The organism is Mesorhizobium sp. M0029, from assembly GCF_040323735.1.
Classification (GTDB): Bacteria; Pseudomonadota; Alphaproteobacteria; order Rhizobiales; family Rhizobiaceae; genus Mesorhizobium.
The window spans coordinates 1-57671 of the sequence record NZ_JAMYVF010000022.1; the positions used below are offsets into that span (position 1 = coordinate 1).

40 protein-coding genes, 6 pseudogenes and 1 riboswitch (1 of these 47 running past the window's edge) are annotated in these 57671 nt (G+C 60.1%); of the genes and pseudogenes, 26 read left to right on the forward strand and 20 right to left on the reverse strand.

All coding sequences use genetic code 11. The annotated features are described in order from the left end of the window. Nucleotides 1–183: 183 nt before the first annotated feature. Together NKJ76_RS27235 and NKJ76_RS32475 are read right to left on the reverse strand one after the other, a co-directional pair. Complete coding sequence (locus tag NKJ76_RS27235; RefSeq protein ID WP_352538800.1) at nucleotides 184–9024, reverse strand: Ulp1 family isopeptidase; 8841 nt, start codon at nucleotides 9022–9024, stop codon at nucleotides 184–186. A 283-nt stretch (nucleotides 9025–9307) separates the two neighbouring features. Further along, a pseudogene (locus NKJ76_RS32475) lies at nucleotides 9308–9842 on the reverse strand (aldehyde dehydrogenase family protein); the annotation flags it as partial. A 507-nt stretch (nucleotides 9843–10349) separates the two neighbouring features. Here NKJ76_RS32475 and NKJ76_RS27245 point away from each other — a divergent pair. The 3 genes and pseudogenes from NKJ76_RS27245 to NKJ76_RS27255 form a co-directional block, all read left to right on the forward strand. Next, nucleotides 10350–10708: pseudogene (locus tag NKJ76_RS27245) on the forward strand (DDE-type integrase/transposase/recombinase); the annotation flags it as partial. 267 nt (nucleotides 10709–10975) lie between these two features. Next, nucleotides 10976–11353 (forward strand): annotated as a pseudogene (locus NKJ76_RS27250) (type IV secretory system conjugative DNA transfer family protein); the annotation flags it as partial. A gap of 641 nt (nucleotides 11354–11994) precedes the next feature. Then, a complete protein-coding gene (locus NKJ76_RS27255; RefSeq protein WP_352538801.1) occupies nucleotides 11995–14529 on the forward strand; it encodes a two-component system VirA-like sensor kinase in 2535 nt (844 codons plus the stop codon). A gap of 856 nt (nucleotides 14530–15385) precedes the next feature. On the opposite strand, the pseudogene NKJ76_RS27260 reads toward NKJ76_RS27255, so the two are convergent. Further along, a pseudogene (locus NKJ76_RS27260) lies at nucleotides 15386–16002 on the reverse strand (oxygen-independent coproporphyrinogen III oxidase); the annotation flags it as partial. A gap of 1048 nt (nucleotides 16003–17050) precedes the next feature. Between NKJ76_RS27260 and NKJ76_RS27265 the strand changes: the two are divergent. The 3 genes from NKJ76_RS27265 to NKJ76_RS27275 are packed head-to-tail and all read left to right on the forward strand — an operon-like array spanning nucleotide 17051 to nucleotide 18191. Continuing rightward, entirely contained in the window at nucleotides 17051–17356 is a 306-nt protein-coding gene (locus NKJ76_RS27265; RefSeq protein WP_245271846.1) for a hypothetical protein, read from the forward strand. Nucleotides 17357–17406: 50 nt separating this feature from the next. Further along, nucleotides 17407–17748: a Fic family protein gene (locus NKJ76_RS27270; RefSeq protein WP_352538802.1), complete on the forward strand. Its 342-nt coding sequence runs from the start codon at nucleotides 17407–17409 to the stop codon at nucleotides 17746–17748. 23 nt (nucleotides 17749–17771) lie between these two features. Further along, nucleotides 17772–18191 carry a Fic family protein gene (locus NKJ76_RS27275; RefSeq protein ID WP_352538803.1) on the forward strand — a complete coding sequence of 140 codons (420 nt, stop codon included), beginning with the start codon at nucleotides 17772–17774 and terminating at the stop codon, nucleotides 18189–18191. Between the two features lie 77 nt (nucleotides 18192–18268). Here the strand turns inward: NKJ76_RS27275 and NKJ76_RS27280 are convergent, their stop codons facing one another. Together NKJ76_RS27280 and NKJ76_RS27285 are read right to left on the reverse strand one after the other, a co-directional pair. Next, nucleotides 18269–19762, reverse strand: coding sequence for an NAD-dependent succinate-semialdehyde dehydrogenase (locus NKJ76_RS27280; protein WP_352538804.1), 1494 nt, complete (start codon nucleotides 19760–19762; stop codon nucleotides 18269–18271). 123 nt (nucleotides 19763–19885) lie between these two features. After that, nucleotides 19886–21265, reverse strand: coding sequence for an aminotransferase (locus tag NKJ76_RS27285; RefSeq protein ID WP_352538805.1), 1380 nt, complete (start codon nucleotides 21263–21265; stop codon nucleotides 19886–19888). Between the two features lie 161 nt (nucleotides 21266–21426). Here NKJ76_RS27285 and NKJ76_RS27290 point away from each other — a divergent pair, with 161 nt between their 5' ends. The 4 genes from NKJ76_RS27290 to NKJ76_RS27305 all read left to right on the forward strand — a co-directional run bounded on the left by NKJ76_RS27290 (nucleotide 21427) and on the right by NKJ76_RS27305 (nucleotide 25341). Then, nucleotides 21427–22245 (forward strand): transketolase, encoded by an 819-nt coding sequence (locus NKJ76_RS27290; protein ID WP_245263162.1) that lies wholly within the window; start codon nucleotides 21427–21429, stop codon nucleotides 22243–22245. Then, nucleotides 22242–23222 carry a transketolase family protein gene (locus NKJ76_RS27295; protein ID WP_352538806.1) on the forward strand — a complete coding sequence of 327 codons (981 nt, stop codon included), beginning with the start codon at nucleotides 22242–22244 and terminating at the stop codon, nucleotides 23220–23222. Before NKJ76_RS27290 ends, NKJ76_RS27295 begins: the two co-directional genes overlap by 4 nt. A gap of 33 nt (nucleotides 23223–23255) precedes the next feature. Then, a complete protein-coding gene (locus tag NKJ76_RS27300; protein ID WP_023737065.1) occupies nucleotides 23256–24569 on the forward strand; it encodes an aspartate aminotransferase family protein in 1314 nt (437 codons plus the stop codon). 88 nt (nucleotides 24570–24657) lie between these two features. Then, on the forward strand, nucleotides 24658–25341 hold the full coding sequence (locus NKJ76_RS27305) for a GntR family transcriptional regulator (RefSeq protein WP_023737066.1): 684 nt from the start codon (nucleotides 24658–24660) through the stop codon (nucleotides 25339–25341). A gap of 44 nt (nucleotides 25342–25385) precedes the next feature. Here NKJ76_RS27305 and NKJ76_RS27310 read toward each other — a convergent pair whose 3' ends face one another. The 7 genes and pseudogenes from NKJ76_RS27310 to NKJ76_RS27340 form a co-directional block, all read right to left on the reverse strand. After that, the gene (locus NKJ76_RS27310; protein ID WP_023768620.1) at nucleotides 25386–27179 is read right to left on the reverse strand and encodes a hydantoinase B/oxoprolinase family protein; all 1794 of its coding nucleotides are present in this window, start codon (nucleotides 27177–27179) and stop codon (nucleotides 25386–25388) included. Between the two features lie 32 nt (nucleotides 27180–27211). Continuing rightward, nucleotides 27212–29272, reverse strand: coding sequence for a hydantoinase/oxoprolinase family protein (locus tag NKJ76_RS27315; protein ID WP_352538807.1), 2061 nt, complete (start codon nucleotides 29270–29272; stop codon nucleotides 27212–27214). Nucleotides 29273–29288: 16 nt separating this feature from the next. Further along, nucleotides 29289–30278 (reverse strand): ABC transporter permease, encoded by a 990-nt coding sequence (locus NKJ76_RS27320; RefSeq protein WP_352443109.1) that lies wholly within the window; start codon nucleotides 30276–30278, stop codon nucleotides 29289–29291. Continuing rightward, nucleotides 30271–31245, reverse strand: coding sequence for an ABC transporter permease (locus NKJ76_RS27325; protein WP_352443110.1), 975 nt, complete (start codon nucleotides 31243–31245; stop codon nucleotides 30271–30273). Before NKJ76_RS27325 ends, NKJ76_RS27320 begins: the two co-directional genes overlap by 8 nt. Next, nucleotides 31242–32726, reverse strand: coding sequence for a sugar ABC transporter ATP-binding protein (locus NKJ76_RS27330; RefSeq protein WP_352538808.1), 1485 nt, complete (start codon nucleotides 32724–32726; stop codon nucleotides 31242–31244). The genes NKJ76_RS27325 and NKJ76_RS27330 overlap by 4 nt, the downstream gene beginning before the upstream one ends. A 92-nt stretch (nucleotides 32727–32818) precedes the next feature. Beyond that, a complete protein-coding gene (gene torT / locus NKJ76_RS27335) occupies nucleotides 32819–33889 on the reverse strand; it encodes a TMAO reductase system periplasmic protein TorT (protein ID WP_352538809.1) in 1071 nt (356 codons plus the stop codon). Between the two features lie 477 nt (nucleotides 33890–34366). After that, a pseudogene (locus NKJ76_RS27340) lies at nucleotides 34367–34872 on the reverse strand (ISNCY family transposase); the annotation flags it as partial. Nucleotides 34873–35237: 365 nt separating this feature from the next. Here NKJ76_RS27340 and NKJ76_RS27345 point away from each other — a divergent pair. Beyond that, entirely contained in the window at nucleotides 35238–35990 is a 753-nt protein-coding gene (locus tag NKJ76_RS27345; protein ID WP_286461381.1) for an SDR family NAD(P)-dependent oxidoreductase, read from the forward strand. A gap of 11 nt (nucleotides 35991–36001) precedes the next feature. Here the strand turns inward: NKJ76_RS27345 and NKJ76_RS27350 are convergent, their stop codons facing one another. Next, nucleotides 36002–36670, reverse strand: a complete 669-nt coding sequence (locus tag NKJ76_RS27350; protein WP_352538810.1) for a GntR family transcriptional regulator — start codon at nucleotides 36668–36670, stop codon at nucleotides 36002–36004. An 851-nt stretch (nucleotides 36671–37521) separates the two neighbouring features. On the opposite strand from NKJ76_RS27350, the pseudogene hemA reads away from it, so the two are divergent. From hemA to NKJ76_RS27390, 8 genes and pseudogenes are all read left to right on the forward strand, one after another. Next, nucleotides 37522–38735 (forward strand): annotated as a pseudogene (gene hemA, locus NKJ76_RS27355) (5-aminolevulinate synthase). A gap of 570 nt (nucleotides 38736–39305) precedes the next feature. Further along, nucleotides 39306–40610, forward strand: a complete 1305-nt coding sequence (locus NKJ76_RS27360) for an ATP-grasp domain-containing protein (protein WP_352538811.1) — start codon at nucleotides 39306–39308, stop codon at nucleotides 40608–40610. Between the two features lie 223 nt (nucleotides 40611–40833). Next, nucleotides 40834–40950, forward strand: a riboswitch (TPP riboswitch). A 103-nt stretch (nucleotides 40951–41053) separates the two neighbouring features. Then, nucleotides 41054–42889: a phosphomethylpyrimidine synthase ThiC gene (gene thiC / locus NKJ76_RS27365; RefSeq protein WP_352538812.1), complete on the forward strand. Its 1836-nt coding sequence runs from the start codon at nucleotides 41054–41056 to the stop codon at nucleotides 42887–42889. Then, nucleotides 42886–43887: a glycine oxidase ThiO gene (thiO, locus tag NKJ76_RS27370; RefSeq protein WP_352538813.1), complete on the forward strand. Its 1002-nt coding sequence runs from the start codon at nucleotides 42886–42888 to the stop codon at nucleotides 43885–43887. The genes thiC and thiO overlap by 4 nt, the downstream gene beginning before the upstream one ends. Continuing rightward, the gene (thiS, locus tag NKJ76_RS27375) at nucleotides 43856–44053 is read left to right on the forward strand and encodes a sulfur carrier protein ThiS (protein ID WP_023685606.1); all 198 of its coding nucleotides are present in this window, start codon (nucleotides 43856–43858) and stop codon (nucleotides 44051–44053) included. The genes thiO and thiS overlap by 32 nt, the downstream gene beginning before the upstream one ends. Before the next feature lie 3 nt (nucleotides 44054–44056). Next, a complete protein-coding gene (locus NKJ76_RS27380; RefSeq protein ID WP_352538814.1) occupies nucleotides 44057–44830 on the forward strand; it encodes a thiazole synthase in 774 nt (257 codons plus the stop codon). Further along, entirely contained in the window at nucleotides 44827–45432 is a 606-nt protein-coding gene (locus tag NKJ76_RS27385; protein WP_352538815.1) for a thiamine phosphate synthase, read from the forward strand. The genes NKJ76_RS27380 and NKJ76_RS27385 overlap by 4 nt, the downstream gene beginning before the upstream one ends. Next, the gene (locus tag NKJ76_RS27390; protein ID WP_352538849.1) at nucleotides 45423–46184 is read left to right on the forward strand and encodes a hydroxymethylpyrimidine/phosphomethylpyrimidine kinase; all 762 of its coding nucleotides are present in this window, start codon (nucleotides 45423–45425) and stop codon (nucleotides 46182–46184) included. The genes NKJ76_RS27385 and NKJ76_RS27390 overlap by 10 nt, the downstream gene beginning before the upstream one ends. Before the next feature lie 21 nt (nucleotides 46185–46205). On the opposite strand, the gene NKJ76_RS27395 is transcribed toward NKJ76_RS27390, so the two are convergent. After that, nucleotides 46206–46379: a hypothetical protein gene (locus NKJ76_RS27395; RefSeq protein WP_352538816.1), complete on the reverse strand. Its 174-nt coding sequence runs from the start codon at nucleotides 46377–46379 to the stop codon at nucleotides 46206–46208. A gap of 203 nt (nucleotides 46380–46582) precedes the next feature. Between NKJ76_RS27395 and NKJ76_RS27400 the strand changes: the two genes are divergently transcribed. Beyond that, nucleotides 46583–47002 (forward strand): hypothetical protein, encoded by a 420-nt coding sequence (locus tag NKJ76_RS27400; protein ID WP_245272726.1) that lies wholly within the window; start codon nucleotides 46583–46585, stop codon nucleotides 47000–47002. Between the two features lie 650 nt (nucleotides 47003–47652). Here NKJ76_RS27400 and NKJ76_RS27405 read toward each other — a convergent pair. The 3 genes from NKJ76_RS27405 to NKJ76_RS27415 are packed head-to-tail and all read right to left on the reverse strand — an operon-like array spanning nucleotide 47653 to nucleotide 49872. Beyond that, nucleotides 47653–48054: a ubiquitination-like system serine protease family protein gene (locus NKJ76_RS27405; protein WP_032898265.1), complete on the reverse strand. Its 402-nt coding sequence runs from the start codon at nucleotides 48052–48054 to the stop codon at nucleotides 47653–47655. Further along, entirely contained in the window at nucleotides 48054–49241 is a 1188-nt protein-coding gene (locus tag NKJ76_RS27410; RefSeq protein ID WP_023697173.1) for a ThiF family adenylyltransferase, read from the reverse strand. The genes NKJ76_RS27405 and NKJ76_RS27410 overlap by 1 nt, the downstream gene beginning before the upstream one ends. Then, the gene (locus tag NKJ76_RS27415) at nucleotides 49216–49872 is read right to left on the reverse strand and encodes a multiubiquitin domain-containing protein (RefSeq protein ID WP_352538817.1); all 657 of its coding nucleotides are present in this window, start codon (nucleotides 49870–49872) and stop codon (nucleotides 49216–49218) included. The genes NKJ76_RS27410 and NKJ76_RS27415 overlap by 26 nt, the downstream gene beginning before the upstream one ends. A 150-nt stretch (nucleotides 49873–50022) precedes the next feature. Here NKJ76_RS27415 and NKJ76_RS27420 point away from each other — a divergent pair, with 150 nt between their 5' ends. The 4 genes from NKJ76_RS27420 to NKJ76_RS27435 are packed head-to-tail and all read left to right on the forward strand — an operon-like array spanning nucleotide 50023 to nucleotide 52372. Next, nucleotides 50023–50229: a ribbon-helix-helix protein, CopG family gene (locus tag NKJ76_RS27420; protein ID WP_010913797.1), complete on the forward strand. Its 207-nt coding sequence runs from the start codon at nucleotides 50023–50025 to the stop codon at nucleotides 50227–50229. Beyond that, nucleotides 50226–50873, forward strand: coding sequence for a hypothetical protein (locus tag NKJ76_RS27425; protein WP_023697175.1), 648 nt, complete (start codon nucleotides 50226–50228; stop codon nucleotides 50871–50873). Before NKJ76_RS27420 ends, NKJ76_RS27425 begins: the two co-directional genes overlap by 4 nt. A gap of 15 nt (nucleotides 50874–50888) precedes the next feature. After that, complete coding sequence (locus tag NKJ76_RS27430; RefSeq protein ID WP_023830723.1) at nucleotides 50889–51419, forward strand: helix-turn-helix domain-containing protein; 531 nt, start codon at nucleotides 50889–50891, stop codon at nucleotides 51417–51419. Then, complete coding sequence (locus tag NKJ76_RS27435; RefSeq protein ID WP_352538818.1) at nucleotides 51416–52372, forward strand: ImmA/IrrE family metallo-endopeptidase; 957 nt, start codon at nucleotides 51416–51418, stop codon at nucleotides 52370–52372. The genes NKJ76_RS27430 and NKJ76_RS27435 overlap by 4 nt, the downstream gene beginning before the upstream one ends. A 237-nt stretch (nucleotides 52373–52609) precedes the next feature. Here NKJ76_RS27435 and NKJ76_RS27440 read toward each other — a convergent pair whose 3' ends face one another. From NKJ76_RS27440 to NKJ76_RS27450, 3 genes are all read right to left on the reverse strand, one after another. Further along, on the reverse strand, nucleotides 52610–53125 hold the full coding sequence (locus NKJ76_RS27440) for an ImmA/IrrE family metallo-endopeptidase (RefSeq protein ID WP_352538819.1): 516 nt from the start codon (nucleotides 53123–53125) through the stop codon (nucleotides 52610–52612). Between the two features lie 240 nt (nucleotides 53126–53365). Continuing rightward, nucleotides 53366–53566, reverse strand: coding sequence for a ParB N-terminal domain-containing protein (locus tag NKJ76_RS27445; RefSeq protein WP_352538820.1), 201 nt, complete (start codon nucleotides 53564–53566; stop codon nucleotides 53366–53368). Between the two features lie 1056 nt (nucleotides 53567–54622). Further along, nucleotides 54623–54910, reverse strand: a complete 288-nt coding sequence (locus NKJ76_RS27450) for a hypothetical protein (RefSeq protein ID WP_081726247.1) — start codon at nucleotides 54908–54910, stop codon at nucleotides 54623–54625. A gap of 550 nt (nucleotides 54911–55460) precedes the next feature. On the opposite strand from NKJ76_RS27450, the gene NKJ76_RS27455 reads away from it, so the two are divergent. Together NKJ76_RS27455 and NKJ76_RS27460 are read left to right on the forward strand one after the other, a co-directional pair. Continuing rightward, nucleotides 55461–55913 (forward strand): hypothetical protein, encoded by a 453-nt coding sequence (locus NKJ76_RS27455; RefSeq protein WP_352538821.1) that lies wholly within the window; start codon nucleotides 55461–55463, stop codon nucleotides 55911–55913. Between the two features lie 210 nt (nucleotides 55914–56123). Next, nucleotides 56124–57671 carry the 5' portion of an MFS transporter gene (locus NKJ76_RS27460; RefSeq protein ID WP_352538822.1) on the forward strand. It continues 108 nt past the right edge of the window, so 1548 of the gene's 1656 nt are visible here — the first part of the coding sequence; the start codon lies at nucleotides 56124–56126; its stop codon lies beyond the right edge, outside the window.

A 57671-nucleotide genomic window follows, 5' to 3' on the forward strand; every position in this document is an offset into this window, starting at 1 on the left:
TGTTAGCTACGGAGGCACGTTGGCCGCGTGACAGTGAGCTATGCTGGAGATTGGGGTGACGAGGCTGATCAAGCCTTCCAACAGTACCAGCCTGATCAATTACAGCGAGAGCTACCGGTCCGGAGATCGCATCAGCGCCTCTGTCGTCAAGAGAGCTGTTCTGCTTGACCCCAGCCATGGAGCTCAACGCCCCGCGTCGGAGCGCTCCCTGCTTCTGAAGGAAGCCATTAGGTCCGCTCGGGCTTGATCGGAGGCTTGGCTGATGGACGTCGTGGTTGCTTCGCTCAGTTGCCGCCCCATGGCGCGGCTTTGCGGATTATCAGTCCTCTGCCTCTTCGCCGGTCTCAACAGCGCTGTGTAATGTTCATTGTTTATGATGACGCCCCCGCTGTTCACGAGGTTGCTCCTGTCAAGTGTACTCGTCAGTCCGTCCTGGGCCTCACGCTTCTTGCCCAAGTGCCGTTCAAACGGCGCTGGCGCGACTTGTTGAGCTCGAGAGATGGGTCCCTGCTCTCCTGCGTGGCCATGAGCTTGTGCCGCGGTCTGCGCAGCGGCGTCCCCAATGGCACGAGCCTCCATGCCGACTGCGTCTTCCGGACGAGCAGCAAGGGCAATTTCGCGCCCGAGTGCGAACTTCCGGACATGAGTTAGTGCACTGATGTCAGCGGTTTTCATATAGCGCTTGGCATCTTCATCCAGCGACCGCTCGTGAAGCCGATCCGCAATCCCCGGCTTTTTGTTTTCAACCAGGCATTGACTGAAACGTCTAAGAGCAGACCCATAGACCTCAACGGTACGGGGTTTCGGCCCGGTCGGCGCTGCCTCGTACGCTTTGATGAGAGCCGCTGTGTACTCTCTGATGAGCACGGCGTCGGCAGGGTGGGGATTCAGGGCAGGGCGGCCCACCACTGGCGCTCCGCCCGCCCACGTCTTGAGACGACCCAGTGACCCAGCCACGGCCGAGGGGCCGCCACCCCAGATCTCGTACTCCTTGCGATCCCGATCCAGCGACGAATCGTGAAGCCGATCCGCAATCCCCGGCTTGTTATTTTCAACGAGCCAATGACCAAAGCCGAAAAGAATATCTACATGGCGCTTGACCGTGATCTCCCCGACCTTACCGGCATAGAGTGCTGACCTCAGCCCTTCGACAAGGGTCGCATCGTTGGAATAAAGAGGACCCTTGTCGGGACCGGAGACCACTTTTGGGCGATCTGGCTGCACCGCCGCCGGCACAGAACGAGCATGGTCACGCAACTCGGACGGTGCGGGGGGATTCAGATCAACCACTGACGAATCCGGCGCATGATGATGGCGCGCCGTTGAGTGACCCGGCTGCAGCACCGAGGCACCCAGCATCGACCCACTGCCTCCGGCGTACGGCGCCGCGGCGTGTTCTTGTCCGCTCCCTTGCATCATGGGCTGCGCCTCCCATGGCAATGCACCCACTTGATGGGTGGGGGCCTGCATCAGCACGCGAGCGCCTGAATTGCCGATCTCGCTCAGCTGCGGCTCAGTGGCAACGTCCTGCAGACGACTGTTCGGGGTCCTTTGCCTCTTCGCTGGTCTCAACTCCGCTGTATCATGCTCACGGTTGATGAGGACCTCCTCGCTTGGTAGCTGGTTGCTCCTGTCCTGTGCAGCGATCCGCTCGTCCGGCGCGCGCTGGTCGCCGTCGCGCCAGCTCAGGGGACGAAAGGACCCTGCGGGATCCGAGGCTTGGTGATGGGGCCCAGTTGGCACGAAAGACGATGCCAGAACAGCGTCGTCTTCATTAGCTTTCCCAGGGGGGAGATACTCTGGCCAACTGTATTCCTCCTGCGGCCCGCTGCGCTGCGCAGCGGCGTCCCCCTTGCTCTCAAGACTTTGAAATTTAAATGGGTCCCCGGGAGCAACGTCTGGCGCTGACTGGCCGAGCCGCTTGATCTGCTGGTGAAACGTCCCAACGGGGCTTTCCTTAACCGCGTCTCGGGCCTGTCGGTCCATGAGTTCAAAGTTCGTAAGATTATTTGCCGTTCCGAATGTATTGTCACCCCTGAGGCGGGTTTGTAGTGCCTGCCGATTGACGACGAGGTTGTTGAGGTTCAGGTTATCTGGCTGCGATTGCAATCGCCCAACCAGCGCCCGCGTGCCGTCCACCACGTAGACTCCGCAATCCACCACGTTGCTCTGCTGGGCGATGCGGGATACGCCCACGCGGGTCTCCAGGCTGGCGCCCAGATTTTCTGCGAGCTCTTTTGCAAGCGTGTCATTGCATCCGTTGTAGGAGTCATAATGATAGGCAACCGGCCGTTCCCGGTCGCTGCGATCAACGAACAGCAGCGACCAATGGGTGCCGCGCTCCGCAAGAGTCTTACCGCCATCGCTCACTGGCACGAACAGGAAGTCGGCTGTGTCGTTACCGTTCTGATGGACGATGCGCTGGAATGCGCTTAGCATGACGCTCTCGGAGCCCAAGCGCAGATGATAATTGGCTACGAGGGGATCCACGAACCGCGTCCGGGCGGCGAGATCTGGATTGTTCCCCTGCAACTCCTGCTCCAGGAGTTGGTAATCCCTCTGGATATGTTCGTCGCCTAGCCATTCCAATGCGCCGAGCACCCGCCCGTCTTTAGCTTTCCCAGGGGGCCTCTCTGGCCGACCCAATGCCTCCTGCGTCCCGCTGCGCTGCGCAGCGGCGTCCCCAATGGCACGAGCCTCCATGCCGACTGCGTCTTCCGGACGAGCAGCAAGGGCAATTTCGCGCCCGGGTGCGAACTTCCGGAGATGAGCTAGTGCACTGATCCTCCGGTTACCACCGGAGTTCACATAGCGCTTGGCATCTTCATCCAGCGACCCCTCGTGAAGCCGATCCGCAATCCCCGGCTTTTTGTTTTCATGCAGGTATTCACTGAAACGTATAAGAGTAGATCCATAGACCTGAATGGTACCGCGATTCGGCCCGGTCGCAGGCGCTTCTTTGTACTCTTTGATGAGAGCCGCTGTGTAATCTCTGATGAGCGCGGCGTCGGCAGGGTAGGGATTCCGGACAGGGCGGTCGACCACTGGCGCTCCGCCCGCCAACGTCTTGAGACGACCCAGTGCTCTAGCCACGATCGAGGGGCCACCCCTGCTCTCGTACTCCGAGGGGCCACCCCTGCTCTCGTACTCCTTGCGATCCTGATCCAGCGACGATTCGTCAAGCCGAGCAGCAAATCCCGGCCTGTTATTGTCAAAGAGCCAACGACCAAAGCCGAGAAGAGAATTTACATGGCGCTTGACCGTGCTCTCCTTGACCTTACCCGCGTAAGCTGACCTCAGCCCTTCGACAACGGTCGCATCGTTGGAATAGAGGGGACCCTTGTCGCGACCGGAGACCCCTATTGGAGGATCTGGCTGCACCGCCGCCGGCACAGAACGAGCATGGTCACGCAACTCGGACGGTGCGGGGGGATTCAGATCAACCACTGACGAATCCGGCGCATGATGATGGCGCGCCGTTGAGTGACCCGGCTGCAGCACCGAGGCACCCAGCATCGACCCACTGCCTCCGGCGTACGGCGCCGCGGCGTGTTCTTGTCCGCTCCCTTGCATCATGGGCTGCGCTTCCCATGGCAATGCACCCACTTGATGGGTGGGGGCCTGCATCAGCACGCGAGCGCCTGAATTGCCGATCTCGCTCAGCTGCGGCTCAGTGGCAACGTCCTGCAGACGACTGTTCGGGGTCCTTTGCCTCTTCGCTGGTCTCAACTCCGCTGTATCATGCTCACGGTTGATGAGGACCTCCTCGCTTGGTAGCTGGTTGCTCCTGTCCTGTGCTGCGATCCGCTCGTCCGGCGCGCGCTGGTCGCCGTCGCGCCAGATCAGGGGACGAAAGGACCCTGCGGGATCCGAGGCTTGGTGATGGGGCCCAGTTGGCACGAAAGGCAATGGCAGAACAGCGTCGTCTTCATTAGCTTTCCCAGGGAGCTCGCGCCCGAGTTCGGACTTCCGGAGATGAGCTAGTGCACTGATCCCACCGGAGTTGTTATAGCGCTTGGCATCTTCATCCAGCGACCCCTCGTGAAGCCGAGCCGCAATCCCCGGCTTTTTGTTTTCAACCAGGTATTCACTGAAACGTCTAGGAGCAGATCCATAGGTCTGAATGGTAGCGGGATTCGGCCCGGTCGGCGCTGCCTTGTACTCTTTGATGGGAGCCGCTGTGTAATCTCTGATGAGCGCGGCGTCGGCAGGGTCGGGATTATTCAGGACAGCGGCGCGGTCCAGCACTGGCGCTCCGCCCGCCCACGTCTTGAGATGACCCACTGCTCTAGCCACGTCCGAGGAGCCACTCTTGCTCTCGTACTCCTTGAGATCCGGATCCAGCGACTCCTCGTGAAGCCGAGCAGCAAATCCCGGCCTGTTATTATCAAAGAGCCAACGACCAAAGCCGAGAAGAGAATTTACATGGCGCTTGACCGTGCTCTCCAATGCTGACCTCAGCCCTTCGACAATGGTCGCATCGTTGGAATAGAGAGGACCCTTGTCGCGACCGGAGACCCCTATTGGAGGATCTGGCTGCACCGCCGGCGGCACAGAACGAGCAGGGTCACGCAACTCGGACGGTGCGGGGGGATTCAGATCAACCACTGACGAATCCGGCGCATCATGATGGCGCGCCGTTGAGTGACCCGGCTGCAGCACCGAGGCACCTAGCCTCGACCCACTGTCTCCGGCGTAGGGCGCCGCGGCGTGTTCTTGTCCGCTCCCTTGCACCATGAGTTGCGCCTCCCATGGCGATGTATCCACTTGAGGGCCGGGATCATGCACTGGTTCGTCCATTTGCTTTTGCAACCGAGCCCACCTTTCGGCCACCGCGGCCTCGCCAACCGCGGAGGGCGTCTCCTCAGCCCTGGCGAACGCTGGCCCGGCAGGCGCCGCCGGCACAGAACGAGCATGGTCACGCAACTCGAACGGTGCGGGGGGATTCAGATCAACCACTGACGAATCGCGCGCCGTTGAGTGACCCGGCTGCAGCACCGAGGCACCCAGCATCGACCCACTGCCTCCGGCGTAGGGCGCCGCGGCGTGTTCTTGTCCGCTCCCTTGCGTCATGAGTTGCGCCTCCCATGGCGATCGTAGAAGGTCCGCGTGCGGAATCGAGTCGAAATATCCCGACAAATCAGCGTCGACCTTCTGCTTTTGCAACCGAGCCCACCTTTCGGCCACCGCGGCCTCGCCAACCGCGGAGGACGTCTCCTCAGCCCTGGCGAACGCTGGCCCGGCAGGCGCCGGCGGCACAGAACGAGCAGGGTCACGCAACTCGGACGGTGAGGGGGGATTCAGATCAACCACTGACGAATCCGGCGCATGATGATGGCGCGCCGTTGAGTGATCCGGCTGCAGCACCGAGGCCCCCAGCATCGACCCACTGCCTCCGGCGTAGGGCGCCGCGGCGTGTTCTTGTCCGCTCCCTTGCACCATGAGTTGCGCCTCCCATGGCGATGTATCCACTTGAGGGCCGGGATCATGCACTGGTTCGTCCATTTGCTTTTGCAACCGAGCCCACCTTGCGGCCTCCGCGGCCTCGCCAACCGCGGAGGGCGTCTCCTCAGCCCTGGCGAACGCTGGCCCGGCAGGCGCCGCCGGCACAGAACGAGCATGGTCACGCAACTCGAACGGTGCGGGGGGATTCAGATCAACCACTGACGAATCGCGCGCCGTTGAGTGACCCGGCTGCAGCACCGAGGCACCCAGCATCGACCCACTGCCTCCGGTATGCGGTGCCAGGTGCTCGTCCCCCAGCATCATGGGCTGCGCCTCCCATGCCAATGCACCCACTTGATGGGTGGGGGCCTGCATCAGCACGCGAGCGCCTGAATTGCCGATCTCGCTCAGCTGCTTAGCTTTCCCAGGGGGCTTCTCTGGCCGACCCAATGCCTTCTGCGGCCCGCTGTGCTGCGCAGCGGCGTCCCCAATGGCACGAGCCTCCATGCCGACTGCGTCTTCCGGACGAGCAGCAAGGGCAATTTCGCGCCCGAGTGCGGCGTACGGCGGGAACTTCCGGAGATGAGCTAGTGCACTGATCCACCGGTTACCACTGGAGTCCAAATAACGCCTGGCATCTTCATCCAGCGACCCCTCGTAAAGCCGAGCCGCAATCCCCGGCCTGTTGTTTTCATGCAGGTATTGACTGAAACGTCTAAGAGTAGCCGCATAGTCCTGAGTGGTTTTGGGATTCGGCCCGGTCGCAGGCGCTCCCTTGTACTCTTTGATGAGAGCCGCTTTGTACTCTTTGATGAGCACGGCGTCGGCAGGGTCGGGATTCAGGGCAGCGCGGCCCACCATTGGCGCTCCGCCCGCCGACTCTTTGAGACGACCCAGTGCTCTAGCCACGTTCGAGGAGCCACTCTCGCGCTGGTACTCCTTGAGATCCTGATCCAGCAACGGATCGTCAAGCCGAGTAGCAAATCCCGGCTTGTTATTATCAAAGAGCCAACGACCAAAGCCGAGAAGAGAATTTACATGGTCCGTGACCGTGCGCTCCCCGACCTTACCGGCATAGAGTGCTGACCGCAGCCCTTCGACAACGGTCGCATCGTTGGAATAAAGAGGACGCTTGTCGCGACCGGAGACCACTACTGGAGGATCTGGCTGCACCGCCGCCGGCATAGAACGAGCATGGTCACGCAACTCGAACGGTGCGGGGGGATTCAGATCAACCACTGACGAATCCGGCGCATGATGATGGCGTGTTTCCCCGGGAACAACGTCCCGTACGAACACTGAGTCTGGGTTGCCTTGGTCCGGCGCGACTGGAGCCAGGGCTCTGTCGTGCAACGCTCGCGCTGACTGGCCGAGCCGCTTGATCCGCTGGTGAAACGTCCCAACGGGGCTTTCCTTAACCGCGTCTCGCGCCTGTCGGTCCATGAGTTCAAAGTTCGTGAGATAATTTGCCGTTCCAGATGTATCGTCACCCATGAGTCGGGTTTGTAGTGCCTGCCGATTGACGACGAGGTTGTTGAGGTTCAGGTCTGGCAGGTCTGGCTGCCATCTTTGCAATCGCCCAACCAGCGCCCGCGTGCCGTCCACCACGTAGACTCCGCAATCCCACTCGTTGCTCTGCTGGGCGATGCGGGGTAAGTCCACGCGGGTCTCCAGGCTGGCGCCCAGCCTTTCTGCGAGGTGTTTTGCAAGCTTGTCATGCCATCCGCTGACGGAGTCATAATGATAGGCAACCGGCCGTTCCCGGTCGCTGCGATCAACGAACAGCAGCGACCAATGTTTGCCGCGCTCCGCAAGAGTCTTACCGCCATCGCTCACTGGCACGAACAGGAAGTCGGCTGTGTCGTTACCGTTCTGATTATGGACGATGCGCTGGAATGCGCTTAGCTTGTCGCTCTCGGAGCCCAAGCGCAGATGATAATTGGCTACGAGGGGATCCACGAACCGCGTCCGGGCGGCGAGTTCTGGATTGTTCCCCTGCAACTCCTGCTCCAGGAGCTGGTAATCCCTGTGGATATGTTCGTCGCCTAGCAATTGCAATGCGCCGAGCACCCGCCCGCTGGGGTCGCCGAAAACACCAAAAAACCCTTCGACCGCGGGGGACATCCCCTCAGGAAAGAGCTCTGGCGAGGCGGAATTCCCCGCCCGCAAGCTGGGAGGAGCGAATTCCGGTGGCCTCAGTGGCACCTCCTCGCTTGGTAGCAGGTTGCTCCTGTCCTGTGCAGCGATCCGCTCGTCCGGCGCGCGCTGGTCGCCGTCGCGCCAGATCAGGGGACGAAAGGACTCTGCGGGATCCGAGGCTTGGTGATGGTGCCCAGTTGGTACGAAAGACGATGGCAGAACAGCGGCGTCTTCATTAGCTTCCCCAGGGAGCTTCTCTGGCCGACCCAATGCCTTCTGCGGCCCGCTGTGCTGCGCAGCGGCGTCCCCAATGGCACGAGCCTCCATGCCGAGTGCGTCTTCCGGACGAGCAGCAAGGGCAATTTCGCGCCCGAGTGCGGCGGACGGCAGGAACTTCCGGAGTTGAGCTAGTGCAATGATCCTCCGGTCACCACTGGAGGCCTTATAGCGCTTGGCATCTTCATCCAGCGACTCCTCGTGAAGCCGAGCCGCAATCCCCGGCTTGTTGTTTTCAACCAGGTATTCACTGAAACGTCTAAGAGTAGCTCCATAGTCGTGAATGGTTTGGCGATTCGGCCCGGTCGCAGGCGCTCCCTTGTACTCTTTGATGAGAGCCGCTTTGTACTCTTTGATGAGCACGGCGTCGGCAGGGTCGGGATTCAGGACAGCGCGGCCCACCATTGGCACTCCGCCCGCCGACTCTCTGAGACGACGCAGTGCCACAGCCACAGTCGAGGAGCCACCACTGCTCTCGTACTCCTTGAGATCTTCATCCAGCGACTCCTCGTGAAGCCGAGCAGCAAATCCCGGCTTGTTATTTTTAAAGAGCCAACGACCAAAGCCGTAAAGAGAATTTACATGGCGCTTGACCGTTTCCTCCTTGGCCTTACCCGCGTAGAGTGACCTCAGCCCTTCGACAACGGTCGCATCGTTGGAATAAAGAGGACGCTTGCAGCCGCGACCGTCGGAGACCACTACTGGAGGATCTGGCTGCACCGCCGCCGGCACGGGGGAACGAGCATGGTCACGCAACTCGAACGGTGCGGAAGGATTCAGATCACCCACTGACGAATCCGGCGCATGATGATGGCGCGCCGTTGAGTGACCCGGCTGCAGCACCGAGGCACCTAGCATCGACCCACTGCCTCCGGCGTACGGCGCCGCGGCGTGTTCTTGTCCGCTCCCTTGCATCATGGGCTGCGCTTCCCATGGGGCCGCGCCTTCGATGAGGCTCAGGTCTCCGTGAGACGGATGAGGATGGAACGGGTCTGGCAGAGCCGGAACGCCGGGGGCGGGAATTTGGGCAGCGGCTTGGCGCGCCTCGCCCGAGCGCTGCTCAAAGCCCTCTTGCCCGGCCTGTGCCGCTTGCTCTTGAGATGCCGGGGGCTGCACCTGCCGCCAACCTGTTACATTGGATAGGTCAAATTTGTGCCGGTTCACGTTAGCCTCACGTCCACAGATCAGCTGAGCAACCTACTCGGGCATACTTACGAGAAGCTGACGAGGTCCGCGGTCCCGGAGCGGGTAGGCCTAATTTTCTGCGCGCCGATTGCGCTGGCGCGACGTAGCCCGGCCTTTTGCCAGCTCGGCAGCTACGGCTCGCAAAGAGCGTCGTAAGGCTTGCGGAGCCGCCCCTCAGCTCCCGTCGAGGAGCAATCCACAATTCACATATTTGGAGATGGCTCGCTGGTTTACCGGTCTGCGAGCCCTGCAAGCCCATGCTTCAGATGCCGCCCGTGCAGAGGTATTTCATTTCGAGGTAGTCCTCGAGGCAATGGCGGGAACCCTCCCGCCCGATGCCGGACTGCTTCACTCGGCCGAAAGGCGCGGCTTCCGACGACATGCGTCCCGTGTTCATACCACTATGCCATATTCCAAGGCCTCGGCGACACGCCAAACACGCTTCCGTTTGAGGCACAAATGTGGGGGAAGGCCGTAGATCGTGTCGTTGGCCTCATGCACGACCTATCCGCATCGTCGAAGCAATCACAGGCGCCAGCCGCCCGAATGTCTCTTTCTTGCGCGATGGTCATCTCGCTGGAGACCGGACCGATAGTTCGACGTGCCATTCGCGCGATGCGTTTGCCCCCGCATCGATTCTGCGGCCTTTCGCGACGGCATGGGATTCGATTTTGGCCAGAGCCTGCCTGTCGATCAGCGCACCGATCGCCACTCCGGAGCAAAGCCCTCGCCAACGATAAGTGGCGGACTTTCTCCACGAACTCTCGACAAACACCTTCGTGAACGCCTGACTGGACGGGGGTAGCCATGCCGAACAGGTCGCATAACCACGCCATCGTTCGGCGACTGCAGCCGCGAAGCGTCTCGAACACATCGGCTCGATGCGGTTGCGTCCAGAATGCATCAGCGAGCGGCGGGAGTCTTCGCTATATTCGCCCCCGACATCCCGAAGTCCACCAGCTTGCCTGCCAAAAAGGGGTGTTGCATGAATAAACCCGCTTTCGTCGCCGTCAGCCGCGTGCCCAGGAAGGACGACAGTCTCCATAGCAAGAATGTGAGATGATCATCGTATTCAGCGGCAGCGTGCCGGCGAAATTGGGTGTTCGGCAAGCCAAATAGCGCGATGCAGAAGGATGGTGAGGATTTCGCGTCCGCCACTGCGATGCATAGAGCCACCCTTCGCAACCGACCAGCGCAACAAAGCTCGTTATGCGGCGCGTAGGTTCGTAGACGCTTATCCAGTATCGAGATAACAAGGCCGCTGCGCAGGAACGAACTCTGAGAGCGCACCCTGCGAGAGGTTGCGCTTGCTGACGCGGCTGTGGAAGAAGCAGGGGCTCGCGCCGAAGCGCATGATCACCGACTAGCTTCGCTCGTATGGAGCGGCAAAGCGACAGATGATGCCGGACGTCGAGCACCGGTCGCACAAGGGGTTGAACAACAGAGCGGAGAATTCCCATGTGCCGCCGCGAAAACGGGAGCGGATGATGCAGGGGTCCGATCGCCGGGAGGCCTGCAACGCTTCGTCTCGACCTTGTCAGCCCTCCGCAACCTCTTCGTCCCCCGCCCCAAACGTTCTGCTCTCGCCATACATGTTCATCGCTTGCAAGCCATCGCCGAATGGAAGGCCGTGACTGGAACGCCCGCAACAATGGATTGCTAACGGCGAACTCATGCTGGTCGGCAAGGCGATACTGGCTGGAGCATCAACTCGGCCGACGAGAGTGGCCACACCATCCTAGACAGGATCGGCCGATATGCCCGGCATCGCCGCTCTGCAAAAAGCACAGCGGGCATCCAGACGTTGCCGGGTTGACTATGGGTGTCCGAACCGCGAAAAGAGGCCGCTCTTTATGAGTGGCGTGCGCTGGCAGTCTAACCCCAAGCCCCCCGCCCGGGCTGCCGGCGCGCTTCTAGGAACATCGAGGTAGATGACGAGACTCCGAACTACATTTCCAAAGCTATCGGTGGATTCACATTTCAAGCCCAATCGATTTCCTACAGCCAGGCGCGAACGTTCGATTGGAACATTCAGAATTCACATCAAGGTGCACCGCTATTGCGTCCCGAACAGGTTCGGCTGCTCGATGACGACTACGAGATTGTTCTCATCAAAGGTCTGCCACCATTAAAATTGAGGAAGGTGCGATATTTTTCGGATCGCATTCTGAAACGCATCTTTGAAAGCCAGACAGGCGCCCTCCCGGAGCCGGCGCCCTTGACGGGAGCAGAGGAGGCGCTCTCCGCAGAATCTCAACTCGATGACCCGCTGTGTGAATTGGCGCAGGACTTTGACGATACAGTTTGATGTGAGGCTAGTATGAACCCGCGAAATAGTAATCCATCCCGTGTAACAGCTTTGTCGCAGGTGCAGGACGCCGGCTTGGAAGACGGGCAAGCGGTCCAGGCCCGGCGAGTGGGCTTTGAGCAGCACGTGTTCGAGGCGCTCCGGCCGCTGTTCGATGGTCGAGCTGACGAGCCGCCTACCGGTCCAGAGGAGCTTCTGCGACTGGAAAAGGGGTTTCGCGAGGTGCTTCAGCGAGGGCAGGATCATCAAGCCGCCTCGTCTTTTTTCAGCGATCCAAGAATGCCCGCTGGACGGGATGACCCCAAGGGAAGCGTGTCGGACGCTTTCGCAGCAGCCGGCTCTAGGCACGCCGTAGTTGAGGCCGCCGCCCCGCCAGTGTTAGCTGCCAGCCAACAGCAGATCCGGCCCTCGCCAGTTGCGTTTGACCGGCCGGTATCATCCTCGGCTGCTGCAGGCGTGCGCTTGTATGCCCCTTCGATGATCTCTCGGAAGACCAGTTCCGAAAACTGCGATCAGTTGCCCGCCTTGTGCTGCCGCCTCGCCGTCGAGGTCGAAACGCCCGCGAATCAATGGAAGGTCAGCGGGCCATGGGGGCAGAGTGCAACGGTGTCTACACCGCCTGTTTGAGGGGAGAGGTACACTTGGCTTTCCTGTTCCAGCAGCATCCGGCCGCACACCGACGCGATGGGGAGCTAGAATTCAACTCGGACCTTCGCAAGGCACGCACCGCGGCTCAAACGCCGTTCGTTTGGGAAAAATGGCTCAGTACCGACAAAGCTTCTGTAATGGCCCTAGTGGCCTCGGTTGCGCTCTTGGTCGCGATACAGTGGCAAGACCCCCAGATCAACGAGGCGGTCCTAAGCGAACTGCGGACGATTCAGATCAACTACGCATTGCTCCAGCGAGACGTCGCCCGCGCCGACATGGTATTGGACTTCCGTTCCGTTGCTTCTACCGGGCAAGCATTAAAAAGGAACCTTCAAAACTACCAACGCCTTGTTGAGATTTCGCCCAATGAGAGCTCCGGGGTGCACTCCAGGTTGGTTGCACAGCTCAAAAAGTCCCTCGAAAACACAGAAGCTGCCATCTCGAACTCGGCCGCGCAAAATGAGCTTCTGCAAAGCTCTCTCGTACGCTTTGCTCGCTCGGCTAATCGCCTTTGGGGGGGAGTGTCGAACAGGCCTGAATTTTCCAATCTGATCCTTCAATTTTCGGCCAGACCGGGATTCAGCCTCGCATTACAAATCGATCAGTCTCTCCGCCGACTTCCTCCTAGCCAGGACCAAGTCACGGAGGATGTTGCCCGCGAGGGCCGCGCTATCCTGTCCTCAATGTTGAGGTTGGACCGCGCTGTCAATCGGATCCCATCCTTCGACACGTTCGCCAAGGCTGCCGAATTGGAGCGAGAACATCTGAAAGCCTACAGCTTCGCCAGCGCGCAAGCGCAGCGTACACGACTTTTCTTTGGCTTGGTGTCCATATGCCTCTGCTTGTTTGCGACCATTCGAGCCTCCACGCTGCATGTGCGGACGAACCGGTTGGAAAGGCGGTTAGAGCTTGAAGCGGCGATGAGTGAGATCGAAGCTTGTTTCATCGACAGTCAAGCAACGAAGGCTTCGCGGCGCTTCTCCACCGAAGCAGCGCTTAGACTCATTCAATGCGTTTTCGATGCCGATCAATGCGCGCTTGCTCTGGTGGATCCGAGTATCAGCAGGAATACCGAGTACTTTGTCGCGAACAAGCGCATGCGCGTCTGGAACGCCACGCTAATCCATGAAGTCGTCTCACTTGTACACCCGGAACAGCCAGTGTTTCGCGTCGTTCCGGCGTCGGAAGTGGTTCGGACTGCCGTAGGCACTACCGGTGTTTGTCAAATTGTTGGTTGCAGGGCCTCCGATCAGCAGGCTGCGGTTTGTATCCTTGTTTTTGAAGGAGATCGCTCACCACCCTCCACAGACGACCTCCTGGTTCTGGCGAGCGCTACTGTGCGTTTAGGCAACCATCTTGAAATGCAACGTGTACACACGGAACGTAACCTTTTTGAGAGTCGATGGGAGCATGCGGAAAGGCTGACGGCTGTCGGCACAATCGCAAGCGGCGTTACACATGAATTCAATAATGTTCTAGGAGCAATAGTCGGCTACGCAGAGATGGCTAAAGGTCTTGTGCGTCGCCCCTCGAGAATTCGGGGCCACATCGGCCAAATTATCTTGGCCAGCAACCGAGCCAAACTGATTATTGATCAAATTTTGTCACTAAGCCGAAATCGGAAGCGCGTGACGATGCCTTTCGACGTCTCGGAGAGTGTAATGGATCTCGCGCCATTGCTGCGGGTTACACTTCGTGCGGATGTTCAGTTGAACTTCAAGATCAACGAGTGGCAAACGGTGATCGAGGGCAGCCCGACCGAGATACAGCAGATCCTTATGAATCTATGCAAGAACGCGTCGGAGGCTCTCTTGAATCAGGGCCGTGTCGAGATTAGCGTTTCTCGCGCTCACGTCTGTCAAACGAAGCCCGTGGCTAAGGGCACCTTGAAACCGGGAGATTACGTTCTCCTCTCCATCAGCGACGATGGCCAAGGAATCGCAAGTTCGGTGCTTCCGCATATCTTTGAGCCCTTTTTTACCACGCGCTCTCGCGTCGGCGGGACCGGACTGGGTCTTGCTGCAGTGGACCGCCATGTGAGCGCGCTCGCAGGATGCCTTGACGTCACCTCGGCTGTTGGCCGAGGTACACGCTTCGATCTCTACTTACCGGCCTGCGCTGAGGAGCAGGTCAGAGCTGATAGCGCTTTCGGCCCATGCGATGGATCACTTGGCAACGGAGAAATCATTGCAGTCGTTGACCCCGATCCAGCAGCGTTGGAGATCTACAAGGATAAGATCGCCGCGCTGGGTTATAAGCCGGTCGGCTTCGCGACCTTCGAGAGTCTTTGCGACTGGATCGAGAGCGGGAAGGCAGCCGACCTCCTAATTTTCGATAAAGCGACTTTCCTCGGGCCAGGACAGCCCGAAGCCGTACGTACCACCCTGATGACGGTGCCCATCATCGTCGTTGGTGGAAGCGACCCCATGCCGATCACATCTGGTAATCAGACCTTCGTCCTTTGGCTAGCCAAACCGGTCTCGTCCAGGACGATGGAGCATGCAATTCGTAGGATGATAATGGCATGATGCCGCCGACGCGCTCAGGATACCGAGCTACCGAGGCAGTCGGAGGCGGAGCCGGCTGGGATCCGGCAAATACAAGAGCGTCGGACGATCTCTGCGCACCCGGCTCATGGCGAGTTCCCCTCGAACACTGTCGTCGGCTTCCGCTCAAGGAAGGCTCCCCGACCACGGCAAACCTGCCGCCGTGCTCGTGACCGTCAAGGACAAGTCGCCGCGCGATGAGGTCTGCGGGCCTCCATCCTTGACAAGTCACTGCGCGCTGGCGGCGACAGGCGACGGGTAATATAAGGTCGGGACGAGGAGATGGTCGCCAATCGGTCACGCAAGATGGTTGACGAAATGACTCGAGAGCAAAGCTTGACAATCATCGCCCCATTCACGCCAGACTTCTCCTGTGCGTTCATCATCGGCCACGGCTCCTCGCTGCCCCGACAAGGCTATCGCCGCCCGGCCGGGCAAGCGATATCCCAGGTTCCGACGTGTTCCTTTCATGCTTGATGGACCTAGGCCCCGGCAGGCATGTGGCTGGGTTCTTGGTCGCGGATCTGTGAGGCAAGCACGGGGTAAGCGACGGCTCGACCCACCATTGGGAAGGCCGGCTTCGGCACGGAGGTGCGGCCTCGGCGTTGAAAGGCATCGGATCGGGTGTAGCAGGACTTTCGAACTAACTGCCGACAACACACTGGATAGGCCGTTCTCGTCGTTCGGTCCAGTTCACCAACGCCTATGTCGACATTTTACGGCGCTTCACTACTAACCGGGCACCGCACGATGGCAGCTCGTTCTCTCCGGCAAAAGGTACTCCCTGTGTTAGCTTCCGTGTTGTGTGCTTGCCCTCAACTGCGGGATACGTAAGGCCATCCCTAAAAGCATCGAATGCGGCAGCAACAGCGCGAATCCCAAAGCGATGCTCCCGCCGTACGCGGACAAGACCGTTTTCGAAGTCCACTATTCCGTCCTTGGCCAGCATCGCCAAACGCTCATCTGAACCGCGAAGACGGATCGGATCAGATCCGTGGGCGACACAGATTGCCGGCACGTCAGCCTCGAAATCGCACATTAATCGCTCGATGATTGCGGCTCGCACGCGGTCGTCGTGAGGCGATGGCCCTTCGATGTCGCCAGTCGGCCAACTGCGATGTGCTGGATGTAGATATCCCGTGTAACTTCGTTTTGAACGTACCCCTGGCCGATGCGGCCGATAGCCGACGCGCCGAAACCGATCAGGGTTCTGCAGGTATCGGCAGAGTAGCCCAACGAGTTACGTCGCAGGCGACCGGTTTCCTGTGCCAGCGCGAGCTCGTCGTCCGGCAAGGCGAAATGGTCGAGCCCGATCTCCCGGTAGCCGGCGGCAACCAGCGTCACGGCGACAGCCGCATGCTGTTCAGCGCGGGCAGCGCTGGCAAGCCGGTCGGGGCGCATGGCGACCGCTGCCCTCGCCGTCTCGACCCACGACACCACCGTTTGACGCGGCAGGCGTCCCATGGTGATAACAAACCACCTTGCCGCTGAGCTCGCCTGTGTCTTTGCGTTATGCCAGTCCGTTCCGCTTAGATGTCTTGGCTGTTCCCGCCGAGACCTCACGCGCACCGTTTTGTTCCCACCATCCCTCCCCGTCAGCTCCGCCTGGGAAATTCTGCCAGCTTGCCGGATCCGACGAGATAATGCAGCGCTGGGACGGACTTTGCTCGCCAGCTAGCGACCGTGGTGATCTCTGCCAAAAGGACGAGGCCATGAACGCGATCGGCGCTAACGGTGGGCGTTTGTATAAGACTTGTGGTGGGAACTGGGCCTTCTATGCTGGCGCCACATACAAGCTCAACGAGACAACTTCGTTCTACCTTCGGCTCTCCCGGTGACCAGCTCTCAGTAGCGTCGCGGCAAACGTTGCCTATGGGCTTCTTTTCGATTTCACAGCTACGGCGACTCCAAACTCAGCAGTCGGCAAGATGGAAGCTTCCAACGGGAACTGCCCAATGCGAACAAGAAGAGCAGTGTCGGCAGTAATCCTGCGCTTGGAACGCTCATCCTAACGCCGTGAAGCGTTGAGCTCCGAGGTTGGGCAGACCAAACCCGCAACACGCTCCAAGAGAACGGCGCATAGAAGCCATACGAGATTGCAGCCTAGCCTTCGGGGCCGGACGTTGTTTCATATCAGACCGGTGGGGATGAAGCCTGCCATCCAGCAACCGGTCAGTTTCAGGTCAAACTTGAACTCCCAGTCGGGTCAGAACGCGATCAACTGGCAGTCCGACGCACTTAAAAATGACAAATGGATCGCCTGCTTTTGGGCCATCCATGGGGAATTCGGGCGCGAGAGAACAAGCTCACACAGCATAAGCGAAGCTCCAGGCGAATCTTGCGCTGGCCGAGGCAGAACCATGTTTAAAGCTGCCTGTTTTCCACCTCGAACCTGCCTGAGTCCGGCCGATCGTCATAGATCGGCTAAAGCATCGGCCAGATGGCTCCCCCAATTACGGTTTGTGCATAGTTGTCAGTACGATAGGCCTGCCGAACATCGGCCATGATCATCATCGGCAGCATCGATTTGTGTCCAAGCCTGGCGACGTCGGCTGTTTTGGGCAAAAGCCTGCACTCGCGTACCGCAGCCAACCTCGCCCATCTCGTGCGCATCATGAACACCTACTACAGCAACCTGATCGAAGGCCACGATACGCGCCCGCGCGACATCGAACGGGCGCTGGTCGGAATTTCGATCGAGACGAGAACCGCCGCAATCTGCAGCTCGAGGCGGCCGCGCACGTTCGCGTGCAAGCCGAGATCGACCGCCTGGCTGCCGATGGGCAGTTGCCGGAACCGGCATCGGTAGGTTTTCTTCGATGGCTGCATGCGGAATTCTACCGCGATGCGGAATCGCCCATGCTGACCATCAAGGGTTCCGGCCGTGAGTTCGTCATGGCGCCAGGTGAGTGGCGATCGAAGCCAGAGCATGACGTCGCCATCGGCCGGCATGAACCGCCTTCGAGCGATCGCGTCAACGATTTCATGCAATACTTTGCCATGCGTTATCGCTTCGATAAGCTGGGCAAGGCGGGACGCATCCTGACCATTCCTGCCGCGCATCACCGCTTCAACTACATTCACCCGTTTCCGGACGGCAACGGACGCATCAGCCGATTGATGAGCCACGCCATGGCCCTCAGGCCGGGGTCGCCGCGCACGGGCTGTGGTCGATCTCACGAGGCTTGGCACGTGGCGTGAAAAGCCGAACGGATTACAAGAGCATGATGGATCATGCCGATATGCCCCGCCAGGGTGATCTCGACGGACGTGGCAACCTCTCCGAACGCGCACTCGGCGATTTTACCTTATGGTTCCTGCAGGCGTGTATCGATCAGGTGAGCTTCATGACCGGACTGTTCGATCTCGACACGTTGGCCAAGCGGCTGTATCGGCATGTGGAGCGCAGTGGTCTGAAGCCCGAAGCCGGCCGCCTCGTGGAGGAAGCGCTCACGCGCGGTGAGTTTGACCGCGGCGAGGCATCCCGTATTAGCGGACTACCCGAACGTACGGCGCGTCGAGTGTTCAATGACGTAATCGCGCTCGGACTATTGGCGTCGGAAACGCCAAAGGGCCTAGTGTCCCTACGCTTTCCGGCGGACGCTCTGGACGCGCTGTTTCCGAAGCTTTTTCCGGAAACGTAAGAGCATAGGGCGCTCACGATCTTAGGTCACTTCTCCTCGGAACCGGAAAGATTTTCACCGGATCACCCGCGGGTTCGTCATTCCGCGTTCTGAGACGTGGGAAAAGCCGGCGCACTAGAGCCGAGGCCGCCGATGCAGACATATTTGGTGTCGAGGTAATCCTCGATGCCCTGATGTCCGCCTTCCTTGCCGAGACCCGATTCCTTGACGCCGCCGAACGGCGCCTCCGGCGTGGTGATGAGGCCTTCATTGACGCCGACCATGCCGTATTTCAGCCCTTCCATGACGCGGAAGGCGCGGCCGAGATCGCCGGTGTAGAAATAGCAGGCGAGGCCGAATTCGGTGTCATTGGCGAGTGCTATCGCCTCCTCTTCGGTCTCGAACTTGAACACCGGTGCGACCGGGCCAAAGATCTCTTCCTTCATGAAGCGCATCTTGGGCGTCGCATTGGCAATGACCGTCGGCTGGAAGAACGAACCGCCGAGCGCATGGCGCTTGCCGCCGGCAACGATCTTGCCGCCCTTGGATGTGGCGTCGGCGATCAGTTCTTCGACCTTCTCGACCGCCTTCTCGTCGATCAGCGGCCCCTGCTGCACGCCGTCCTCGAGGCCGGATCCGACCTTCAGCCCATTGCTCGCGGCAGCGAGCTTCTCGACGAACTTGTCATAGACGCCAGACTGAACCAGGAAGCGGTTGGTGCAGACGCAGGTCTGGCCGGAGTTGCGATACTTGGCGGTGATCGCACCGGCGACCGCACGCTCGAGGTCGGTGTCATCGAAGACAATGAACGGCGCGTTGCCACCGAGCTCCATCGACACCTTCTTGACGGTGACCGACGACTTCTGGATGAGAAGCTTGCCGACTTCGGTCGATCCGGTGAAGGTGATCTTCGACACCAGCGGATTGGCGCAGATCTCGTCGCCGATCTCGCTTGCCGAACCGGTCAGGATGTTGACGACGCCCTTGGGGAAGCCGACCTCCTCTGCGAGCGCACCCCAGGCGAGGCCCGAATATGGCGTCTGCGAGGCCGGCTTGACCACTGCGGTGCAGCCGGCGGCGAGCGCCGGGCCGAGCTTGCGGGCCAGCATCGAGGACGGGAAATTCCACGGCGTGACGGCGGCGATGACGCCGACCGGCTCCTTGGTCACCAGGATGCGGCGGTCCGCCCATGGCGAAGGCACGACATCGCCATAGGTGCGGCGACCTTCCTCGGCGAACCACAATATGTAGGCCGCGGCCGAGCCGATCTCGCCCTTCGATTCGAACAGCGACTTGCCCTGCTCGATGGTGAGCAGTTCGGCCAACACGTCCTGATTGTCCATCATCGCGTCATGCAGCTTGCGCAGCAGCTTCGAGCGCTCGAGGGCGGTGGTCTTGCGCCACGACTTGAAGGCGGCGGCGGCGGCTTCAATGGCGCGGCGGGTCTCGGCCCTGCCCGACTTCGGCACGGTGCCGATCTTGAGACCGGTGGCCGGGTTGTTGACGTCGACCGTCAGTCCGCTGTCGGCCTGCACCCACTCGCCGTTGATGAGATTGGCCTGGCGCATGAAATGGCTGGTTTTCTGAAGCATGGTCTGGCCTCCGTTCGGATAAGACAATCAGGATCCTGTATGCTGGCTACGGCTCGCGCTTGCCCAAGCGCCTTTCGCGCGGCCGGCCCCTCCAGCGACGTCTCGCCGCCTCGCCGGGCGGGTTCATGCCGACTGGTCAGTCCGCGCATGGGCCGCCGCGGTCTCATCAAGAGCCGCGCGAATGCCATCAACCATGTAATCGATCTCTTTAGTGGCGATGACGTAGGGCGGGCAGATTGCCAGCACGTCGCCCATGTTGCGGATCATGACTCCGTGCTCGCGGCACCGCCGCTCGACATCGGTGCCAATTCGCAGCTCCGGCGCAAAGGCGCGACGGGTGGCGCGATCCTCGACGATCTGGATCCCCGCTATAAAACCGCGGCCGCGGACCTCGCCGACCAGTGTATGGTCGTTGAGCGCGTCCGCGAGCGCTGCATGCAGATAATCGCCGAGACGGCGCGCCTGGCTCAAGAGATCGATCTCACGGTAGATCCTGATCGCCTCGGCGGCGACGGCGGCTGTCACCGGATGGCCGGAATAGGTGAAACCGTGGCCGAACACGCCGACCTTGTGGGCCTCGTCGGCGACGCACTGGTAGACCTTGTCGGAGATAATGACGCCGCCAATGGGCAGATGACCGGATGAAAGCCCCTTGGCGACCGACAGCATGTCCGGTTCCATGCCAAAAGTCTGGCTGCCGAACCAATTTCCGGTGCGTCCGAAACCGCAGACCACCTCGTCGGACAGCATCAGGATGTCGTATTTGCGCAGCACCGCCTGAACCTTTGGAAAATAATTCTCCGGCGGTACCAGCACGCCGCCGGCGCCCATGACTGGCTCTGCGATCATCGCGGCAATCGTCTCTGGCCCCTCCGCCAGGATCAGGGCCTCGAGTTCCTGGGCCAGGCGCGTGGCGTAGTCATGCTCCGCCTCGCCCGGCAGACCGTCGAGATAATGGAACGGCCGCGCGGCGAATATGACGGGAAGCGGCGGCAGGTTGAAGGACTTGTGCATGTGCGGCAGCCCACTCAGCGCCGCGCCCATGATCGTACTGCCGTGGAAGGCGCCAAACCTGCTGATGATCTTGCGTTTCTCCGGACGTCCCCGCGCGGCCTGGTAATACCAGGCGAGCTTGATCATCGTATCATTGGCTTCCGAACCGGAGCCGACCAGAAAGACGCGCGCGTGGTCGAACGGCGCCAACGCGGTAAGCTGCTCGACGAGTTCGACGGTGGGCTCGTTCGAGCGGTGGTTGAAGGTGTGGTAGACGGCGAGCTTGCGCATCTGGCGGTCAGCAGCGACAGCCAGCCGGCTGTCGCTGAAGCCAAGCGAGGCGCACCAGAGTCCGCCCATGCCCTCGATATAGCGGTTGCCCGCGTCATCCGTGACGGTCGCGCCTTCGCCGGCCACGATCGTCAACGGACCATGATCCTCATGCAGGCGTGGATCCGTTTGGGAATGAAAGTGCCTGGCCATGTCCAGCACGCGCGATTCGTTGTTCATCAAAAATCTCCTTGCGACCAGATAGGCGGTTGCTTCGGCGAGGAATATCTTATAACTTATAAGTTGTCGAGAAAAAATGATCCCGAGAGTGACGTCCAATGGCCAACGCACCCACTCCTTCAAACAACACCCTGCCACCCGACGCGGAGCGGATCGCCCTGTTGCGCGACAGGGCAGAGTTCGTCCGGCTCGAGACGCTGCGCCTCATCCAGATCGCCAAGGTGGGCCACTATTCGTCGGTGTTCTCCTGCGCGGAAATATTCGCCACGCTCTACTACGATGCGATGCGGCTGAGGCGCGGCGAGCCGCAATGGCCGGACCGCGACCGCTTCCTTATGGGCAAAGGGCACGCCGCGGTCGGCCTTTATCCGCTGCTGGTCGACTGGGGCTTCTTCTCCAAGGACGTCCTCGATGGCTATACCCGGCTCGGCAATCCGCTTGGCGATCATCCCGACATGCGCAAGGTGCCCGGCGTCGATTTCAGCTCCGGCTCGATCGGCCATGCCCTGTCCGGCGGCCTCGGCATGGTGCTTGGCGGCCGTGCGGCCAACCGGCGCTTCGATGTCTATGTCCTGCTCGGTGACGGCGAGATGCAGGAGGGCCAGGTCTGGGAAGCGGCGCTCTCCGCCGCCCACCATAAGGCCGGCAATCTGATCGCCATCGTCGACCGCAACGGATACCAGCTCGACGGGCAGGTCGACGACATCATCGGCATCGAACCGTTGGCCGACAAATGGGCGGCGTTCGGCTGGCAGGTGCACGAGGTCGATGGGCACGACGTCGTCGCTCTCGCGACGCTGCTGCGACAGTTGAAGGCCGAGGCAGACCGCACCCGGCCCGTCTGCATCATTGCCAAGACCTCCAAAGGCAAGGGCGTTGGTTACATGGAAACCGAACCCGGCTGGCATCTGGGCTATCTCGCGCCATCGGACGAGGCCTTGGCCGCCGAAGAGATCAAGCGTGGAGGCAAAACACAATGAACGGCCCGATCGATACCAACTCCTGGCAGTACCGCCAGATCAACGCGCGCGCGCCTGGCCTGAGTTACCTGGCCAACGCGCTCATTGAGCTGGTCGAAGACGGTTATCCGGTCGTGGCCGGTACGGCCGACCTTCAATATTCCAACGGGCTGGTGCGGTTCGCGCAACGCTTTCCCGAACGCTTCACGCAATTTGGCATTTCCGAGCAGAACATGGTTTCGGCTGCTGCCGGCATGGCCAGCACCGGCGCCATGCCGTTCGTCGCTACATTCGCTTCTTTCCTGGCGCTGCTGTGCTGCGAACAGATCAGAACCGACGTCGCCTATTCGGCGCTGCCGGTGCGGCTGATCGGTCATCATGCCGGTATTTCACTCGGCTTCTACGGCACCTCCCACCATGCGACGGAAGATCTTGCCATCATGCGAAGCATCGCCGACCTCACGGTCGTCGCGCCGGCTGACGGCCCGCAACTGGCGGCCGCCGTCAAGGCGTCTGTCAATCATGCCCAGCCAATCTACTTCCGCATTGGCCGCGGCCAGGAACCGCTGGTCTATGAAGACGACGGCGTCGAGTTCCAGTTCGGCAAGGCGATCGTTCACGGCGAAGGATCGGAACTGACCATCATCGCCTGTGGCTCGATGGTCCATCCCTCAAGGGAGGCTTACCGGGCGCTGCGCGCGGCGGGCAAGTCCGTCGGACTGATCGACATGCATACGGTGAAGCCAATGGATACGAAGGCAGTGCTCTCGGCCGCGGCTCACTCCCGCTTCATTCTAACCATCGAGGAACACAATATCCTGGGCGGTCTGGGCGGCGCCGTGGCGGAAATCCTGGCGGAGGCGGGCAGCCCGGCACGGTTGATACGCCATGGCATCCGCGACGAATACAGCCTGATTGCGCCGCCAACGCATCTCTACAAGCACTACCGGCTGGACGCGGCGGGAATCGAGGCCACCGTTCTTGAAGCCCTCGGCTGAGCCGGCGGACCATAGCCATGCACGGACATTCCGATGACCGATCAGAATAACACCGCCCGACTCATCGAGCGCGCCGGTGCGGTGATGCCGGGCGGATTGCTCAGCCCGAGCCGCAGGCTCGGCGCGCCGCATGTATTTGCCCGGGCGCAGGGTGCGTTTCTCTACGACGTCGATGGACACCAGTACACCGACTTCCACTGCGGCTTCGGCGCCAATGTGCTTGGCCACTGTCATCCGGCGGTGCGTGAACGCATCGCTGCGGTCTCCCAGGACATCGATCTTGTCGGCGCGGGAACGATGCGGCTAGAGATCGAGGTGGCGGAGGCGCTGGTCGACTGCATCCCTTGCGCGGATCTCGTCGCCTTCTGCAATTCCGGATCGGAGGCGACCTATCACGCCCTGCGCCTTGCCCGTGCCGCCACCGGTCGCAAGCGCATCATCAAGTTCCAAGGCGGCTATCATGGCTGGCACGACTATGTCGCCATGAACGTACAGTCGCACGCGCAGGCGATCGGCAAGTACGATCCCATCAGTGCTGGCATCCTCGAGGATGCCGCCCGTCACACCATCGTGCTGCCTTACAACGATGCCGGCGCCGTCGAGGATTATCTCAAGGCCAATCCCGGCGATGTCGCGGCGATCATCATCGAGCCAATCGCTCACAATATGGGGTCGGTGATCGCGACGGATGTTTTCCTGCGCGAGCTGCGTCGCCTGACCAGCGATCATGGTGTCGTGCTGATCTTCGACGAGGTCATCACCGGCTTTCGCCACGCGCTCGGCGGCTATCAGTCGATCGCCGACGTCACGCCTGATCTCGCGACCTTCGGCAAGGCGGCCTCCTCAGGCTATCCCGTTGGCGTGGTGGCCGGTCGTCGCGATCTCATGGCGCTCGTCGGCCGGACCGGGGAAGGATCCGTGTTCATGGGCGGTACTTTCAACGGCACGCCGTCGACGCTCGCCGCCATGCAGGCGACGATCGAGGAGCTGTCGAAACCAGGCTTCTACGACCGCCTGTTTGCCCTCGGCGCTTTCATGCGCACGCAGCTGGATGGCATTATCGATCGCCTCGGCCTGCCCGCGCAGAGCGCCGGGTTTGGCTCGGTCTGGCTGATCTATTTCCTCAGCGGTCCTTACCGCGACTACCAGGACTTGCTGGGCAACGACGATGTTTTCGATCTTGCGTTCCGCAGAGAGATGGTGGCGAACCGGCTGATCGGCCAGCCGCTTCCGCTCAAGCGTCTCTACCTGTCAGGGAGCCATGACCGGGCGACAGTCGAGAAATCGCTGGATATCATCGAGACAATCCTGCGCAAGCTCTCCGCTGGGAAACCCGCCAGCTCCTAGCCATGTTTCGCAACGGACTTATAGGATATAAGAGCGTCTCGCACTATCCGTTGTCGATTCGGTGCGGCCAAGATTGCAGCGGTGGACCATGAGCACGATGCAGCCAATCGAGCAAGGCAGTCTGTCGGCGAGAACTTATATCTCGCTGCGCGAAGCCCTGATCGCCGGCAATTTCCGGCCCGGCGAAAGACTGTTGATGCAGGATCTGGCGCAACGGCTGGGCACCAGCGTCACGCCTGTGCGCGAGGCCTGTTTCAGGCTCGTCAGCGAGCAGGCGCTGGAACTGCGGTCAGGGCGGTTCATCACCGTTCCAGAGCTGACCCGGTCGCGTTACTGGCAGGTCCGGCTCATTCGCATCGCGCTCGAGGGACTAGCGGCCGAACTCGCCGTTGAGCATGTTTCGGAGAAGGACATTGCAAAACTGGTCGAGATCCATCGCGATTTCGTGGCCGGCGAAACGTCCGGCGATGCTGACCGCGCCCGTCGCGCCAATCGTGAATTCCACTTCGGCGTCTACCGCCTGTCCAAGATGGATATGCTGATCGCGCAGATCGAAAGCCTGTGGGTCTCGATGGGCCCTATCCTTAACGTGTATTATCTGCAGGCCGAGAACGATTACATCGGCGCGGAGGAGCACGAGACGCTGATCGAAGCGTTCCGGACCCGCAACAAGAAGGTGGCGCGTAAGGCGATCGAACGCGACATCGTGCGCGGTGGCATGAACCTGTTGCGGTATTTCGACGAGCAGGACGCGGCCGCCAAGCGGGCGTGATCGAAGCCGCCGGTCATTTGCTGGCGACCTCTCTTCGCGCTGGCTCAGGCCGCCCGAAGGCGCGCGGTGGCATCCTGGTCGACGGCCCAGACGCCCTGCTCGGCGTCCAGCACCAGGGCAACCTTGTAGGACTTGCGAGCCGCTTCGCTTGTTAGCCAGCCGCGGCCAACGCTGGCCGCGACACGGCGGACATCGCGCTTGGTCGGGTCGCCGTAGCCGCCGCCGCCACAGGCAACGAACTCGATGCGCTCGCCGGCGCGGCACGCCTCCTCATGGAAGGCCGGCAATTCCACCAGCTTGCCATCCGTGCCGCGCTTGGCACTGCGACTTGCTTTGGCGTCACCGCCGCCCAGCACGCCACGCGGCGGAAAGGTTGTGCCATCGGCCGAGTAGACCAGTGTCATCTCGTGGTCGACGGGATAGAAGACACCGCCCACCGCGGGAGCGCCCTCGAACTCGCCAATGCCTTGGGTATCCGCCACCACGCCGCGCGATTCAATGATGATGGGATACATGGATTCGTCCACTTCCACGGAATCCAGCGCGATCAGGCCGCCATTCGCCGGCCCGCAATATGTCAACCAGCCGTCATAGCCGTGACGCGCGCCGCCGCCGGCGTAGCCAATGAAGACCTGGTTGACGTAGGGCTGCCCGTCCTTGAACGGATCCTTGCCCGAAATCACCCCGATCCCCGCCGGCAGGTGCGAGCCGCTCTCGGCCTGGCCATAGGGTTCTCCCATCGTCGAGAACACGCAATTGCCGGCGATGATCAACCGGTCGTTGACATTGGTGGTCGCCACCGAGGTGCCTACTGGGTAGCGGGGCTTGCCAACCACGCTTCCCTCCCGCATCAACACCTTGATCCGGCTCTTGGCGCCCTCGTTGTGCGGGATGCCGTCGTCGAGATTGTTGAAGACGCCAATGCGGCACGAGCCCGTGCAGGTGTTTTCCGACAGGTTGAGACCGCCAGGGACGTTATCCATGTTGTCACGCACGTCGACCGTGATCTCGCCGGCTTCAGGGTCGACATCGATGGTGATCCGGACCGGGATGCCCTCCTCCGCCACGCCGGGGACCGGGTCATGGCGGACCTCGTAGGAGAACTTGCCCTTCGGCAATTTGGCGATCTCGGCCATGGCGCGACGCGCACCGTAGTCGAACCAGTCCTCGACGAAATCCAGCAGCGTGTCGCGGCCGTATTTTTCAAGCAGTTCCAAGAGACGGCGTCGACCGGTCCTGCAGGCGCCGATCTGGGCTCGCACGTCGCCCAGCCAGATGTCTGGAACACGGTTGCGCATCATGCCGATGCGCAGGATGTCCTGCTTCTCCCGGTGCTGTTCGACCACACGCACGCAGGGAAAGTGGATCCCTTCCTCATAAACGTTCTTGGCAAATGGCAGATAGGTCGAAGGTGTCGGCGCGCCAGTATCGGCGTGATGGGAAAGCGCCACGGCCCAGAACAGCGGCTTGCCGTCGAAAAAGATCGGCATCGCCATGATCAGGTCGGCATGATGGGTGCCGCCAGTGTATGGGCAGTTGTTGAGGAAGATGTCGCCGTCGGCGATATCGTCGAACAACTCCGTTATCGGACGGGTCGCCAGATCCATCGACATGACGTGGATCGGCAGCGCGTCCTCGGTGGAAACGAGGCGGTGATCATAGGTCAGGATCGCACAGCTCAGGTCGCGGGCGTTCTTGATCACCGCTGAGCGGCTGGCCCGCATCACGACCAGCGTCATTTCCCGCACCACCGCCTCGAACCGGCTTTTGAGAACCGACATCAGGAACGGATCGACGCGGCGCGTTGGCGTCTCCAGGCGAATGACAGGTGAATTCATTTTACGATGCCTTGTTCGGGAAGGTTTGAGTCTCAATCGACTGTCACGACAATGTTGCCTTGCGGGTCCACGCGCCCGCGATGTCCGTCCTTCAGGAAGGCGGTGAACGTCGTCGCCTCAACCAGGCATGGCCCATCAAGCGCCGCCCCCGCGCCCAGCTGGTCCATGTCGTAAACAGGCAGAGAGCTCGTCCCCCGGGTTTCGTGCAAATAAGCTGACCGATGGGTCTTGGCGACCGGCGCCGTCGCCTGGTCGGCCAGCCTGAAATCCTTCCAAGCATCCTGATTGGCCCGCTTGCCCACCGCGCGCAGCTTCCAGTTGGTGAATTCGACAATGTCGCGGTCGGATCTGATCGAATAGATGCGTTCGTGCATCTGATGAAACGCTTCGACGAGACTTGGGAGTTTTTCCGCTTCGAGGCGCGCCTCATTGGCCTCGAAATGGACCTCGATCTCCCAGGACTGGTACTCGTAGCGACCAAGAAAGGAGAACTCGAAACGCCGCAGCTCGGGCTCAACGCCGGCCTGTTCGAGGAATGCTTCGCCCGACACCTTCAACCGCGCCAGGATGTCGGAGACGCCGGCGGCGTCGAAGCGCCGGGTCGAGGTCAGGAAAACCGCGCTTTCCTCGCGCGTGATATCAGAGATCAACCCGCCGAACGCGCTCAGCCCGGCCATGAAGCGCGGGATCATGTAGCGTTTCAAGCCCAATATGTCGGCCATCTCGGCGATGTGGATGGCGGTCGCGCCGCCGCCGCAGACAAAGAAACTGTCGCGTGGGTTTATGCCCTCGCGAATGGTGATTTCCTCGATGGCCCCGACCATGTTGTGGTTGCTGGTGGTCTGGATGGCGTAAGCCGCGTCGAGCAGCGGGATGCCGAGCCGCGTCGCGATGCTCGCGACCGCTTTCTCGGCCAGATCGCGGCTGATCTTGATCCGGCCGCCGAGAAAATAATCCGGGTCAATGATGCCGAGCACGACATTGGCGTCGGTGACCGTCGGCGCGGTGCCGCCCGCTCCGTAGCATGCCGGCCCCGGCCGCGCGCCAGCGCTTTGCGGCCCGACACGAAGCAGGCCGCCATCGTCGACCCAGGCAATCGACCCGCCGCCGGCGCCAACCGATCTCACATCGACTTTCGCGATCCCCAGCGAGTCGTCGTGGATCATGCTGTCCGGGGTGACGATGATCTGGTGGTCACGCAAAGCCGAGACGTCGAAGGTGGTGCCGCCCATGTCACCGACGATGACGTTGGCTTCGTCGCTCAGCGCCAGCGCGGCCATCGGCGCCAGCGTCGGCCCCGACATGACGCTGTAGATTGGCCGCCGCAGCATCTCGGCGGGAGGCATCATTCCACCGACGCAGTTGGCGAGCAGCAGCTCGCCCTGGAAACCCGCCTGCGAAAGTGCTTGCCGCAAGTCCTCGATGTAGGTGCGCACGATCGGATTGATCGACGCGTCGATAGCGGCCGCGATGATGCGCTTGTACTCGCGCGACATCGGATTGACTTCATGGCTAAGCGTGACCGGGATCTCCGGCCATGCCTGCGCGATGATATCGCGCACCGTTGTTTCATGGATGGGATTGACGACCGACCAAAGCAGACCGACCGCTATCGCTTCGACCCCATAGCGCCGGAAGTCGGCTATCGCCGCCTCGACATCGGATCTCGACAGAGGCGTGAGCTCCCGCCCGCGCGCATCGACGCGGCCCCGCGCCGTCTTCGTCAGGTGGCGCGGGACATAGGGCTCGGGATAGTCGAGCCGCCACTGGAAGGCGCCCTTGCGCGGCCCCTCGCGCAGGACGAGGATGTCCTGATGTCCTTCGTTGAGGATCAATCCGACCTTGACGGTCTTGCGCTCGACCAGCGCGTTGGTCGAGACGGTCGAGCCGTGTACGATCAAGTCGATCTTGGTCATGAACGTCGCGGGATCGAGCCCGTATCCGGCCGCCGCCACGTGCAGCACGTTGATGAATCCCTTCTCGAATTCGCCGGGCGTGGTGGGCGATTTGAAGATCGAGATTTTCCCACCGGGCTCGGAAACCAGGCAATCGGTGAAGGTTCCGCCGATATCGATGCAGACTTGATAAGCCATTTAAGGTCCGAAGCTGTTAGCGTTTCTTGTGATCGCGGCCCAGTATCAGGCTGGCCAGAATGATGAGGCCCAAAAGAACCTGCTGCAGATAGCCGTCGACCTGCATGAGATTCATGGCGTTGGAAATGACCGTGATGAACAGGGCACCGAGCAGAGCCGCCGTGACGCCTCCCTCGCCGCCGGTCAGCCGCACGCCACCGACCACCGCCGCCGCTATCGATTCCAGGGTCAGGTTGCCGCCAAGGTTGGGCTCGCCCGACCCGGTGCGCGCGGTGAGCAGCATGGCGCCAATCGCGGCCAGCAGCGAGCAGACCACGTAGTCGATCGCAACGACACGTCCGGTGCGAACGCCCGCCGCCTTCGCCGCGCGCGGGTTGGCACCGATGAGATACAGGCCGCGGCCGAACACGGTGAAGCGCAGGACCAGGAACAGCAGTGCGAAACACAGCGCGGCGAACACGATGGGCACCGGAATGCCGATCACCCGTCCCTCCGCCAAGGCCTCCGTGAAGGCTTCGGGAATGCCCGGCACGGGAAAGCCGCCGCTGACGGTTGCCGCCAGCGCCATGACAATGTTGGCCATGCCGAGCGTCGTCACGAGTGGATTGATGCCGATACCGGCGATGAGGAAGCCGTTCAGCCCGCCGATCAGCAGCCCGACGCCGAGGCCGGCGGCGATTCCCCACAGGATGGGCATATCGCCGGTTCCGGTCATCACCATCGCCGATATGACGCTGACGAGCGAGACAGTAAAACCAAGCGACAGGTCGAAGCCGCGCGTCAGCAGCACCATGGTCTGCGCCATGGCGAAGAGTGCGAGATAGCTGGTCTGGATCGCGATGTTCCAGAGATTGCCGCTTGAAACGATGCGCGGGTCGAGCAGACCGAGAACTAGCAGGGCCAGGAATACGAGCCCCGGCAGCTTGGCCTGCGCCGCGAACTGGCGGATGTCCGGGCGAGCGCGGTCAAGAACAACCGGAGCCGCCATGTCTGGACGATCAGACATTGGCCCGCCTCCCCTGAACAATTCGGTCGAAAGCCAGTGCGCCGATGAGCACGGAACCGAGAACCAGCGTCTGGAATTTGCTGTCGATCTGCGTGAGGTTCATCGCATTGGCGATGATTGAGAGGCACAGCGCCGCCATGGCGACGTTCTCGGCGCGGCCTGAGCCACCGCGCAATGAAACGCCGCCGATCACCGCCGCTGCGATCGTCTCCAGTCCCAGCGTCCCGCCGATCGTCGACTGGCCAGAACCGATGCGAGCGGTGATCAGCACACCGGTGAGCGCGGCCAGAAAACCGGAGAGCACATAGGCGGTTATCAGCACACGGTGTGTGCGCACTCCCGACAGCCGGGCGGCGCCGACATTGCCGCCGACGGCGTAGAAGTGGCGCCCGAGCGCGGTCCGACGCTGCAGAATGATGGCGATGGCGATCACCACGATCGCCAGCAGCAAGACCGGCGGCAGGCCAAGCACCTGCCCTCGCCCGATGGCATCGACGAAGGCGTCGGAAACGCCATAGATCGGGATACCCTGCGTGTAATAGAGCGTAATTCCCGCGACGATCGACAACGATGCCAACGTCACCATGAAAGGTGATAGGGAAAGCCGCGCCACCAGCGTTCCGTTTACCAGGCCAACACAGGCGCCGCTGGCCAAGGCCAGCGCCACCGGTACCAGCAGCTGGAGCCCATCCGCGTCGGGCATCGCGGCCATCGCCGCGGCCGTGACCACGGACGCCAACGCCATCGTGGCGCCGACCGACAGATCAAAACCACCGGTGGTCATGACGATCATCTGGCCGATCGCCGGAACCGCCAGGAAGGAGAAATTGCGCAGGACGTTGAGGATGTTCAGGCGGTTCAGAAAACGCGGTTCGATGATCGCGGCCGCCGCCGCGACCGCGACCAGAAGCAGGATGACGATCCCGCCTGTTTCCAGAAAACGGCGCCGCAGCATGTCAGGGCTCATGCTGCCTCCGTGGCGCCGGTTTGGGCGTCGAAATAGTGACGCAGCACGGAGGCTTCGGTGATGCCGTCGGCTTTGAGTTCGGCGACTATGCGCCCTTCACGCATGACGTAGACGCGGTTGGCCAGGTGAACGAGCTCCGGCAGTTCGGACGATGACAGCAGAATGGCCGCGCCATTCTCCACCAGGCTTTTCATAAGCCGGTAGACCTCGCTTTTGGCGCCGACGTCGATGCCAACCGTCGGTTCATCGAAAATATGGACCGAGACTGGGCGCATCAGACCGCGCGCCAGCACGAGTTTCTGCTGGTTTCCTCCCGAAAACGACGACGCCGCGCGTTCCGGCGCCATAGGTCGCAAACCCAGTGTCTTCAGCGGCCCGGCTATCGCCCGGCGCTCGCGCCATGACTTGAGCAGTCCGGCGTGGGACAGTCTCGGGTCGTCAAGCGCGGCCATGGTCACGTTCTCGCGGCCCGGACGGCCAAGCGCCAGTCCCTCGGCGCCGCGATCAGCTGGATAGTAACAAAGTCCAGCACGCAACATGCCGTGCGGGACTGGCGCTCTTACCACCGCGCCATGGAGTTCGATCTCACCGGACGTCACCCGCTCCAGGCCGAACACGGCCCGGCAAAGTTCGCTACGACCGCAGCCAACCAGGCCCGCCAGGCCGACGATTTCTCCAGCCCTGACCGTGATGGAGGCATCTGACACGCTACCGGAGACACGCAGCCCTCTGGTCGCCAGCACGACCTCGGCGGGGCGCTGGCTGATTGACGGGTAGATTCGCTCGACCGGCTGGCCGACCATCATCTCAATGAGCGCAGCATCGGATGCCGCGGCGATGGCCACGGTATCGATCTTACGCCCTCCTCGCAGCACCGTGACACGATCCGCGAGCCGACGGATCTCGGCCATGCGGTGCGACACATAGATAATGCCGACGCCCCGGGCCTTGAGACCCGCGATGGCGGCGAAAAGTTTTTCCGCTTCACCGTCGGTGAGCGACGCGGTCGGTTCGTCCAGGATGAGTATCTTGGCATCCGAAAGCATGCCTTTGGCAATCTCGACCATCTGCTTTTGCGCCCGGGTCAGCGTTTCGATCTTGCTGTCCAGCTCGACGTGAAAGCCAATTTCGCGGAAGCGTTCCTCGGCGCGGGCGCGCATCGCGCGCCGGTTCAGGAAAAGCCGCCCTTTCAACTCGCGTCCAAGAAACAGGTTCTCCTCGACCGTGAGGTCGGGGACGAGACTAAATTCCTGGAACACTGCCGCGACGCCGGCATCGCGGGATTTCTGTGGGGTCAGCGCGGAAACGGTTTGGCCGTCGATACGGCACGAGCCTTCGGTCCAGCCATACGTTCCCGCTATCAGGTTGATGAGCGTCGACTTGCCGGCGCCGTTTTCACCGAGAAGGGCATGGACCTCACCGCTCAACAGCGAGAAGTCGACGCCGTCAAGCGCCACCACACCCCCGAAACGCTTCGTCATACGCGTAAGTTCAAGCATCGCTGACACCACCGAACTCGAAGCAAAACGGGCGGCAGGCCAAGGCCGAGGTCTACCGCCCATCGAAGATGTGGCTATTGTACCGAAAATTCAGGCTTCCACCCATCGGGCGCGAAAATCTGCGTCGGGTCGATTTTGTCGACGTTGTCCTTGGTCACGATACCCGGCGCGACCAGCAGAACCTTCTCATAGTCCTTCTTTTCCAAGGCGCGCACCGCGAGGTCGACGCTGATGCGGCCCATCATCACCGGATACTCGGCGGCAAAGCCAAGCACCTTGCCTTCCTTGACCAGCTTCAGCATCGTCTGGTTCTCGTAAGACGACATGATCACGACATCGTCGCGGCCAGCGTCGGCGACGGCGCTGACGGCCGCTTCCGCCGCAGCAGCCCCGCCCCAGATGACATTGAGATCGGGATAGGTCTGCAGGGCGTCCTCGATGAGGCGCAGGCTTTGCGGAACGCCGGGCTCACCATAGAGCTCGGCCGCGAGCTTGATGTTGCCGGTTTTGATGCTGTCGCGAAAGCCCGCCATATAGCTCTCCGCCCAACCCGATCCCTGCGGACCCGGCAGGCCGATCGCGGTCGTCTTTTTGTCGCCGAGATACTTCTTGAGGTACTCACCCTCCTGAAAACCCTTCTGGTAGGTATCGGGAGTGATGCGCGCGGTGATCGGAGTTTCCAGAATGGGATTGGCGACGGCGATCTGGACAAGGCCCTTGGCGTCGCCCTCCTTCAGCTTGGCCGCCAGACCGGCTTCCGAGATGGCGGCGACGAGGATACTCTGGGCACCGGATGCGACGCAATCGTCGTATTGCGACAGCTGCTTGGGCAGCGCGTCATAGCCGCCAGCCTGCAGGACCGTCACTTTGACACCCAGGCGCTTTGCTTCCTCAACGATACCATAGTCGACCGAGACCCAGTAGCTGTCCTTGAGGTGCGGAAACAAGACGCACAGGTTCCAAGGCTTCTCGGCCTTTTCCAGCGGCACATAGTCGAGTGCCTCGACTTTTTTCAGATCGCCGCCTTTGGCCGCGTTGATCTTGAAGGGCCACCAATCCTTGGCCTGGGCGGCGTTGGGCAGGACGGCCACGCCGGTGACGAAAGCCGCCGCGAGGATGGATCGGAAAGCGTGATTCTTGGTCATGTGATTCCCCATTTTCGTGTGTTCCCGGGTCCGGAGCCGGCGATTTCGCCGGCTCCGCGGTCTGCCTTGGGAGCAGAGGCTTGCTGGCGGATCGTAGTACCGTCTAGGCGAGTTCGCCTTCAGGGCCATCCGCGCCGTTGTTCATTTTCACAGCGCTACCGTACTACTTATAAGTTATAAGTCAATAGGGTTTTTCATTAGCCGGTGCTCAGCCGGGAAAGTGTCTTCAATCGCGGTTTCGCTGCCTCGACCGGGATCACAATCCATTTGACGAAAGACGAGGTCGGAGACAGCAGCCATGCAACTGGCCGCGGCGATGTGGGCTTCCTCGCGACCGACCGGTATGCGGCTTGTCGATCGAGTTGCCTGACATCAAGCGCCGGCGAATAAGTCAAAGCGATCAGCGTGGCCTTCGAATACAGAGCCATTGGTCAGCAGCCGCACTTCGCTATCGACCAAATCGTCATAGTGTCTTTAGGGAGGAGATGTGCCCAGTGCATTCGCGTGCTGCAACAGCCGCGCTGAACCGCACCGCAGCGTGCCATAACACGCTGCGGTCGGATGATTGTTGAAATGACGGTTCCCCGCGCACGACCGTGCCGCTTTCCAACTTCTCTCGTCTGGCGCTTGCCAGCCTGAGTTCTTCCTAGAGGTCGGCGCCCGGATTGCGGGTGTTGTCTTGCGACTTCATTCTCCCGGCAGCCGGGCAAAGGCCCGCAACGTGGAGGCTTCTAAATGGAACGCGGGTTCCCGATGCTTAGTGGGTGGTGCTGCTTGAGCAGGGGCAGGGCAGCACAGCCTCCGCCGGCAAGCCGTCGCGGCCGGTTCCCTTGATGGCGTGCCGGCGCAAGTCCCGCGTCACCAGGCTCGCAAATCGCGATGCACGTCCAGCCATTGCGACATGGTTTTGCCAGCTGAGAGGCCGATCCCGTGTACGGCGAACAGTCGAAACACTGATTGGTCGGTGTGCGTTCTTGGCGTATTGTGCAGCACTTCTGGCATTACTGGCCTTGCGGGGATGACGAGTCGGTCATGCGACAGTATGCATGTCCCTATCGGAATAGCCGGTCCGCCTTATCGGTCGTCACACCCGCATATCGCTCCGCTTCTAGGGAACACCCCATCACGCGAGGAAAGACATGGCCACATGCGCAGTATCGCCAATCCAGCCGTTGGGCCGACGGCCCGGCGCTTGGGCCAGTCCACCGGCTTTAACCTGCGTCACAATTGATCCACTGATCCTAGGTGACGACAACGTTGTTCGTCATGATTTGATGGGGCGGGGATTGGCCCAAAAGCGAGCCCCCCAAACTGTGCGGTTGCCAAATACGTAATGGAGTGAATTGGAATGATCATCGTAACAGGCGCCACGCACGGGATTGGGCGGGCCTGCGTGGAGAAACTTGCGTCTGCCGGTTCCAGAGTGGTGGCGACCGGCCGAGATGCAGAAGCGGGCGCGGCGCTCGAACGCGCCAATCACGGTGTCACGTTCGTTGCCGGTGACATTATCCGTGAAGACGATTGCCGCCGTGTCGTCGACCGTGCGCTTGAACTTGGCAACGGCCGGCTCGCGGGGCTCGTGAACAATGCCGGCATGTCGAAGCGCATTGCCTTCGCCACCGCCACCCAGGACGATTGGGATGAGGTCCTTGCGGTTAATGCACGCAGCGTCTTTTTCTTCATCCGTCATGCGCTGGACGGCTTGCGGCTCGGGAGGGGTTCAGTCGTCAACATGGCCAGCATCGCCGGAAAGACGGGCGAAGAAGGGCTCGCTGCCTACTGCGCCTCAAAGGCCGCGGTCATCGGGCTGACGCAGGCCCTCGCGCTGGAGTTCGGCGAGGAGATCCGCTTCAACGCTGTCTGCCCCGGCCAGATCGAAACACGCATGATGGGCAACATCATAAGCGATGCACTGCGCAAGAAGCAGCTCGAACTGCGGATCCCTGCCAACCGCTTCGGTGCCCCTGAAGAGATCGCTGATGTGGTCGCTTGGTTACTTTCGAATCAATCGAGCTATGTCAACGGCACGGTGGTGACTGTAGACGGCGGGGAAACAGCCGGCCTGCGCACACCGCGCGTCGCGCAGATCGATGGTGCTTAGGGCAATTCAGCTCAGCCGGAGCCGCGCTCGTCGAAATAGCGCAGAAAACCATGTGAGCCTCGCTGGATGTCGTTCTCGATCGCCTCGCGGGCCCTCTTCCTGTCGCCAGTCCTCAAGGCCTCGATGAGATGGTCATGTTCTTCCGCGCCGGTGTACCCGCGCGGAATTTCCCGATCGTAAACGTTAAGGATTGGACCCATCGAGGCCCACATGCTTTCGATCTGTCCGATCAGCATCGGCATACGCGACAGGCGGTAGACGCCGAAGTGGAAAGCGCGATTGGAGGATCGCGCTTCCTTGATATTACCGGCCTTATGGCTCTCTACAAATGAGGCGCGGAAGGTCTCAAGCTGTTCGAGATCGGCGGGGGCAAAATGGTCGGCAGCGTGTTCTGCCGCAAGCCCTTCAAGTGCCACGCGGATCAGCTTGATCTGAATGTAGCGGGCGCGGCTGAGGTCTGGCACCGCGGCGAACCTGCCGGAGCGCAACTCGAGCGCCTGCTCGCTGACGAGCCGCAGACAGGCTTCGCGCACCGGCGTAATGCTGGTTCCGAGCTGCCCGGCAAGATCCTGCATAAGGAGACGATCGCCCGGCGCGAAATTGCCGATGATCAAGCCATCCCGCACCTTGCTGTAAATCCGCGCGGACAGGCTGCCCATCTCCTCGGGCTGCATCTTCATAGGGCCCATGGGACTCCCCTCGCCTCTGCTGCAGCTCTATGGAAATGTCGATTTACGCGTTTCACTACGTTTATAAGTTATAATCGCTGCCTATATTTCGTTATGCAGCGGCAGACAAGTACGTGCACGTTAATTGTCTGCAGCAAACATGTCCGTTTTCATAATTATTTGTGAAATTTTGTTTCATATAAAAACAAGGAGACCCTTCTTTTCCGATTCTGACAATGGAATGTGACGACAGAAAAAGGCGCGATCTCATCTGCGTGGCATGAGTTGGTGTGCGAGAGATGATGACATCTGAAGGAGCCGGGAAGCTTACATGTCAATTTCCAGTCTGATGGGCAGAAATTTCCGATTCTGAGGCGACTCCGAACCGGCTGGACCGACGATGACGTCGGCACCGTCAAGATGATCCGGCAGGCCAGCACGTCCAAAAGCTGCGTATGGCGTTTGCAGAGCGTTTCGCCGCCGAAGGGCTTCAAGGGCTGTTGCGCGACAAGACGCGGCCCTCGCGCATTGCGGCTCTCGGGCCCGAAAGCCCGCCGAGCGCAGCTCTGACAAGGCCGCGACAGGAATCGAACGACGACTGGCCAGAATTATGAAATCGCTTGCGACACTCATGCAATTTCAGACATTTCAGTAACAAATAGATTTAACATTCTCTTCACTTGCACTTTGGGGCGCGTTACCCGAATTAGCTGGAGCGGCCGAAACCCCCGCAAGATCAAGCGCGTAGTCGAAATCCAATCTTGCTGGTGCTTGTCGAGGGATGCGACGCGATGGGCCGGCGCAGGTGCGCTGTGAAGCAGCACTGAGCGCGCCGAAAAACGGCTTCCCAACAGGAGATTGATTTGGATTATGTGCAGTATTTCGCCGGAAGAATCGAGCAACTCAAAGGCCGTGGCGGGTATCGTGAATTTGCCGATCTGGAGCGTCAGTCTGGCAACTTCCCAAAGGCCTGGCTCAATAGGCCCGACGGCCGAAAAAAGAGATAACCATTTGGTGCACTAATGATTATCTCGGTATGGGGCAGCACCCCAAAGTGCTATCGGCAATGAAGCGCGCCATCGATGCCAACGGCGCAGGATCGGGAGGATCCCGCAACATTGGTGGCACCAACCATTATCACGTGTTGCTCGAGCGGGAGCTTGCAGCTTTCCACAACAAGGAAGCAGGATTGATTTTTGTTTCCGGCTTCAGCTCAAACGATTCATCATTGAGTACATTGGCATCTTTGATGCCGGACACAATTATATTTTCTGACGCGCACAACCACGCTTCAATTATTAGAGGATGCCGCAACAGCCGGGCCGAAAAGCGCGTCTTCCAGCATAACGACGTTGCGCATTTGCGGGAGCTTCTGCGCAGCGTAAATCCTGCAAGACCCAAGATCATTGTTTTTGAATCGGTATATTCAATGGACGGTGACATTTCACCGATCAAAGATATCTGTGACATGGCGGACGAATTTGGCGCAATGACGTTTCTGGATGAAGTTCATGCATCGGGAATGTACGGTCCGAAAGGCGCCGGCATTGCCGCGGAACTTGGCATCATGGATCGTCCAACCATCATCGAAGGGACGCTAGGTAAGGCGTTCGGCTCGATGGGGGGTTATGTGACCGGACCTGCCTCCATTGTTGACAGCATACGAAGCTTCTCGATCGGTTTCATTTTCACCACGGCGCTTGCGCCAGCGCTAGCGGCTGGTGCGCTGGCAGCGCTGCGCCATCTTCGCGATTCAGATTCAGAACGAATTGATCTGCACCGGAAAACGAAACTTTTAATCGGATTGCTGAAAGAGGCGGGCATCCCCGTCATGCCGACCCGAAGCCACATCATTCCTGTGCCTATTGGTGATCCATTCCGTTGCAAGGAAGCGTCCCGCCAGCTTCTGGATCAGCATGGAATATACGTTCAGCCAATTCTGGCGCCGAGTGTTCCGGTGGGAACCGAGCGGTTCAGGGTGACGGTTACGCCTGCCCATAGTACGACAGATATTCGGACGTTCGTCGATGCGCTCAGGCAGGTTCTGCTGCGGGACAATCTTGGCAAGGCTGCCTAATGTAAATGCTGGGAACGACAGGGCGCGCAGCCTCAGACCTGATTATATCAGCCGGGCTCGCCGAGGTGGAAGCGGCGGTCAGCGATCCGGTTCTGACGCCCGATCGCATCTTCGAATGTCATCGGAAAGCAGTTCCGTAACCCGCAATGACAGCTTTCGCGATCTTAAATGATGTGACTCCATGATTGAATGGGGCCGTTTGACGACTCGCTGCTTACACATCGGGCCGGTTCCAGATTCAGGGCTCACCATGAGCCGGTATGACCAGAGCGCATGTTCTTGTGCTGCGAGTTTGATGTGGCTTGGCGTGCCCTACCCGAGGGGTAGGTCACGCCCAGGCCCACGGGATCACACACCAACCCCAGCTAACCTGGTTTGAACGGAGCAAGCCTCCGACGCCGCCCTAATCAAAAACGCTGCAACAGATCCTTCAAATCAATTTACAAGATTTTTACAACCGTCAGTCGTTGACAATGGTACGGCACCCCGAGTCTGAGGTCCGGCACGGCCACAAAAGTGACACCGGTACCCTCGGACCGCCGCCAGCACGCAACATCGGGATTAACAGCAATGGTAAGAAGAAGAGCGCTCATATTGGTCGAAGGCCATAGGGGTACTGGTCAGCTATACGTCCAAGCGGCTCAGTGTCTTGGTCTTCATCCAATTACTCTGACGGCTGATCCACCTCGGTACGACTATCTTTCGGCGGAAAACGTTGAGGCAATCCGTGTCGACACTGGCAATCTCGAAGCGTTGGTCCGCGAAAGTTCGCGGCTGCGTGCTACCCACGACATTGCTGGCATTACTGGCTTTGCCGGGGACCATGAATCGATCTATGCGACAGTTGGCAAGCTTTGCCGGCATTTCGATCTACCGGGACCGAACCCTGAATCGATTGAACGAAGCTGCGACAAATTCAAGCAACGCCAACTCCTCGCGCAGGCCGGCGTTCCAATACCGGCCTATCGGTTGGCAGCGAATGCGGCGGAGGTAGAAAGCTCGGCTGCAGAGATCGGCCTGCCCGTGATTCTTAAGCCGGCAGTAGGCAGCGGCAGCATGGGTGTCCGATTGTGCCGCAGCCTCGAAGACGTAGCCGAACATACGACCCATCTATTGGGCGGAAAGCACATATGGCGGTCTACACCGAAAATACTCGTCGAAGAATTCGCACAGGGCCCGTTCTATAGCATTAATGTTATGGGGAATGAGGTCGTTGCGATTTGCGCCAATGACTTTGGTCCCCTCCCCCATTTCGTCATACGTGAGGTGACGTATCCGGCCCTGCTAACCGATCAGGAGCGTGAGCGCATCGCCGATGTTTCGCTGAGCTGTTTGCGGGCTCTCGGCCTTGGCTGGGGGCCAACTAACATTGAACTCCGGTGCACGAAACGCGATCCAGTTGTCATTGAAGTCAATCCGCGTCTTAGTGGCGCGCCCGACCCTCAACTGGTCCAGTTAGCTTACGGTGTCGACCTCGTCACCGAGCACATCAAGCTTGTCATTGGCGAGGAATGGGATCTGCGCAAAAAGCATTCGCATACTGCGGCCGCGCGATTCCTGCTTCCTGATCAAGATGGCACCCTCGACTGGATTGGTGGCGACACTCAGGCAGCTGCTATATCAGGTGTGGCCGAGGTCAAATTGAATGTTGAACCCAAGACACCGATCGTCAGGAAGGGGGATTTCCGAGACTGGATTGGACATGTCATTGCCACTTCGCCCAGCCGTGCTGAAACCGAGGGCGCCCTTCAGCGAGCGGTCGACTTGATCGAATGGTCGATCACCCCTTTTCCGGCGACAATAAGAGGTGATCGAGAGCACGATGTTTGTGGGGCGTTCGGGCGGCCCACCAGTTCTGTTCCGATCAGGCATTGACGGCTTAAGATCCTTGAAACGCAGCAGTTCCGTCTACGTCAATGTCACATCAAGTTTGACGAGGCAAATGCAGCTTTGGCCACACCTGCCTTGTCTCCCGCGGAACTTCTCCGCGACCCATGGCGAGGCCGTCGGCCCAATTTGGGCCCAATTTGAATGCCGCCCACCGCCGCCGCAGGACGAACATGCGCTTGACAAGACAACGCCGGCCCGTTCAACTTGAGGCATTCACCAGGGGAGTCCCGGCAAGGGGCTGAGATACTGCTGGCTTTCGCGGCGCAGTGACCCGTTGAACCTGATCCAGTTCATACTGGCGTAGGGACGGTGCAAGCGCTCTGCGGGAGTTCACGCCCGAGGTCCTGTTTCGGCAGGTCGACAGAAGCGTCTTTTCATCCTTCCGGCACAGAACTGGGTCTCCAATGCATGAGCAAAGGAGCCTCAAGATGAATGCCCTCACCCCAGCCGTCTCAACGGGGCCGCTGCCTGCTTCGCGTAAGATCCACAAGCCCGGTGCCATCCACCCGCAGATCAGGGCGCCGATGCGCGAAATCTCCGTCCATCCGACAGCCGGCGAACCGCCCGTCACCGTCTACGATCCGTCGGGCCCCTATACCGATCCGGCTGTCGAAACCAGCATCGAAAAAGGCCTGGCCCGGCTTCGCCACGAATGGATCTTGGCGCGCGGCGATGTCGAGGTCTGCGACGGCCGCCATGTCCGGCCGGAGGACAACGGATTCGCGACGGGCGAACGCCTGACGCCAGAATTTCCCATCCGCCACCGACCGCTCAGGGCCAAAGCAGGCAAGGCGGTGACGCAGCTTGCCTACGCGCGCGCCGGCATCATCACACCCGAAATGGAGTTCGTCGCCATCCGCGAGAACCTTGGTCGCGAGATCCTGCGCGGCAAGCTTGAGCGCGACGGCGAGGCTTTCGGCGCGACGCTGCCCGATTTCGTCACGCCCGAATTCGTGCGTGACGAGGTGGCGCGCGGACGGGCGATCATCCCCGCCAACATCAACCATCCCGAGAGCGAGCCAATGATCATCGGCCGCAATTTCCTGGTCAAGATCAACGCCAATATCGGCAACTCCGCCGTCACATCGTCGATGGCGGAAGAGGTCGAAAAGATGGTGTGGGCGATCCGCTGGGGCGCCGATACGGTGATGGACCTGTCGACCGGCCGCAACATCCACAACATCCGCGACTGGATCGTGCGCAACGCGCCGGTGCCGATCGGCACGGTGCCGCTCTACCAGGCGCTCGAAAAGGTCGGCGGCATTGCCGAGGATCTGACCTGGGAGGTCTACCGCGACACGCTGATCGAACAGGCCGAGCAAGGCGTCGACTATTTCACCATCCACGCCGGCGTGCGGCTGCATTACATCCCGCTGACCGTCGACCGGGTGACGGGTATCGTCTCGCGCGGCGGCTCGATCATGGCCAAATGGTGCCTGCACCATCACCGGGAGAGCTTCCTCTACGAGCACTTCGCGGAGATCTGCGACATCGCCAGAGCCTACGACGTCTCCTTCTCGCTCGGCGACGGCCTTCGTCCGGGCTCGATCGCCGATGCCAACGACGCGGCGCAGTTCGCCGAGTTGGAAACGCTCGGCGAGCTGACGCAGATCGCCTGGGCGAAGGATTGCCAGGTGATGATCGAGGGGCCTGGCCACGTGCCGATGCACAAAATCAAGGCGAACATGGACAAGCAACTCGCCGTCTGCGGCGAGGCGCCGTTCTATACGCTTGGACCGCTGACGACCGACATCGCGCCGGGCTATGACCACATCACCTCAGGCATTGGCGCCGCGATGATCGGCTGGTTCGGCACCGCCATGCTCTGCTACGTCACGCCCAAGGAGCATCTCGGCCTTCCCGATCGCAACGACGTCAAGATCGGCGTGATCACCTACAAGATCGCCGCCCACGCCGCCGACCTGGCGAAGGGCCATCCGGCAGCGAAAGTCAGGGATGATGCGCTTTCCCGCGCGCGCTTCGAGTTCCGCTGGGAGGACCAGTTCAACCTGTCGCTCGATCCGGAAACGGCGCGGTCCTTCCACGACCAGACTTTGCCCAAGGAAGCGCACAAGGTGGCGCATTTCTGCTCGATGTGCGGACCGAAATTCTGCTCGATGCGTATCTCTCACGACATCCGTGCCGAGGCGCAGAAAGAGGGCATGGCGGCGATGGCGGCGAAATACCGCGAGGGCGGTGATCTCTACCTGCCGGCGGACGAGACCGGGGCACCGCTCATACCTCAGCCACGTGAGCCATCATGAAGGTCTTGGTCAAAGGAGCGGGCGTTGCTGGCCTCACCGCCGCCTTCGAGTTCGCCGCACGCGGCGCGGCGGTTACCGTTGCCGAGACAAGGCCTGCCCTTGGGGGCAATGCGTCGTGGTTCGCCGGTGGCATGTTGGCGCCGTGGTGCGAGCGTGAAAGCGCCGAGCAGCCGGTGCTGGATCTCGGAAGCGACGCCGCCGACTGGTGGGACGCCGCAACGCCAGGCTTGGTAGCACGACGGGGAACGCTGGTCTTGGCCGCGCCGCGCGATGCGGGCGAGCTCGACCGGTTCGCCAGCCGCACGACGGGCTATCGGCGCGTCGAGGAAGATGAAATTGCCTTGCTGGAGCCCGACTTAGCCGGCCGCTTCCGCCGCGGATTGCTGTTCGCCGATGAGGCTCACCTCGACCCACGCCCGGCGATGGCGGCACTTCATGACAAGCTTGCGACCATGGGTGTCAAATTCCACTTCGGCTGCGACGCCCGGCCTGTTTCGGGTTTCGCCCGTCAGATAGACTGTATGGGAATGGCAGCGGCCGATGACAGGCTGCGCGGTGTTCGCGGCGAAATGCTGATTCTTCGCACGCCTGATGTCTCGCTGTCGCGGCCGGTCCGTTTGCTTCATCCACGCTTTCCGCTTTATGCCGTGCCGCGCACCGATCACCGTTTCATGATCGGAGCGACGATGATTGAAAGCCAGAGTGCCGGACCGGTGACGGCGCGTTCCATAATGGAGCTGCTGGGTACCGCCTATGCCCTCCACCCGGCCTTTGGCGAGGCCGAGATCGTTGAAACCGGTGTCGGCGTCCGCCCAGCCTTTGCCGACAACTTGCCGCGCGTCGAAACCAAGGGTGAAATCATCGCGATCAACGGGCTCTATCGTCACGGTTTTCTCCTGGCTCCCGCCATGGCGCGCCAGGCTGCCGACCTGGTTTTCACTCAAGACAGAACCAAGGAGCTTGCTCATGAAACTGATGGTCAACGGCGAAGCGCATGAGGTTGCCGCCACCACGCTGGCCGAGCTGCTTGCCGCGCTCGACTATGAGGGCGATTGGCTCGCGACCGCCGTCAACAATGACCTCGTGCACAAAGCCAACCGGGCGGAATTCCAGTTGAACGACGGCGACCGGATTGAAATCCTCTCGCCCATGCAGGGCGGCTAGGCCATGATCGAGCTTTATGAAGCCGAGCTTCCGTCGCGCCTGCTTCTTGGCACGGCTCAATATCCTTCGCCGGCCATCCTTGCCTATGCAGTCAGGGCTTCGGGCACGGCGGTGGTGACCGTCTCGTTGCGCCGTGAAATGGCAGGCGGCAGGGCTGGCGAAGAATTCTGGTCGTTGATCCGCTCGCTTGGTGTCAGAATCCTGCCCAACACTGCTGGCTGCCACTCCGTCAAGGAAGCGGTCACGACCGCACAAATGGCGCGCGAAGTCTTCGGTACGAACTGGGTCAAGCTCGAAGTGATCGGCAACCATGACACCCTGCAGCCGGATGTTTTCGGTCTGGTCGAAGCCGCCCGCATCCTGTGCGAGGACGGTTTTGCTGTATTCCCCTATACCACCGACGACCTTATCGTTGCCGAGCGGCTGCTTGCGGCGGGCTGCAAGGTCTTGATGCCGTGGTGCGCGCCGATCGGTTCCGCTCTCGGACCGATCAACATCACGGCGCTGCGCTCGATGCGCGGACATTTCCCAGATGTTCCGCTGATCGTGGATGCGGGGCTCGGACGGCCGTCGCACGCGGCAACCGTTATGGAGCTCGGCTTTGACGCCGTACTCCTGAACACCGCGGTCGCCAAGGCGGCCGATCCGGTCGGCATGGCGCGTGCGTTCGGCAAGGCGGTCGAGGCCGGTCGTGAAGCTTTCAGCTCGGGTATGCTTGAACCGCGCGACGTCGCCGTGCCGTCGACGCCGACCATCGGCAGGGCCGTTTTTTCATGAAGCTCGATCCCTTCTACCTGATCGTCGACAGCGCTGACTGGGTCGAGCGGCTGGTCCCGCTCGGCGTCAAGCTGGTTCAGTTGCGCATCAAGGATAGGGACGAGACCACGCTGCGGTCGGAAATCCGCCGCGCGAACGGCGTCTGCGCGGTCCATGGTTGCCAACTGATCGTCAACGACTATTGGCGCACGGCAATTGAGGAAGGCTGCGACTTCGTCCATCTCGGCCAGGAGGATTTGGCTGCGGCCGACCTGCTGGCGATTAAGTACGCCGGATTGAAGCTCGGGCTTTCCACGCACGATCATCTAGAACTGGAAACGGCCATCGCTGCCGAGCCCGACTATATCGCGCTCGGCCCCATCTATCCCACCGTCCTGAAGCAGATGAAATGGGCGCCGCAAGGGCTCGAGCGGATCAGCGAGTGGAAGCATCGGGTGGCGCCGATCCCATTGGTCGCCATTGGCGGCCTCAACCCCGATCGGCTCGACGGTGTTTTCGCGGCTGGTTCGGACACCGCGGCGGTGGTCACCGACATCACGTTGAATGCCAATCCCGAAGCGCGCACGCGAGAATGGATCGAAAAGACAAAGCCATGGCGCTGAGGCGAGAACCGCATGTGCTCGTGGTCGGCGGATCTGACTCCAGCGGTGGGGCTGGAATCGCACGCGATATCGAGACGATCTCTTCCATTGGCGTGCGCACCTGCCTTGCTGTCACCGCGCTGACGGTGCAGACGCACCATGCGGTCATGGAAATCCACTCTATGCAACCCGGTCTGGTGGCCGGTCAGATGCGTGCGGGGTTGCAGGCCAACAAAGTGGCGGCCATCAAGATCGGGATGCTCGCCACGGTGGAGATCGTCATTGCGGTTGCCGGAGTGCTGCGCGAAAATCCGCAGGTGCCGGCAGTGCTCGACCCGGTGCTGGCCTCGACGTCAGGCCGGGCGCTCCTGGAAGCCGGCGCCATCGCCGCCCTGAAATGCGATCTGATGCCATTTTGCCGTCTGGTCACCCCCAATCTCTTCGAGCTGGCACTCCTTGTTGGCTCGGAGCGGGCAGTGGATGAGGACGGCGTAGTGTGGCAAGGCCAAGAATTGCTGGCAGCCGGCGCGCGGGCTCTGCTGATCAAGGGCGGCCATGCATCGGGACCGCAATCAACCGATATTCTGTTGCGCCCCGATCACGAACCAGTCCGCTTTGACACGCCGCGTCTTGCCGCATCGATGCGCGGGACGGGCTGCATGCTGGCCAGCTCGATTGCGGCACATCTGGCGAAGGCGCAATCAATCGAGTACGCCGTGCGCCAGGGCAAGCTCTTTGTGTTAGAAAAGCTTCGGAAAACCCCAGCCGAATAGCCGTAGAGACGGCTCAAGCGTTCAGCGGCTGACGCTGAAATGGAAGCCGTAGCCCTCCTGCCCTTTTTTCACAGCGCGTGACGGAATGAGGCCGCTTTGCAGATCGGAATTCAGCGGCGCCGAGACAAGCTGCCCTGCCAGGCCGGGAAAGTAACGGGACTCTTCCTGCGGCGAAGCGCACTGCCAGTCAGGCATGGGGATGCACTTGTGCCTCCTGGCGAGTGTGAGGCCGCAGGAGTGAGGCATTTCAGCGCGGCGGGGAACGCCGGATCTGGCCCCGCAGTGCTGGAGCAAAGCAAAGGCCGGTTTGAGACGATTCCGGGGATTTCTACGAGGCTGCTCGCGACGCCGGCATTGAGTTCTACCAGCTCCTGAGCGGCATACGCGACCAAACCCGGTTGAGTGTCACCGCAGGGATGTTCCACGAGTGGGACAAACAGCTGCGGGACTGGCTGGTCCGCGAATTACGAAACTGGCATCGAGGGGATACGGCAGCTGCGAAGGTCTGGTCAGCGGATTTCGCCAAGATTGCAGACCTCCTGGAAAGTTTCGGCTGGAAAGTCCGAAGCACGGACTACTTCAAGACGCTCGATGCGTGCCGGTTGGTGGTCAACGTCTACAAGCACGGCGCCGGAAAATCGCTGGATGACCTGAAGAAAACCTGCTCCGAGTATCTAGACGATCCGCTCAAAGGCACTCGGCCGCCGTGGTCAGAGAAACTGCTGAACCACACGCACCTCAAGGTGAGCGATGACCAGTTCCAGACGTTCTCAGACGCGATTGTCGCGTTCTGGCGCGACGTCCCGGCAATGCCGTAGGTGGCAGCAACAGGTTCCTGATTGGTTTGAAAGGCCATTCTCAGTGATCGCGCCCAACGATAAGCATGCCAAGGTTTTACCCTCGCATATATCTTCGCTCCCGCTCCCGGCCATAAATTCTGCCACATATCTGCATTGCCGGGAAAGGTGCCATGCGTAACGCATTGGTCGATGGGCGAAGATTCCGCCCGCAAACGGGTTTCGGGGGCTCTTGCCCGCATTGCGGTACAGACATGATCCCGCGCGCGGCAGCGTCTGGGTTTGGCATTAGGCCAATAAACGAACACGTCGTTGGGTCAGCAGACACCTATCTGTTCGGCCGGTCAGACCGCCAAATTCGGTTCATTCAGAATTGGATGGGTACCGACCAAAATGAATCCCTAATCGACCGACTTCACAGAAAACGAAGCGATCTCCGGCCCTGACGAGCGAGTTTCGGCGTTGTCCGGGTGCTCCTGGATGAAAGATCGGGCTTCGCGCCTCATTTGGACAACGCCGCCAGGTAACCGTTTCCCTGAAACCTGCCCTTCATTCAGATTTGCAACATCAACGACTACCGGCTTCCTAGACCTACTTGGAGCCAATCGGAGGACAGCCGTGTCGGCGCCAGCCCGACCGCAAATTGCGGCCGACCCCATGGCAAACGTTGATTAGCCAATGAACTTGATCCACAGGCGCTTGAACCATGCGACGATGGCCCTGAGCCCCTTCGGCTGGGCGCCGCGCTTGAGCAGACGGTCATGGACGCGGCCCGCTTCGATCTGCGCGCGAGACATCTTGCCGGCCCATTGGATGCGGCCGCTTTTAATGATGTAGTGCGAGCCACAAGGGAAGTCGTGATTGCCGATCGACGGCCATATCGAGGCTCCCTCGTCTTCCATAATGAGGTCATATTCAGTCGGAACGAGCGGTGTTGAAACCTCCTCGCCGCACCCACACGCGCAATTATGCAGCGCGACGTGGCATTCGCGCGACACGTAAAGGACACCGTCTTCCAGTTGTTCCGGAATGTCTTCGACGAAGACCGTTGTAAGACAATCCACCCGAGCCATCATGTCACCCGGTTTGTGATATTGTTGCCCTCGATCATGTATGTCGCGTTCCTTTCGTTGCGCTCATCACGATAGAAGGTCAGCCAGCGTTTCCAGCGCATGACCGCCATAATCGCGTTCAAAGAATTGAGTTCGGCGATCTGGATTTCGGTTCCGTACACATCGGCCTCTTCGTCGTCGTCACCGAACGACAGATGGGTAGCCACTTCCGCCCACGGCATGCCAGGGGCAATAAACGTTGCCCTTGCGCAACCGTCGAGCGTGTTGTCGTCCAGCCCTATACCTATGCCAGTGTCGACAAATGCAATGCCCAGGCGAACCAGCCCTTCGGCAATCACGCGCCGCGACGATCCCTTATCAACGCAGACAAATACGAAGTCATAGGCTGAAAATTCGTCAATGTTGTCAGCCGTCACTCGAGTGGTGTGCGGCTTCACGCCCTTGTGCATGCGCGCGTAGAGCGCAGCGTAATAATCTACCTTGCGGGGGAAATTCTTCGCTAGCACCAGTTCAGGAGCACCAGGCGAACGGAAAAGATTGTGGTTGAGAAGCTGGTCGTCATCGTAGATGTGGATCTCGGCAACACGGGTCTTGGCGGCGAGGTCGAGCAGATAGGCACCGGTTCCGCCGAGGCCGATGATCGCGATGCTGCCCCTGAGTTTGCGGTTGGCGGCGAGGATTCCGTAGCGGACTGACGCAGAATCGGGAATCGCGAAGGGACTATCGTCCTCCGCACTGGCCAACGTGACGCCTGTACGCGCGTTGGCGGTCTTGTCGTGAGACCGCGCAGCAGCACCGAGGTGAGACTCATAGGTGACAACCTTGTCGTAAATGTTGGCATACTGGCCGGTGCCTTCTGGCTTCGACGAGAAATAATGGTGGACCTTGATGTCCGACCCCACAGTCGCTTCCTGACTATTATGGATGATATTTGTCATTGGCGTGCCATCGCGATGGCAAGGCGTCTCGCCGGCGAACCACATGGTGTGGTCCGTCAGTGGAGTCGAGGTCAGGCCTTCCGTATCCAGCGACAGAGTGCAGACAAGTGTGCCTCGACCAAGCGACATGTCCCGCTTCACATAGGGCACGCTGTGAACGAGGAGGACGAGGTCGCGCATCTCAAGCTCAAACCCCTCGTCCAGCAGTTGCTTCAGATGTGGATCACGACTTATCAGATCGGCGGACATTGAAGACCATCCCATTCTTGACTTCGATCTTTTCGCCCTCCACCAGATCACCTTCCGCGCCGTGTACACCTTTCAGGTAAGTTATCGTGTACTTGAATTTCTCGAAGTCGGCGTCAGGGTAGGCGAGAAGTGCAACCTCACGATAGCTGAGCTTTTTCTTGGGCACCGTACGCGGTCGCCCGTTGACTTTGATGACCACCGTCTTCGCTTCGCGGCTGCGGATGCGCTCGACTCCCTGTCCGCCCAGAGTCACCTCGCCATCAGCGGGAATGACCGCGTCGCCGGCGCTGTCCAGGATTAGCTCGAGTTCCTCATCGATGCTGGCGTAACGGTAGATGTCAGCTGCGGAGAGTTTGGCCGCCCCCCATTCCCAGCCGCGCTCGTTGACGGTGAGGGAGAAGGTCCGATCACCTTCGAATGAAAGGAACTCAGGCTGCGGCATCTGTCGCAGGTCGGTCGGCTCCTCAAGCCCGATCGAACGCGTCGACCCGTCCGCAATCTGGATGAGAATATAACCGCTAGCTGGATTGAGCCCGCCGATGGTGCGGACCTCGCGACCTGAGATTATGGCGTCATTGGTGGCGATCACGCGACCATCCAGCTTATATGTAAAGTGCGTTACGTCAGGCATTGAACCCTCCTTGTTTCTCATTCTGCACAAATCATATATGGAGTTTTTAGCCAATGTCTAGCTATTGATTGGCTAATTAATGATTGTTTTTTGATTGACAGGTATGGACTTTATAGCTACATGGAGAGTGCTGGTTAGGGAGAAGCGCCTGTGAAGCGTACGATGACGCTTAATTTGTCGGACGCAGAAATGAGCGTCCTTGAAACCATGTGTGAAGAAAAAGGGTTGTCTAAAACCGCACTCGTTCGCCAAGCGCTGCGGCTCTACAAATCAGTCGATGATCGACTGGCGCGGGGCGAAAAGGTGTTCGTCGAAAGCGCGGATAAATCAGAAAAAGTAGAGCTTATGGTTCTATGAAAGGGCTGATCGATCGAGTCTTTCTCAAAAATCGTGCCACAGGCCTGTACGAAGATGCACACCTGTATCATGGCTTGGACAGCACGAATCTCGCGCATATCGAAGGACGCTGGCGACCTCTTTTTGAGTTGCGTCGGAGGGAGGCTAAGGCTTCCCTTCAGACGTTAGCAGAGGTCAATGCTGAAGACGCCCATTGGGAATGGGGCAAGAAGGCGCTGGTTGCGCTGAACGACCCCTTCCTGTTCGATTTCTTCGTGCTTGAATGTGGTGGCAGTACCCAAGCCATCATGATGACGCGCAAAGGCGGTCAGGATTGCTTCAGTCGCCACCCCGAGCATCAGCGAGCGCCGCTGATCTACGTGGAGTTTTTGGCGACGGCTCCATGGAACCGACCAAAGTTGGTTGCTGACCCGACTTACAAGGGCGCGGGCCGTGTGCTCATCGGTACGGCCGTCAGCTTGAGCCTAGAAGAGGAATTTGGTGGCCGAATTGGTCTGCATTCACTTCGTGGCGCAGAAGTTTTCTACCGGGATGCGATCGGAATGACGGATTTCGGAACGGATAGCGAAGGAGTACATAAAGGACTTAGATACTTCGAGCTTTCCAGCAGGGATGCTGCGACTTTCCTATCCGTGCAACACTAACAAGAGGAGTCGACCATGAAATTACATTTCACTGCCGATTGGCTGCGCAGCCATATCGAACATGATCCGGATGTCGATTGCGACGTGGGGCTCCCGCTCCGCGACGCAGCTCCGCTTGAGCGTCTTATGCAGGAGAAGTCTCGTCATCAAGCAACTGCGGGGCAGCCTAATTCGGCTGCCCCCGAACAGAAATCTGCTGTGTTGTTTAAGTTGGTGCATCAGCTTCGACGCAAGGACGGTTTAAGCATTGCGCAGTTGGCTGCCAAAATTCGTGTTGATGCGGCGGAATTGGAGCAGGTGGAGAAGGATCCCAACTATGTTCCAGGCCCGCGTACCGTTCATCAGCTAGCCGAGTTTATTGGGGTTTCAGCACGTGCTGTAGGACTGCTGACTGCGGCGGCGTCCGCGCAGAATGACAATCTCACCGAAGCGGTGCATCGTTTTGCTGCGAGTTCAGACGACCTATCGAAACTAAGCCAGGCTGAAAGGCGCGACCTCAACGATTTCGTTAAGGTACTGGCGTCAATCGATAAGAAGAATGGATGACCATGTCTGCGATTGAGCCGATAATCGGGAACTTTGAGCGCCGAGATATCCATGAGCACATATCACGTTTGCTACGTGATCTCGGCAATCCAGAGCCCCCATTAAGGCTCGAGCAGGTGCGCGCGCTGCAAAAGCTTGACCTTACCTATTATAGCAAGGCGAACTTGAGCCTATTAGATGAGATCGCCCACAGGGCGCGAATGGCTGGGAACGAGATCACCAGCACGGCTAAGCGCATGGTCGATGTAGTCCAGCAATATGGCCTTCGTGGTATCCTAATGTTGAAGGAAGGCGACAAAAGAATCTTCATCGATGACGAGGTAGCCGAGCTAAAGCGACGCTTCCTCATCGCACATGAAATTACACATGACCTTCTACCGTGGCATCGCTCCCTGCTTCTGGGCGACAACGAGTCCACGCTGAACCCAACATTCCATCAGGCAATGGAAGCAGAAGCTAACTATGGCGGACGCCATCTCTTGTTTCTCGGAGGAAGGTTTCGACCGGAAGCGCTGGACTGCTCATTGGAATGGAAGAGTATCGAGCAGCTTCGCAAGCGCTATGGGAACACACTTACAACAACACTTTGGCAAATGGTTTGTGAACGCGACCCGGAGTTTCCTGCCTTCGGCGTTGTCAGTCGGCATCCGTATCACAGAGATATTTGCGAGAAGGCGGGGAATGACAATGTGGCATATTTTCCAAGATCGATAGCTTTAGCTGAGCACTTTCCCGGAATCACCACCACAGTTGCCTATTCCGCGATCTGCGATCACGCAACGAACCGCAAACGGGGTCCAGTAGGCGAAGGCGAAAGCATCTTTTATGATGCGAACGGCGAACCCCATGTATTCTGGTTGCACAGCTTCTCAAACACCTACGATCTGCTCACTTACTGCATCTACAAGAAGAAACACCAGCGCATTTTCCCTGTCGGCTATAGGGCAGCCTAGGCACAGGCAGACGGTTATCTCAACGGCAGCTTGCCCATATGTAAGCACACCACCGCTGTTTCGCTTGCGGCATATTTCTTGGCGGACGTCGCTTATTGTCGGCGCGACATTGGTATGACCTCGCCGAGCTGGCCGGACGGCCCCTCACCGCGGGTCGGCGCCACGAGCTTCAGCTTCACGACGCGAGCAGGCTCTTGCGAGAGCCAGCCCGGAGGAAGTGCAGCCAAGCTCTCAACATCATGAGCGAACAACGGCAGATCGTGCCGAAGCTCTTCCTTGGACAGCCCCCGTCATCCACCACGGTCCGAAATACATCAGCCAGTAACGTAGGTTGCTGCAGCGGCCAAACGTCATCGTAGGGCTCGGATCCTGAGTAGCCCTTGGCGCTGTAGCTACGATAAAGGCGGGTCGCTCCCTCGGCATCGACAATGCAGAGGCGTTGGAGACGCATGATCTGAGCCTTGATGGACACGCGCCAGCGAACCTTCTCAGCTCCCAAAGCGAGGCACTAGTGACCTCAGCCGAGAACTGACTCGCCGGCAGAAGCAACGCTGAAGCGAACCGATGAGCTTGGTCTTGGATCAGCTTGAAGTTCTCGACAAGCTCATCCTCGGACACTGCACGGTGCAGCAAGAGGTGGGCCAACTCGTGCGCGGCATCAAATTGTCTTCGCGCGAATGACTGCGCTAGAAGTACGTGTGGGCGACGATCAGATCCCCACCTGCTTAGCCCATCCAACTGTGTGGTTTCCATTGGTTCGCTCGCCACGACGACGCCGATCTGCTCCAGCAGAGCAACTACGTTGGGGTCGGTCGCAATCCGATTCCCCAGTGCTCTCGCGCTGTTTGGGCAATGCCCTCCAGATCCTCATCCCCAGGCTTCGGTAGCCTAAGCCGTTGAGTAAATCTGGCAGGTCGACTTCAGGGAGAAACGCATAATGGCCGGCAACTGCCGTAATGTCTTCAAGCCAGCGGTTGACCGGATAATCCTTGGTCACAGCCACGCCCTGTAGGTGCGGCCCTCGTCCAGCAGCAACCGCAACGCCCCCAGTCGCCGCCCTCCGGCGACGACTTCGAACTTGGCTCCCTTCGGGGCCTTGCGGGTCAAAAGGTTATGGATGAGGCCATGGGCCTCGATGCTGGCGGCCAGTTCGGCCCTACCTGCGGGCGGGATAGTGATAACTGCGGTATTCATGGACTTGCTCGTGTTGATTTCAGGGATTGACCTGATGGGTTCAGGTCCCCTGAACCCCTGCCTCGCGGCGAGTAGCGGGGAGCGAGGGGGGGCAAGTCCCGGGGGCGGAGGGGTCTCCCCGGTCTGCACCTAGCGAAGCGGAGGAAGATGGGGGAACCCGCCCGCGGCGGCTTGCTGGGGAGAGAGGGCCGCGCGCCTCTCTTCCCGCTACATAGGAGAGGTGCCGCTAGGCACATCCATGTCGGCGCAGCCGTGCCGCGAAGCGGCCCAAGAAAGAAGAGCGTACAAAACGGAAGCACCTAAATGCCCGCCAGCGGGACCAAGTCAGATCGGTGCAGGAGAAAGACCGTGGCCCTGAGACCGGCTCAACAGGGCGGCCGTAGGAGCATCAGCAACGCGCCGCCGTCAGGCGGGATGCGGAACGGACGGCCCCCCGGCGAAGGGCGCCGTTCTCTTTGAGCTGCGACCCTGGTGAGCGCCTTCGTGCCTAAAGCTGTGCCGTCGGGCTAAGTTTCAGCTTCAGATCGTTCTGAAAAGCCGAACATGGTTCGTCGAGTAACCCTTGAGGGAAGGATCCTTGTCGGGTTCCCTGTTTTTCGACAAAATCGCCCTGCAGAATTTATATTGCGTGATTTGGCGGCATCGCACTGCTGGGTGTCCGCCTTATAGCAAGCGTGGACCAAAACGGCTCCCACGTAATCATGCTCGACGTTGTTGGAAGAAAGGTGGGTCTGAATGTCTTGGAGAATGGCAACTCCATGGGACATCCCATCTGCTCCGGAGTAGGTCATTACGAGTTGACCGGGTCGTTCAAAGCCGCTTACCGAGCCGCTCCCTGCAACGTTCTCGTAGGTGCCAGACAAATCCGGGGCCGACGTGAATGTCACCTTGAAGGGGTGCCCCAGGCCGACGGGGGTGACATCCGTAAAGTCGGGACCGTAGTACACCGAGAGATCACGCAGTATGGAGATGATAACCCGATTGCGGCTTTCAAGTGTCCTCGCATCCCCCGAGGGCGCCACCTGATCTCTCGGGCAACCTTGTTCGGCGCCGCAGTTATTGAGGCGGCCGGCTTGGAAGCAGTTCCTTATGGCCCTCATGCATAAACCAGAGCACCCGTTTGAGGTGACTGCGAAGGGCCTTACGGGCGCGGATTGGCTCTTTGACCGGATCGATACCCAGTACATCCAGCGCCATCTCCTCTTCGCTGGCACTGTCGGCGCAAGCGTCCATGAGCTTCAAATAGAGCTCGAAATGCTTGTCATCATATGCGGTTAGGCTTTCCGACCAGGGGACTTCCGTTGCAATGGTTGGATCAGGCGTTGGGCGCGATCTGCTTTTCATCCATGTCTCGCTTTGGCGATGAACCAGGCCCCCGTTCCAATTCAGAATATCTCCATCTAGCGCACTTTCAACCGTTCTCGGCCTTCTTCGGACAGTCCCCAATCGTTGCATATGGTCGTGGGTTCCAAATTGGCGCACGGCTGCTCGCGACCAATACATCCTCAACTTGGCGAGGCGATGTAACGCCCGGCTGAACCAGAATGGCGCGGGTATTGAGCATCGCCGATTGGATCGAACCTCTTATTTTAGCTTCGCGATAATCTTGTCTGGCTGCTTGCAAGCGTCCATCATGCCGCCGTACATACGCTTAAGGATCTCGCCCATCACCGTACGAGCAGCAAACATTTCCAAAATCGATCTTGCAACTTGAGGCTTTGCGTTACTGCATAGCTGCATTGCACAAAATGTGTTTGCGCATTGCACAACTTTTAGCCATTAAGCTTACAGCTGATGCACGCGATGGTTTCCTCCCATTCCATGGTATCAGCTGTTCCCCTCTGAAGGTTTTGACTTTACACCTAAAGGGCCTCGGTTTTCCGATGCCCTTTTTTTGGCGGTCGCCACGTCGTTAATGGAACGCGGCTCGATCGCCGGTTCAGCCATCAGGCTTTGGAACCCGTTCTGCCCGGCCGACCCCTCCCGACAACAGTCTGACCTTCGCCAGCCTTCTACGGGCAAGCGTTCGCGCCAAAAGTTCAAAGCCGCGTCCGTAACATTCGACGATGAAAGCCAATGTCATCAGGTCGAGCAGAAACTCGTCGATCGCATGTGTGAGCGCATCAGACTTTTGTCCGAACTGAAGGAGCAGGGCGCGCGCGTCTTCGATCGCGGCCTGGCAATCGTCTGCATCTATCAGGGAACTGATCCTGTCAAAGATCTGCAAGCGTCCTCACTTTTCGGAAGCCACACTCAGCATCGAACGCCGCTGATGAGTGAGTTTCCAACAAAAGAACAGGGTAACGTTTCGCGAAAAATCGCTCGGCAGCGCGTCGATCGAGCATGATGCCTCAAATGACATGTGAATCCCGGCTCACCAAGATGTCGTTGAAGGCGAGTGAGCCGGCCCATGTCTGCGTCCCGGCCGCCTGACAACTGGTCAGGAGGAACTGTGGCCACATTCGTCGTAGGCAAATGGGCCATCTATTCTTAAGCCGCCACGGTTCAGCCTAGATTACATGGGAAGCGACAATAACGGAAAGAAAAGGTTCGCAAAATGAGTAGGGTGGCTGGATCAAACGAAGATTTGGCTGCACCAACGACCTTTGGGCCACTTCTGCAGCCCACCTTTCGCTCGATCTGGCTCGCCACGCAGGTTTCAAGCCTCGGCTGGTTGATGCAGACTGTCGCCATCAGCTGGCTGATGGCAACGATCTCGACTTCCGATCTGATGGTTGCGTTGGTTCAGGCTTCATCGAACGTGCCCGCCTTCGTCTTGTCTGTCTTCGCCGGGGCTCTCGCTGACAATTTCAGCCGGCGCCGGGTCATGTTCGCCGGTCGGTGCCTTATGGTGACTGCCTCCGCGATGCTGACCGCATCGCTGGCGCTGGGCTTTGTCAGTCCGTGGATGATCCTCGGCTTCAGCTTCTTGATCGCAAGCGGCGGTGCTCTCAATGATCCGGCCTGGCAAGCGTCGGTTGGCGATATTGTGGATCGACGAGATGTTCCCGCTGCCGTCACCCTGCTTTCTGTTGGATTCAATACCGTCCGGACTGTGGGCCCGGCGCTCGGCGGCATTGTAGTTGCCTCGTTTGGCCTTATGGCGGCATTCGCGGTGACCACGCTCACCTATTTCGTACCCTTGGCCACTATTTGGCGCTGCAAGTGGAAGGTTCGTTCTTCCCCTCTTCCACGCGAGTCGATGAGGACGGCGATCTATGACGGGCTGCGCTTCACGGCGATGTCATCGGAAATCAAGGCCGCGATCGCGCGCGGAACCCTCTTTGGCCTGGCGAGCATCGCCATACTCGCGCTGCTGCCGGTGGTTGTCCGCGACCAGCTGGGAGGAGGCCCGCTTGCCTATGGCGCGCTCATGGCTGGCTTCGGGACCGGTGCCGTTTTCGCCGGCCTCTCCAACAGCCTGTTCAGACGGAGCTTGTCGCAAGAAAGGCTGATGAGGCTCTCCTGCGTCGCCTGTGCGGCGTGTTCTCTCTCCCTGGCACTGACATCTTCGATTGCCGTTGCGGCAATTGCACTCGCCTTGGGCGGCGCGGGCTGGGTGACCGCCTGGTCCGGGGTTGGTGTGAGCGTGCAGCTGGCGAGCCCGCGCTGGGTCGTGGGGCGCACCATCTCGATCTACTATGCTTTGATAGACGGCGGCATCGCGCTCGGCAGCTGGGTGTGGGGCACGGTGGCCGAAAACCATTCGTTGACCTGGGCGCTGGAGGGCTCCGCTGGAGCCCTGTTGATCGTCGCTGCAGCCGGCGTTCTCTTTCCTCTTCGAGAGCACCGCGACTCCGAGCCCGATCCCTTGGAGGAATTCGATGCCCCAGCTGTCTCTCTCAACTTGAAGCCGAGGAGCGGCCCGATCGTGGTCAAGATCGAATATCTGATAGCCGAGAGAAATCTCGAGGCCTTCCTCGACCTCATGCGGCAGCGGCGCCATGTACACAGCCGCGTCGGTGCTCGGAACTGGACGCTCCAGCGGAACCTGCAGAAGCCTATGCATTGGACAGAAACGTTCCGCACGCCGACCTGGACGGACTACCTTCGCCTCAATCATCGTCTGACGGAAGTGGACAAGGAACTGGACGAGCGTGTCTTT

What these genes read in the sequence shown, in the direction of transcription:
- NKJ76_RS27265 (WP_245271846.1), top strand. Translation starts at nt 17,051, where the DNA reads ATGATCATCATCGGCAGCATCGATTTGTGTCCAAGCCTGGCGACGTCG.
- NKJ76_RS27270 (WP_352538802.1), top strand. Translation starts at nt 17,407, where the DNA reads ATGCTGACCATCAAGGGTTCCGGCCGTGAGTTCGTCATGGCGCCAGGT.
- NKJ76_RS27275 (WP_352538803.1), top strand. Translation starts at nt 17,772, where the DNA reads ATGATGGATCATGCCGATATGCCCCGCCAGGGTGATCTCGACGGACGT.
- NKJ76_RS27280 (WP_352538804.1), bottom strand. Translation starts at nt 19,762, where the DNA reads ATGCTTCAGAAAACCAGCCATTTCATGCGCCAGGCCAATCTCATCAAC.
- NKJ76_RS27285 (WP_352538805.1), bottom strand. Translation starts at nt 21,265, where the DNA reads ATGAACAACGAATCGCGCGTGCTGGACATGGCCAGGCACTTTCATTCC.
- NKJ76_RS27295 (WP_352538806.1), top strand. Translation starts at nt 22,242, where the DNA reads ATGAACGGCCCGATCGATACCAACTCCTGGCAGTACCGCCAGATCAAC.
- NKJ76_RS27300 (WP_023737065.1), top strand. Translation starts at nt 23,256, where the DNA reads ATGACCGATCAGAATAACACCGCCCGACTCATCGAGCGCGCCGGTGCG.
- NKJ76_RS27305 (WP_023737066.1), top strand. Translation starts at nt 24,658, where the DNA reads ATGAGCACGATGCAGCCAATCGAGCAAGGCAGTCTGTCGGCGAGAACT.
- NKJ76_RS27310 (WP_023768620.1), bottom strand. Translation starts at nt 27,179, where the DNA reads ATGAATTCACCTGTCATTCGCCTGGAGACGCCAACGCGCCGCGTCGAT.
- NKJ76_RS27315 (WP_352538807.1), bottom strand. Translation starts at nt 29,272, where the DNA reads ATGGCTTATCAAGTCTGCATCGATATCGGCGGAACCTTCACCGATTGC.
- NKJ76_RS27320 (WP_352443109.1), bottom strand. Translation starts at nt 30,278, where the DNA reads ATGTCTGATCGTCCAGACATGGCGGCTCCGGTTGTTCTTGACCGCGCT.
- NKJ76_RS27325 (WP_352443110.1), bottom strand. Translation starts at nt 31,245, where the DNA reads ATGAGCCCTGACATGCTGCGGCGCCGTTTTCTGGAAACAGGCGGGATC.
- NKJ76_RS27330 (WP_352538808.1), bottom strand. Translation starts at nt 32,726, where the DNA reads ATGACGAAGCGTTTCGGGGGTGTGGTGGCGCTTGACGGCGTCGACTTC.
- torT (WP_352538809.1), bottom strand. Translation starts at nt 33,889, where the DNA reads ATGACCAAGAATCACGCTTTCCGATCCATCCTCGCGGCGGCTTTCGTC.
- NKJ76_RS27345 (WP_286461381.1), top strand. Translation starts at nt 35,238, where the DNA reads ATGATCATCGTAACAGGCGCCACGCACGGGATTGGGCGGGCCTGCGTG.
- NKJ76_RS27350 (WP_352538810.1), bottom strand. Translation starts at nt 36,670, where the DNA reads ATGAAGATGCAGCCCGAGGAGATGGGCAGCCTGTCCGCGCGGATTTAC.
- NKJ76_RS27360 (WP_352538811.1), top strand. Translation starts at nt 39,306, where the DNA reads ATGGTAAGAAGAAGAGCGCTCATATTGGTCGAAGGCCATAGGGGTACT.
- thiC (WP_352538812.1), top strand. Translation starts at nt 41,054, where the DNA reads ATGAATGCCCTCACCCCAGCCGTCTCAACGGGGCCGCTGCCTGCTTCG.
- thiO (WP_352538813.1), top strand. Translation starts at nt 42,886, where the DNA reads ATGAAGGTCTTGGTCAAAGGAGCGGGCGTTGCTGGCCTCACCGCCGCC.
- thiS (WP_023685606.1), top strand. Translation starts at nt 43,856, where the DNA reads ATGAAACTGATGGTCAACGGCGAAGCGCATGAGGTTGCCGCCACCACG.
- NKJ76_RS27380 (WP_352538814.1), top strand. Translation starts at nt 44,057, where the DNA reads ATGATCGAGCTTTATGAAGCCGAGCTTCCGTCGCGCCTGCTTCTTGGC.
- NKJ76_RS27385 (WP_352538815.1), top strand. Translation starts at nt 44,827, where the DNA reads ATGAAGCTCGATCCCTTCTACCTGATCGTCGACAGCGCTGACTGGGTC.
- NKJ76_RS27390 (WP_352538849.1), top strand. Translation starts at nt 45,423, where the DNA reads ATGGCGCTGAGGCGAGAACCGCATGTGCTCGTGGTCGGCGGATCTGAC.
- NKJ76_RS27395 (WP_352538816.1), bottom strand. Translation starts at nt 46,379, where the DNA reads ATGCCTGACTGGCAGTGCGCTTCGCCGCAGGAAGAGTCCCGTTACTTT.
- NKJ76_RS27405 (WP_032898265.1), bottom strand. Translation starts at nt 48,054, where the DNA reads ATGGCTCGGGTGGATTGTCTTACAACGGTCTTCGTCGAAGACATTCCG.
- NKJ76_RS27410 (WP_023697173.1), bottom strand. Translation starts at nt 49,241, where the DNA reads ATGTCCGCCGATCTGATAAGTCGTGATCCACATCTGAAGCAACTGCTG.
- NKJ76_RS27415 (WP_352538817.1), bottom strand. Translation starts at nt 49,872, where the DNA reads ATGCCTGACGTAACGCACTTTACATATAAGCTGGATGGTCGCGTGATC.
- NKJ76_RS27425 (WP_023697175.1), top strand. Translation starts at nt 50,226, where the DNA reads ATGAAAGGGCTGATCGATCGAGTCTTTCTCAAAAATCGTGCCACAGGC.
- NKJ76_RS27430 (WP_023830723.1), top strand. Translation starts at nt 50,889, where the DNA reads ATGAAATTACATTTCACTGCCGATTGGCTGCGCAGCCATATCGAACAT.
- NKJ76_RS27435 (WP_352538818.1), top strand. Translation starts at nt 51,416, where the DNA reads ATGACCATGTCTGCGATTGAGCCGATAATCGGGAACTTTGAGCGCCGA.
- NKJ76_RS27440 (WP_352538819.1), bottom strand. Translation starts at nt 53,125, where the DNA reads ATGGAAACCACACAGTTGGATGGGCTAAGCAGGTGGGGATCTGATCGT.
- NKJ76_RS27445 (WP_352538820.1), bottom strand. Translation starts at nt 53,566, where the DNA reads ATGAATACCGCAGTTATCACTATCCCGCCCGCAGGTAGGGCCGAACTG.
- NKJ76_RS27450 (WP_081726247.1), bottom strand. Translation starts at nt 54,910, where the DNA reads ATGAAAAGCAGATCGCGCCCAACGCCTGATCCAACCATTGCAACGGAA.